This window comes from Clostridium cellulovorans 743B, from assembly GCF_000145275.1.
In the GTDB taxonomy this organism is placed as follows: domain Bacteria; phylum Bacillota; class Clostridia; order Clostridiales; family Clostridiaceae; genus Clostridium_K; species Clostridium_K cellulovorans.
Genome location: NC_014393.1, coordinates 2,710,560 through 2,768,230 on the forward strand (window position 1 = coordinate 2,710,560; position 57,671 = coordinate 2,768,230).

The following is a 57,671-nucleotide window of genomic DNA, read 5'->3' on the forward strand; positions in this document are numbered from 1 at the left end:
AAGTCGATTTCACTTATTAACTTTTTTCTCATTTCAGTAAGAGATACGGACCATTTCTGTAAATGTTCTAACGATTTTACTTGTTTTATGTCCTCTATTTCACTAGAATCTAATTTTGTAGGATACCCATTGGGAATACATTCTTGAAATTTTATTAGATTTTTATACTTCGCCTTATCATTAACAGAAATTTCCTCAGTTAATGGATACGCTATAAAATTATATACTCGAATATCTTTTGAATTTTCATTTGTTTTCTTATATGTTTCAAGCACATCAATTATAGCTTTTAATAGATTAAAATTACCTTTATTGTTATACTTGAGAGCACCACCATAGTAAATACTACCACCAAAATATAAGATATATCTAATTAACTCACACATTATATCCTTTAATGCATAAAATTTTAAATCCTTTTGTTCTTCTGATGCCTCAGAAATAGAAAAACATATCTTCTTGCTTTTCAATGCTTTTTTATTTGTTACATAATAGGTTAATGGCGTATGATATAATTTATTTTTATCTAGTAAATCTAGTTCTTCTTGTGACAATGGAGGATCTGGATACAATATTTTATCATAATCTTTTATATTACCATTATGAAAGTCTAGTAATTCAGGTTTATTCACTAGAGTTTTAGCAATCATATTTTCTTTATTTTTAAAACCTCTTATTTTTAAATCATTATACTCGTGCCTTAGTGCTTCTCTATAAATCTCTGTAATAACATGATAAAATTCAATAAAACTTGATTTTTCTACTAATCTAATAGTACGTATATTAGCCATATATGGGAACGACCTCATTTCTTCCTTTTCAATAGAATTAATTACCATTACAGGTCTGTTTTCTTTTTTTGCGTATAAAACTTCTTTTCTGCACCAAGCACTATTTGTATACTTATCAGAATGAATAATTACTAAAAAAGATTTTTTTATATTTTTTTCAATTATTCCCCAAAACTCTTGTCCAATTTCAATATCATTAGCATCAAAAAATGTTTTAGATTTTGAAAATGCCTCAATATATCTTTTTAATCTTTTAGTTACTTGTACTCCATCTGCCTTTGTATGGCTTAAAAATAACTTAAGAGGTTCTCTTTTATCTCCATCTTGACAATTATATAACTCACAAGCGAATTCATGCGATAGCTCACTTAAGAGGAGTTCTCTTTTAAATTCGATATTCTCTTTTAAATTTTCCGTGCATTTAAAAACACTCTCCCATTGTTCTATATCCGTCAGCCTTATATAATTTTTCCCTTTTAGTTCTTCATGAAAATGAAACGAGTTATCGTTTATTGCCACTGGATATAATAAAATCTTACTCTGAATATCCTGCGTATTAATGATTCCTGTAATATAGTCTTCCCATTTCTTATCGACAACCATATTATCATCTATAAGTATCACTATTGCAGTTTTTTCAGAATTATTATATTGAATATCTTGCTCATCATGAATCATGTTCCTAAAATGAATGGGGATACCTATATCAATATAGTTAATATTGTCAGGATCTCTATTAAGCTTTTTAAACAAATATGAAGCTAATTCAACTCCTTCTTTAAACTCTTTATGCCAAAGTATATACACTTGGAGTGGATTTTTATACATATTTTCACTTCTTTCAATCATATTAACATTATAGATGTGTTCTATCATCTCATTACAAAAGCATAACTATCGCCTATTGTTCTAATAATGTCAAATCATTGATTTTTTCAACCCCAGCCATTTCTCCTAACATTTGAGTGTATACCATTAGTATTGCTTGTTTATCTTTTAATTCTTTTCTAAATTCAATCTTATTTTCTTGTGTGAAACCTAATAAAGATATTTTGTGCCATTTTGCTGTAAATGGTCTAATGATTTGATTTAGTATTACTATTGCAATCTTTGTAAACTCAATGCAATCACGTTTATATTTTTTTATTATTTCTCTAGTTAATTCAAAAATTTCATAAATACTTTCCAAAGCAGTTTGCTCATCACCATCATCATTTATTAGTTCTTGAGTAGTTATTCTAGTTAATAATTCAATATAAAGTTCCCATGCTGCATCTTGATCTGCTGTCTGTGGGTTCCATTCCATTTCAAGGAATGACGTTTTAATTTTTAAAGTTGTCATGTCCCATCTTTTTAACCAATTTTTCCAATTCATATTATCACTACTTTCTCTTTATATTAATTTACTAAAATACAGAATTTATACACACTACAAATGTAAATATTTTTATTCTTAAGGTCTATTACTTATTTATTGATATAAGTTCTATCTAAAGAATATGACTTAAATTTTATTATTGATATTAATATTTAGGTCTTTCTAGTTAATGCAACTTATATTTTGTAATCTGAAATGCCACAAGTTTTTTAATTCAATGTTTAAAAACATTTAAGGTTTTCAAAAAGAAAAAATGTATCTTTGATATATTTAATCTTACAATGGAGAAGCTATTTTTTAATATCAATTTTCATAACAAAAAAATACTAGCCATCCAAATACCTCAACAACCACCAAAGCGATTACTCCATTAATCAATATGCGTAAATCAGGTGAATTTATGACTGAATTTATGACTGAATTTATGACCAAAGAAAGTGCAAGTCCAACTATAGTACAGCCAACAGAACCAACCAATCCCCAAAAAGCTGCTGGGTTAATATTTTTTTCAAGATTCTTTGCTATCTTCATTGTTAAATCGATTTCTAATACCATAAGTGCTGGAATAGCAGCAAAGGGAAGTCCTGGAATCGGTATGATAGCTGCACCACAAACTGTTGCTACAGCTGTAGCTGCAGTATTATGTCTAATATACATACATTCCACTTTTTTTTTATACATACATTCCGCTTCTTTTTCAGGTAAAGATATCATTTCATACACCTCTTTTTATGTAATTTATTTTTATAATGTATTATATTGATTAAATGTAGTAATATTACATTTAGATAAGGCTGAAAAGAATCTAAAAAAGTATTGCATCGTATTACAAAGACTTTGATGAACTACAATCTATTGCTGAAAAATTAGAACACTAGTTTATTTAAGAAATATATTACCTTTATTAAGAATTTAAGGTATTATGTTCATCAACTTAGTTTTTATATGAATATCTAAATATGCAAGTTTGTCTTACTCCTACCCTCTCTTCTTTCCTAAGTATCAATAGAAAAACTCTTGCTATTGGTATAAAAAACACATTTACAATGGTCCTCGCTAAGTTTAATATTTTTGAAAGCCACTCGTAATCAACCTTTTCGAGATATTTTATTATTCCATAAACGCATATTTTATGCTCCTGATTTATAACATAATAAAAGCCCATGACTGGGCTTTTAAATTAACTTAATCTTAAATATATATGTCAAATTGTTCTTCTCAATTCTTCTCTTAATCTCTTCATCATCCAAAGAATAAAGACCTAAAGACTTCATCCTATTGAAATACTCAGCACCTGAGAAAGTATATCTATTTTTCCTTCCATCAATAGTAGACTCCCTATAGTTTTCATAAGAAATAATATCTCCAATGGCTGTACTAATAGGAAGAGTTAACGGTGGCATACCAATGCCATATCTAACAGCATTGTAACCTGCTAAAGATCCTGTTGCCATAGCTTCAATGTGCCCCACAAATAGTCCACTCTTTTCTCCAGCAACAAATAAGTTATCAAGTCCTCTTACTCTCATATCATTTGTTCTAGGAGATACTGCTAAGTATCTTATAGAATTTCCTATTCCTCCTGCATATGGATCTGCATATTTAGCAAACTCAAGTCCTGGAATTTTTCTTAGTTTTTCTAGTGGATAATACGTGGACATTAGCTTGGCGTTAGCAAGGTGAACAAAACTGCCACCTTTAGGGAAGTGTTTGAAACTGTTGAAACAGGCTCATTTGCAGCATATGAAGATTTGCCTAAAATACTTTGGCTGAGAAAATAATCAAGTTAAGAATGCTTCTTGGATTAAATAAACGTGAGTTTGCTGCTAGGTGTGGGATTGGATATTCTAGTTTATGTGGATATGAAGTTGGTGGTGTTATAAACTCAGATAATTTAGAAAAGATAATAGGTGCTTTAAATTTAGATGTAAATTATTTTGCTCAATAAGGTTGCTCTTAAGAGAGCCTCTCTTTTAAATAATTTATATCCTAAACAGATTTTCATATCATTTACATCATAAATAAAAAACCAGGGAAACCTGGCTTTTATTTATATATATGCAATTTCTCTATTTTATTGATTTTAACTTAGCTATGTCATTCCAATTTTTGGACATAACAATCTCAACATCGTTTAAATCTTTTCTAAATTCATCAATTTTATCAGTCAATTCCATATGTTTATTAGCGTTCTTAGGATCAAGTTCTGTAATCAAATATTTTATTTCTTCCTAACCTTCTTTAAGAACTTCGACATCTTTTTCTAGTTTAGCAATTTTAAAATTAACGCCTTTAAATTCTTCTTCTATTTTATTGAATCCTTGTTGCATTTCTGAATACATTTTACTTAGCAACTCAAAGGTCTTATCTTCCATTAAACTTCACTTCCTTTGAAATAATTATAACATTTCTTAGTAACAGTAAAAAGCTTTATTTCTATGATTGTATGTTATCATCATGTGTTAGGTGGTGTTTCTTGGCGTATTTATTGTATGTATTATAATACTTTTTAGGTTTTTCAAGAAATATTAATACGATTTTAGTACGCTTACACCTAATATCTTATAAAATTTATATGGCTTATTTGTGATTATTTCTTTTTCTAATTTTATCAGCCTTTAGCTTAAAATTATGACTTTTATCTACTTGTCCTAGTTCTTCATAAATATTAGCTAAATTATCATATAAAATTGCTAGATTAGGATGATTACTTGGTAATGCTTTTTCACCAATATCTACAGCTTCTAACTGATATTCTAGGCTTTTTTCTAGTTCTCCTAAAGCTTTATATATAAGAGATAAATTATTATATGATGTTGCTAAAGATGGATGATTTTCTCCTAACGCATTTTCTTTTATTCCTATAGCTTGCATCTGATATCTTAGGCTTTTTTCTAAATCTTCTAACTCTTTATATATCATAGATAAATTATCATATGAAGTTGCTAAATCTGGATGCTTCTCTCCTAAAACTTTTTCCCTTATATCTATTGCTTTCTCTTGATATCCAAGACTTTTATGTAATTCTCCTAAGTCTTTATAAATCATCGATAAATTATTATACGACTTTGCTAAAGACGGATGACTTACTTCAAAAATTTTTTCTTTTATTTCTACAGATTGCATCTGATATTTTAAGCTTTCTTCTAGTTGTCCCAATTCTTGATAAATTAGTGATAAGTTGTTATATGATATTGCTAATTCTGGATGATTTTCACCATACACTATCTTTCCCACTGATACTACTTTCTGCTCATATTCTAAACTCTTTCCCAATAACCCTAAATCTTTATATATCATAGATAAATTGTTGTAAGATCGAACTAAATCTGGATGCCTTTCTTCTAGCACTTCTTCTCTTATCGTTACAGCTTTTATTTGATATTCTAAGCTTTTTTCTAGCTCTCCTAATTCCCTATAAATCATTGATAAAGTATTTTGTGTTGTTGCTAAATCTGGGTGCATTTCCCCAAGCGCTTTTTCAATTATAGATACAGCTTTTATCTGATATTCTAGACTTTTTTCCAATTGTCCTAAAGCCTGATAAACTAGAGCCAAATTATTGTATGATCGTCCTAAATCTGGATGATTTTCATCTAAAATTTTTTCTCTTATGGCTACAGCTTTTTTCTGATACTTTAAACCTTTTTCTAGTTCTCCCAAATCTTTGTAAATCAATGATAAATTATTATATGACATTGCTAAATCCGGATGATTTTCAACTAATAAATTTTCTCTAATTGTCACTGCTTTCATCTGATATTCTAGACTTTTTTGTAATTCTCCTAAGTCTTCATAAATCAGTGACAAATTATCAAGCAGGTAAGCAAGTTCTTCCTTTTCTTCATTTAAGTATTTATAAATAGATTCCCCAAAAATAGTATAACCCTTTTTATCTAATGGATTATCTTTAGGCTCTGTATGAAGTGCTTCATTTACTGCCTCAATTAAATTTATACATTTGTAAGTATCCGGCTTTAGCTTATAGCGAATTGTTTCTTGAATTAATGGATGAACGCTAATTATATCTGTAGTATCATTCTCACCTTTAATATCTTTTCTATTAACACTATTAATAGAAATCCAACCTTTTTTCTCTAAAGAATTAATATCCTCATTTGTTTCAAGATCAAGCCATTCTACTAATTCTTGCAAATCAACTTGTGGTAAAATTGAAAGGTTCATAAGTATATATTGTTCTTCTTCAGAAACCTTCGATAAGTCAAAAACTTTCAAAACTTGATTAAAAAGTTGCTCTGAAACCATATTTCCATCCTTAATCATAGATACCTTTTCTTTTATTACTTCATTTAAATTAAAACCTTTTTCTAAAAGTATTTCATATAGCTTTCTTATGTTTATTTTTGCATTTTGAGCTGTTTTTGCAAGAAGTTCAATAATAAGTGTATGGCGTGCTGCAAGATTAATAATTTTTTCTAAGTTGCTTTCATCTTCTTGTCTTTTATAATAATAATAAAATAACTTTTTACATTTCTCTTCACTTAAAAAATCTAAATAATATGAGCTGTAGCCGTCAATAGTCAATCTAGACGTTGCAAGTATTTTTACTCTATTTGAAATATATCTTGTTATCTCTAATATGCCTTCGTCTCTTTCATTTTCAATATTGTCTATAACTATTAGCTTACTTCCACTATTCTTCTCTTTAATAAAGTTAATTACTTTTTTGTATCGCTGTTCTAAAGTATCATTTTCATTAAAGGAATCTAATTCACATTGATTAGCAAAAGATTCCTTAATGCTATCCTTATAATCTATCCATATAGCATTATCATATGCATCCATGTGCTCAATAAAAAAGGTTCTACATAATTCAGTTTTACCTACCCCCCCAATGCCACTAACAAGTAACACAGAATTTCTGGTTTTTAGTTGTTTATACATTTCTTCTAATTCAACCGCTCTACCAATTAGTTCTATACAATTCGCTGGTAGAGAAGATTTTATTGGGGAATGATTTTTCATGATTGATTTTTCTAACCTTGTATTTTTACAAAATAAATTTCTCTCAACTTTTACTTTTTTTTATTGTTATGAAATATATCAACAATATTATCTCTATTGTTTTCAGCATCGCTTTTTATACATATAGAATTTAATATTTTTCTAATCTCCTCATGATGTGAAGAATTATTTTTATCATATGATATTGTTTCAAGGTTATAATTTTTTTTTAACCAACTAACCTCTTCAGTTGTAGGACTTTCCAACACTATGTAATGTTTTGATTTAAAAAATTCTTTATTATCTTTAATAATGTTTTGAATAAAGACATCTTTAAATGAAAAGCCAATAAACAAGAATGTTTTTACTCCAGCAAACAGTGAGAAAAGTGTCTTATATTTATTATCATTGTATAATTCCATATATTTTTCTTCACTAATTACAATACTGCTACTATCACTTATGTGCCCATGTAAATGAAATATTCTTTTACTTCCTTTCTCATGTAGTAACTTCTGCATATTTGAATTAATATCTTGTAATTTTACAGGAACATAATTGCTATTCAAATAGTCACTTAATAAGTGGTCATAATTGGTTGTCAGAAAAATATCAAAATCCATTGTTCCTAAGTCAGAATAATTATGCCAACTACCATCAATGCTTTTTACACTCTCTGTCTTGATTTTATCTACAATATATTCTTGTATATCTTCTTCAGAACGATTTAAATATTTTTTAATTATTCTTACGGCTTCCCAGTAGTCGTATCTTTCCAAGTTTAAGTCTAAAGTACCTAAAAGTGACCTACCATCTACATTTTCAATACCAGTATCAATTGCACAATTCCTTATTAAGTCTCCCCAACCTGGTACCTTAAATGGAATAGATAAACCAGCTCCAATAAATGGGATAACATGTCCATCTGTATATAATTTTCGTAGCTCCTTTATAAATATATCATTATTCATAATAAACCATCCTCATATAGTATTATAATGAAATTATACTATTTTAAATCATTTTTATCAATTTATATATATAAAGGTAAAATATTGTTATATATACTACTATAATTCTAAAATAATTGGGAATTCCTTGCGTTATATTCTTAGTAATATGCTTCTTGTAAGAAAAAAGCCCTGAGTATACTCAGAACTTTTTGTTCAGCAGTCTTTTATATTAGTTCTTAAATATACTTATTTACTGAAGTTTATATCTAATATTTTTTATTTTTCCTTAATTGTTTTAAAGTTTAATACAGTATATTTCTATGATTGTATGTTATTATCATGTGTTAAGTGGTGTTTCTTGGTGTATTTATTGTATCTATTTTATGATATTTTTTAGGATTTTAGCAAAATATTAGTACGATTTTAGTACTCTTCCACTTAAAAAACCACACATAGAAAAAACTGGTATAATATTATTTACACAAAAACAATGAAACAATTTACCTATTCATCTAAATGTCTACTTTCAGGTATTAATGCTGAAATTTCAGGAATATCAACTCTTGTGGCTTATCCTGTATTTTCAAATTTTATAACCCCAAAGAGTAGACTTAAAGATAAAACTGAAGAAATAATGAATAAACGAAACGTTGTTTATGCTACAGCTAAAATTCTAAATCCTCAGAGGCTTAACAAAGTGATAAGAAAAAGGGACTTACCTAAACTGGTAGCACTTAATCCAAATAATGATATTAAACCAAAACTAGAAGTAACAGGTTAGAACGTGACCCCCTATTTAATTAATTGTAAGAACCTTGTCTTTTGTAATTGTGTATGTTAAAAAAATAACAAGCATAACTCTAAAAATTATACGACAACCGTCTTGACAACCACCGCATGAAACCCTTATTTTAGTGGGTATAGAGACTGTGAGAAGTAATGTGTAAAAACACAAAAACTTCTCATAGTCTCTACAATAAATTAGAATGCACCATTTAACATTGTACCAAGTTGTGGTGTTTTTCCTTTTAGTTTAAATAAATCACTTAAAGTTACAAAACTATAACCCTGTTGTTGGAGTTGTGGAATTATAATGTCTAATGCTTCAGGTGTTGGATGATACCCAGGTTGAGTACAATGCATTAACACAATAGAACCATCTTGAGTACCGTTTAATACTAATTGTGCCCTTGCTTCAGCTGTTGTTGCTGATGCTCCATTCCAATCTTGTGCTATAACACCTTGTACAAACGGTAGCTTAACAGTCTGGAATAAAGTCTGGCTTGTTGCAAGATTTGCTGGACGGAAAAATTTAGGGTCCGAACCTGTGTACTGCTTAATCGCAGAATTACACTGGTTAATTTCTTGCGTTATTTGTGAAGCAGACATATTAGCCATACTATCATAGCTCCATCCATGGTTCCCAATTTCATGACCTTCACTTACAATTCTTTTCATAATTGCATCGGCGCTACTAATCTTATTTCCAATAACCATAAATGTTGCTTTAGCATTGTACTTTTTTAGTTTATCAAGTACTAATCCTGTTTGACTACTTGGACCATCATCAAATGTGAGAGCAACGAGTTTTTTGTTTGGATCCTCAGATGTAGTTGGTAGTTTACCTAATTTAATAATGCCTAAAAGATGCTGTTTTATCATAGCAAAGTCAATAGCATTCATTCTACCGTTTTGATCTACATCTCCTGTAGCAGGTAAAGAAGGTATCATTCCTAACAAAAACTTTTTGTAAATAGCAAGATCAAGTGCATTTACAGTACCGTTATTGTCAACGTCACCAAGTAATTTTTCTGGGGTAGGTTGGTCAACGATAACAGGTGGGGTGTCCCCCATAATAAGATCCATTTTAGTCATATCAGCTTTACCACTACTTTGATATCCCTCTACTACCATTGAGACTTCATACATCTTGCCCATCTTCATTCCTAGATTTTCCCAAGCCTTAAAGTGGTCGCTAACAGTTATGGTTCCACTTGTTCTTTTAGATGTACAGATGCTCCAATACTGCTGAAAAGTTGTATTATTACCCTTAATAGAAGGACCTGTTCGCGAGTTCTGATATATTTGATATGTACGTCCATCAACGGTAGTGGTGCCCTTTAATGTACTATTACTTCCTGGATTCCAAGTGCCATAGCTATCAATGATGTAATATTCTACAAGTGGATCTTCAGTCCATCCATAGACAGCCATATACGAATTGCCGTTTGGTTGGTAGTTGCAATCGTAGTTTATTGATATTTTCCCATAATCTTTGTATGTCTTTGTCGAGCCAAGTTTCTTGCCGGTACGGAATAATATATTATTGATATTACTCCACGAACAGCTGAACGTGCCACCACCAGTGAGAGTCATGGTTCCGGTTCCGTTATCCTTCCAGTATTCATAGTCGTAGCCTTCAAAGTTACCAGTCTCATTTGAGGTGATCGTTTTTGTTGCAGCAAGTACGCCTACTGCAGAAGAGGCTAACAAAATGGTAATACACATTAACATTGAAAAAACTATCCTCATTTTTTGTTTCATTTTATACTATCCTTTCTAAAATTTATTTTTATATACATTATAACTACTTTATTCAAGTTTGGATATATCACTAAGGTAATTAGTAGAATATTTAATACTAATAGTAAAATATTTAATATTATAACAAAGGTTAAGTCAGTCTTTTAGCAGAAAGGCTCATCCTAACTAAATGCATTTTGATTTTTCAGCAAGATATAAAAAAGCAGTGGATAAAATAATAATTTACTAAAATATCCACTGCTTTTTATTACTTATTTTTTCACTTATATAATATATTACTGAAGTAAATTCTCCACCATACTTACAAGAACCTTCTGACTTAATTGGTATTCTGGTGAAAAAGTTCATATAACATTTGGGGTACACTTAAATATTTATTTCTGAATTATGAAGTTACAATCTGCCACTGTTGGTTGTAACCACCGTTACTGCTCCACTGTAGCACATTAGCACCATCTGCTGTTGACTTATTATCAACATCCAAAAATTTGCCGCTATGTACATTTACAACATTGTAATATCCATTCCCCAAATCTACAATATTCCACCTCTGATTTTCCTGTCCATTATCACTCCACTGTATGACGTCAGCTCCGTTTTCTGTTGAATTATTGTAAACATCCAAAGCCTTTCCGCTTTCACGGTTGATCAACTTATATGTTCCTCCAAACACACTACTGCCAGTTCCTGGGGTAATATAGATACGATATCCTGAACTATTGTTGCAACCTGTTAATGTTACTGTAATCTGTCCGTTCACCACTGAATAATTTGAGGTTGAAATTGTAGATGGTCCATAGGATACAGTATCCTTACTTACCCAATCAATTTTTTCTACCTTAACTGATGCTGTGGATCCTATAAAGGATGGGAGGTTTTTGAATGTTGTACTTATGGTACCGTCATTTGATCCACCAAAAATAAAACTGATAGACTTGCTACTCGAATCAACACATGCAGCTCCATCTACAAGCTTACTGTCATCATTTGGTGGTGTGACATTAACCATTTTTCCAGTCATATCTCCATACCATTTATAGAAATACCAGCCTGGACCCTTTTGCGTGTCAGTAGCAAGAAGACTTCCTAATCTGCCTGGAGACGGAACAAACCACCAGGATATACATGCACTTTCTACCTTATAACGCTCAAATTTTCCTATAAACTGTGCTGATGATCCTGGCTGCCCTTCAAAGTTATGGTCAGCATCACAATATTCGTTTATACTAATCGGCAACGCGCTTATCCCCAAGGATTTTTCCAATTGCCTATAATCTCTTAAATTTCGTGATACCCATTCTATTCCGCAAAGTTCATGCCAACTCATTATATCAGGAATACAGTTGTTCGTTCTACAAAAGCTTAGAAAATTACTCAATGTAGTACGATTATAGTAGCTGTAGCAAGGACCTATGATTTTAGCACCAGGATCATTTGCACGAATAACATTGTAAGTCTGCTTCCACATATCATTGAAATTTCCGTTAGCAGAGTTCTAAGTACCATCAGGTTCATTCCAAATTTCATAACCATAATAATTGTTACGACCAGATGCTTTCTTATCAGAGATAAATGAATTAACCTGATTAAACCAACTTGTCATACCTGGCCATTTGTATGGCCAGCCTGGAAGCATATCTGCCAGATCAATTGATACTTTAGCACTTTGAACTGAGGCAAGCTTTTGAGAAACAGGTATTGCAGCACCAAAGCCATGCTGATTTCCATAGCCACCTCGAGCCGGATTTCTCATTACATATGATTTAAGCGGTGCTACGAGACCGTTAACATCCGCTGGTTTAGTTTCAGTGATTCCATAAAGTGAACCACTTGCACAATGTGTTGCATCTCTAAGCACACTTGCACAGTCTACAGTCATAGAACTGGCTGACACTGCCAATACTTTTGAAGCTAGAGACATTACTACCATTGTACATAAACATATCGCTATTGATAAAACTTTTTTCATAATACATACCTCCCCGTAATTCTTTGTTTTTGCTAAAATGTAAGATTTACTCAATTCTAAAATCATGTTGTATCTCTTTTGATTTCAAAATTCACCTCCTTTCATTTTTTAAGGCTTTAATTATATCTCCCACCATATTCAGCTTGTCCATCGTAAAGAAGCTACAAAAACATCGAGTGTTTTGACTAAAATAAACATATGAAAAGTATATTTTTTTCATTTTCTTAGAATCTTATAAATCGTTATTCTTATGTATTATATTTGAACTATCTTGGTGAATTATAAGCTAAAATTAAATGTAATCTTGTTAAATTGTAGAATAATTTTATATATTCAACAATAGCTGTTCTGACTTCTGCTTTAGATGAATGTTATTTTCATTCATTAATCTTGAAACTGTATTTTTTCTACAATTCATTCCATTTTTTCTTGAGTTCTGGTCTCTTTAGCAAAGCATACTAAAGATTTCTTTTTATTTCTAAAATCACGCACATCTTTTTCATATGGAATTTATATTTATTATTGTAAATAATTCCAAAGAATTTGTGAAGATGCATATATCTTTTTTTTAGGATTGTATTTTCCGCCTTTAAACCAGCTATTTTCTTTTTTAGCAATCTTAATTTCTCATCATCTGGTTTTAACTTTCCCTTACGAAGAAATGCATTATCTCTATAGGTTCCATATTCTTTTACCCGTCTTCTTACGATAGCTTCGATAACCCTAATTTCTTTTGCTACATGAGTTACTTTTGGAATTGGTATACTAAAGTAGACACTAAGTTAAGAGAAAATAATGAACGGTGATCTACTTATGGGAAGAAGTTATCATAAACAGTTTAAAATTGCTGCTGTAAAATTAGTTCTTTAAGATGGTATATGTAGCCAAAAACTATCTATACGTTATAATTCTTTTTATAGATGGATAAGTGAATATGAATAATGTGAAGATTACGGATAAAATAGGAAGAATTGAAGCAAGGCAACAAATAAGATTTCAGTTTTTGAAAGAAAATAAGGGTAAATACTAATATATGCAGTATATAGTCAAACACAACTTTTTCGTTGAATAGATAAAAATAAAAGCCCAGAATACGGACTTTTATATCAATTTTATCTTAAATATATCTGTCAATTATGACCATTTAATGTTTAATTACTGCTTAAATTAATCGCTACGATAACATATAAGCTTTTCTTAGAAGGATCTTTATGCCATAAACTTAGACGGATTAATCCTATTGGCTAATGTACTAATTTTTTAAGTTAATATTCAAATACTAACACTCTAATCTTTTATATTTCTATATCTATATTCAAAATTTCATTCGCAAAATATCAAAGATTTTATTTGATACTCTTGCGGCAAAGCCCCTAGTTGATTTTGCAAAAAATCTCTGTATATTTAATTAATTTCTACTATACTACAAACTTTGAACTCCAACTGTTTAATTGGTTTTAAAAGATTGGTTCAGCTATTGTTGCGATTTATCGTTAAAAGATTAATATATCTTGTTGCTTTTAATTACGAAACAACTTTTCAACCTATATAATTTTTATTATCTATAAGTATGTCAAACTCTGAATTACTCGTAAGTTCTCTCTCATCAATATATTTGTGGCTGTTACAGTAAAATCCGTGATATAACCGCCTAGAGTGACTAAATCATGTAACTTAGGTCCATGACAATTGTCATTAGGAACTACAGCGTCTATAGATAGACTCTTGCTTAAAAGGTCTATTATTATATAATTTTCATTAGAAAACAGATATTACTACTATGGATACAAAATAATATATACTACTTTTATTTATACTTTTAATTAAAATAACTCTGATAAATTGTTAGAAATTTTCTACATTTATTTAGTCGAACGTAAAATGTAAAATATGTCTTCTCAATGATTTGCCAGATTCCCAATAGTATGGTGGCTTAAAAAAATTTTTAGGTGGAAGATTTAAATGGGCATCATTTTTTAAGCTTCTAGGATTATTGAGATTTTTACATATATCAATTACTTGCATTGGTACAATATTGGCTTGTGTAAAATATTCAATATTCCTTCCGGTGTACGAAGTCGCTGGAAGGCACATAATTATTTGTCCATTTCTGTTAAGTTTCTCTATCATTCTTTTTATTATATCTTTGTATAAATTAGACATATAAATTATATCTTCATCAGTGTTAAACCCGTACGGGGGATCAGTTATAATTAAATCATATTTCATATTTGAGTAGCTATCTATACATTTTCTGCAATCACCCACCTGAAAAATTGGGTTATAATTATAGTTTTCTGATATGTGTGTACTAAGTGAATATTTATTTGTCATTAATCCTAAACCAAGCTTCTCAAATGCTTCTCCATCACAATTGTTTCTATTCTCAATAGCAATTCTATATCTGTATATTGACTTAATCAATAACTTAGTTTCAATATATAACGCTTTTTTACTATCATATCTATTTCTAGATATTGGAATGCCATGTCTTCGAACCGCTTTTAAAGTCAAAAACTTAAGAATTTTCAGAGTATTGCTTCTATTGAAAATATAGGAAAAATGTTCTTCTACGTTTTTTACGATCAACTCCAAATTGTCTATAATGAGGTTTTTACCATACTTGTTAAAGAAGCTATAATATTTTTCACAATAACTTAGTAATTCTTCCGAAAATGACCTTTGATTTTTATCATCCATTATATCTGACCAAAGTTCATTCTCTTCAATACTTTTCATATTAAATAAACTTGAGACATTAAACTCTTGATTGTTGTTAAGTATAATCAAAAGTTTATATAATAGTCTAATAAATCTATCTATTTTTTGTGTATCCATCTCAAAAAAATTTTTATTGAATCTTAAAGCATCTATTGCTGTACTATTTTTATCAAATCCAGTAAAATTAATATTTTGAAATTTTGCAGCTTGAAAATAGCTCGTTCCTGCTCCAACGAACGGATCTAAAATATTTATTTTTCTATTTGAATTATTTAATCTATTAATGCCCGTAAGATTAATCATAGCAGCCATTAGGGTATGTGGGATAGTAACATTATCATACCAACCAGGCATATTTTCATTAAAAATATAATATTCATTTTTATTACATATAAATTGATCATAGCATATTAAATATTTATTTTTACTTTTTACAGGTGTATCTACTATATTAGTACTTTGATTAATGTTATACTCTGGAGTACAATCCATACACATCCAGATACAATGTTCTTGTTTTACATCTCCATCAACTCCATTATATGGAGTTCCAACTTTAATAGTCTTTTTAAATTGCTCATCTTTCTCAATATCCTCTAGTACTTCAGTTATACGCTTTTTACCTAAATACAATTTTTCCATATGAAACTTTAACGCATCAAGCTCCGAATGGCTCTTACTTAATTCATCATCTAAGAAATCTTCATATGCGAAAGGAATAAATCTTATTTTTTCTTCTTTTTCTTGAATATTATTTAGATTACCATATATATTTTTTAAATAAGTTCGCAACTTTGAATAAAAGAAATCTTCATTTACATTATTAAGATTTCTAACAAAAATACTTCTTCCGATAGAATGTATATATCCTGATAATGCACAAATTTTTTTCATTGTTAAATCATCAATTTCTATTGCACTTGGTAAAAATAATATGCAACTATTATATAAAAATGTTACTGATACAAGATTTTTAAATAATGAAGAATATAATTCTGAGAAAGCAGTAATTCTTTCATCTAGCATTTCCTTAAACTTTTTATGATCATAGCTCCTAATTTCTATAATATTTGATATATAATTATCATTAAAAAAGCATTCTATTAATGAATTTATTTTATCTATATATCCCTTATCCCCCATAAATTCAACACTTGTACATGATTCAGGTAAACAATTTTTAAGTAATGAGAAAAGTTCAGCATACTGTATGTTTGTTTTAGCTAATCCTTGCCTAAATATTATAGAATAGACAGCACCATATTTTCGAAAAATATCATTAAAAAAAGAATTTCTGTTATGACTTTTATAATATCTCTCATTATTTACTTGGTTTTTCTTAGATTTTAATTTTTCATCGATCATAATCATAACTTGATGTCTTACACTATTTTCAAATTCCTCTTGCCACATATCCATACATTCCTCCAAATTTAACAAAATTCTAATGTGTTCAGCTTAAAATCAGCTTTGATGTAATGTTTTTATTCTCAAAAAAATTAGCATCTCTCATTCAAATTCAAATTTTACATTATATGGTTTTGAATGATTCATAATACATTATATTTTTCTAATTCAATTCTATACCTAGTACAATATTAAACTTTATATATACATATATGTAGACGTCCTCAATATATGAATTCTCGTAAAGAAAATTCATTTAAATAATTTATCAAATATAATATCTCGTTTTTATAAACAAAATAACTATAGAAATAAAAAAATGAAATTAAGATAATAGATTCTTTAAACTTAGATATAAATTAATATAATTAAGAAGTACTTTAAACAAAGCTAAAAATGTATGTATAAGAGATGCTCAGCAGTATTATTACATTTTGGAGGCTTACTAATAAAGGCATAACTTAAGTGGATGCCTTAGTGCCTAATGCTATAAATTATAATTTATATGGATTCTTTGGGTTAGAAATAAATCATAGTGCGGGTGCTAAAAAAATTTAATGCTGAATAAGTATCAAGGATAATTTAAAATTGGTTCTTTCCCTAGCTAGTTGAAAGTATTTTTTATACCTTAGTTATAATATTAGTAATATACGAAAGCTTATAGGTTCCTCATCAACAATTAGAAGTTATGCATCAAAGTGAAAAAAAGATTTAAAATGAAATTGAAGAAATTATAAGTTTTACTAATGGAATCGCACTTGATTATGAAGCCATAAAAAATACAATAAGATTACCATATAACAGCTAGTTAACCATATATGTGGTAGGTGAAATTTTAAAACATTAAGAAATAGAACTATTTCTTTTGATAAAATCTTCAAATTCAACTAACATTGAAAAGAACCATTTTGATGTTTACATTTACATTTTATTAGAAATCCATATTTGCACGTTTGATACAAATTTGGTTTTTATGGTAGAGTATGTGTTACAGCGCTTACAGAGTACCTGTGACAAGATGTTAAAATATGATGGTTAATTTGTTGTTCAAGAAAAGTAAGAATAAAGAAAATTTAAAAACCTGCTATAAAAGTGTTGAATTTTATTAGCAGGTTTTATTAGATTATATCTATACTAGTTATGTAACTATAAACTGTATTTAAAGTTTAATTATTAAACTTACATACAGTTGATGAACTTATTACCATTGGATTGTAATATAGTTTACTGTTCTTAAACTGTCATTCTCATTGTAGGCATATACAACAATAGTTCCAGGAGCTTTTGCGTTTACTAGTACCATGCTTCCAAATGTTTCAATAGTAGCACAATTAGAACTAGAATATGCACTATAGCTATAGCCAGTAAGATATTGTGTTTGACCAACTTTTAAAGTATAGTAATTACTGATGTATTGAGCAGAAGCTATTGGAGATTTAGTTACGTTATTCTGTAATCCTATAGCTGATACTGATGCTGCTTGAGAAACGAAAACTGTAGCACATACAAGAGCTGAACAAATTAATTTTTTTAGTCCATTTTTCATTTTAAATCCTTCTTTCTTTTTTAAATTACAAGTACAACAATACTATATCTCAACACATTTTTCTACCATATGGAATATATGGATACTTTGAGGGAATGATTAGAATAAGGAAGGTAATTATACTAAGAAACTCTAATGAATAAACGAAATTTCAATTGTAGATTTGTAGTAAAGGTTGTACGAAATCTAGTAAGTGATGGAACAAACGCCGAACCTCCCATTTGATATAAATTTGATAAAGTAATTAGGAGGAGATTTTATTTTGAACTCCACAACCAAAAATAGGAAATGATATGAAAAAAATGAAATTAGCAAGAGTAAGTATCCTTATTGGAATCATAAAATAAGCAAAATCCAAAAATCAGATAACGAAATGATATTTACTGAAGTCACTCCAATCATTTCAAATACAGTTGAGTTATCCTATAAACCAAGAATAAAAGACCGTGTCATAGGTCTTTTTAATCAGCTTAATCTTAAAGCAACTTTTGCTGTTTAGAACTTCTTTAAGAAAATACCATAAACTTAACATATAATTAAAGCCTACAAATCTAATTAATAAAATTTGTAGGCTTTTTTATTTCTTCTATGATTGTATGCTACCATAATGTGTTATGCGGTGTTTCTTAATATATTTATTGTATTCATTATATTTATTTTGCAATATTTTTGGGATTTTAGGTAAATATCAGTGCGACCTTAGTACGATTGTTATCAAAGTTCTAAACTTTCTTTCGCTCTAAATAACTATATTAGCATTGTAAATAAAACAAATAACATTTGAGTGGAATAAATAATCTATCACTTTCCCTTAACCTAAACACTCATCCATAAATGAACTTTCAATTAATAAGCTACACTTTAATACAAACTTATCATTCTCTAATTGGTATTTCATAAAACCATCGTATTTATTTACTATGTATTCTATATTTTGTAAGCCTATCCCGTGATTTGTTGAATCTATTTTGCTTGTCTCTAATTTACCATCGATAATTTTATAGTCACCTATACAAGAGTTTTCAAAGTAAAAATTTAGGTAACCAAGTTTTAAATAGATAGAGCATTTTATGTAACGTGCTGTAGGGGCAACCTTCATACATGCCTCTATAGCATTATTAAATGCGTTGTTTAGGAGGATTGCTATATCATATTGATTAATTGGCACATCGTTAGATATATCTATTGATGAATCAACTTTAATACCTTTACTAACAGCTTCCTCTAACTTATAATTAACAATAATCTCAGCAAAAGATGTACTTTTCCTAATAAGTTTTGTAACTTCATTATTTATATTTAAAGTTTCATGTAGAAAGGCTCTTGCTTTATCAACTTGATTATTAATCAATAGAGCATTTACAGTAGAAAGATTATTCCCATACTCATGCTGATTTTTGTTAATACTGCTAATGTTAAGTTCAAGTTCTCTTATAATATCTTTCTGCCGTTCATAACCTTCTTGAACAATTTTCGAATATATTTCTTTGTCGACCAAAGCAATAAATAAAACTCCAACTACTAATATTGATGCATTGAAAACAAATATAATGAATGAAAAGAATAAACTTTCTGAATTTAATTGCTGTATTGGCGATTCTAAGTTTAGTATACTACGCATTAATATTAAAGAGCTTATAGAGTCTATAAGGAATAAAATACTTATGCTATAAAAATACATTGGTTTCCTCAAGATAAACCCCTCTTTAGGCAATGGTATGTATTTAACACAAAAGTATGAAAAACATTTAGTAATAATAACAAAAATTATCCTATGTAGATTTTGTTCAATAAGAATTTTGGGATTAATGTTAAGAATCATTTGAGGTAACAATAGAAAAAAACTATCTGATAGTAATAGTATCACAAAAACTAAAAGAATTCTAAAAAGTATCATTTTTATTTGTTTTTTGTTATCATAGTAAATTGACCATATAAACCAAGGTATAGATGTAATTATACATGTAGCCAATGAACCTATTGCAATAATATGATTTATATATAATAAAAATAACGAAAAAAGTATAATATTGAGCACATCCCATAGTTGTATTTTTTTACACATCTTTACAGGTCTTAAAACTACGTAAAATAAATACATTTCAAAAATATTAGCTGATAATTCAAATAATGACCAAAAAAATTGTGTCATGGTATATTCTCCCATAATCTTTGTTCGAGTATATTTCTCAAGTTCTCTGAATTTGATTTACTAACAGGTATACATAGATTTTTACTGCCAACATATACTTTGAATTTTTTATATGCCACAATATGATTTATATTGATAATAAAGCCATGGTGACAACGTATAAACATTTCTTTTTCAAGATTTTCTTCGAGATCCTTTAAGTTAACTGTATACTCATAAGATGTATTTTCAGTAACTAAAACTACTTTCTTACCTACTTTTTCAATATATAAAATTTCTTGTTGCAAAATATTTGATATTTCTCCTCTAAATTTGATCTTTAGCCTAGGTTGCATATATTTTTTTATAAAATCATTTTTCATTTTAGAATCTATAATTTTTTTTATAGTCTTATTTATTGTTTCGCTGTTAATTGGTTTTAATATATAGTCAAATGCTTCAACTTTATAGGCATCATATCCATATGAAGTATAACTAGTTATAAATATAATAAGTATATTTTTATCAATTTGTTTTATCTGTTCTGCCAAATCAATCCCATTTGTCTCATCTATTTCTATATCTAAAATTGCAATATCTATTGGTTGTCTCTTTATATACTTGATAACTTCTTTTGATGATTCTGTACAGTATGTATTAAATATTCTTTCGTCTTCTATTTCTTCATATTTTTTAATGAAATACTGCACTAACGTGGCTTGTTCCTTGCGATCATCACATATTAATATATTTAGCATGCGTATACATCCTCAATTCTAAAATAATACAAATTTTCTACATCAATATAAGGTGAAAACAATATAAATTCAATTTTATTATTTTTTAAGTAATCACAATATCAATCAATATTTTATCATATTTATTAAATTTATCCAATGTTGTCATTGTAAAATGTGATAAAGTTCTTTCCAGGTTCATTTGACTAATTCCTTTGACATTCAGACCTCCCAGTTATCTTACTGCTTGCAATTTTAGCAGTAAGAAATTTTCATTATCTATTCAATAATTCTTTAACGACTATTTATTATTTCATAAACGTATATTTTGTGCTCCTTAATTAGGGGTTGCAGAGCAACCCCCAATTACGTGGACATTCTCATAATAAAAGTTTTTATTATAACCTCTGAAAAGTATGAATCGACTCATCCTAACAATACTTCTTTGTATTTTTTCATTAATTCAATGTTGTAAAGTTCTCCTTCTAAATTAGAAATAAGTAGTAAAGATAAGTAATCACTTCCCCAAATCCAACTATAATTGAGCAAACTCAACTTTATATCTTTGCTCTTTCATATTTGCATAATTATATATAAAGTTTATCTTAAAACTTATATAGTTTGTATAAATATTCCTATGATTACACTGTTGTTCATATACTTAAAAACATTGCCACATTGCAACCAATAGATTACAATTATTACATTGAAAAACAAAAACAGCTACATTATCTCCAATATCATCCCAAATGTCCGCAACTTCTACCTTAGCATCTTTTGAAAGAATACTAGTTAGGTATTCTTGACCATTACTATCTTCCGTCATATTATCAAGATCTTCTTGTGTCCATTCACCTAAATAATTCATAAAATCCCCACAACATACTTGCCAATCATTATTTTAAATCCATAGAATAGGAGGTGTTCTCTGTAAATCACCTATAATTATGTCTATTTTTCTTTTTATTTCATCCTCTGATTCATTTTCAAAATATCGTTTAACTTCATCACAGATTCTCTGATAAATATAATTCGGAATCTTCATCAACGCTTTGCCTTTATCTAAGCAATCCATACATACAGATTCAATCTCATCACTTCTATAGTCAAAATAAATCGTATCTAAACAATTCTTTTCACTTCCACATTTTTCACAGGGTTTATCTATAAAGTCTGCATATTTCAGTGGATCATTAAAATATTTATACATTATACTCTGCTCCTTTATTATAAAAATATTTATTCTTATATATTTTAAAATAATCTGTGTTCCACCTTTTTTTGTATGGATTAAAATAAACATTCCAAAATATTTTTGGATCCCAACGATCCTTGGATATAAGAGCTTCTGGCAAACCATGTAGAACATCAAGTAAATCTGATAGTTGTTTAAATTTTTCTTCTTTGTATAACTTAATAGCATCTTCACAAACGATTGACATTAATTGAGTCATTCTAGTAATCTCATCTACATTGTCGGTTTCAAAAATATTACTGTTTATAATATTGAGACTTTCAACAAGTTGGTTATACCCGCCGTATGGATTATTATCTTGAAATAATATTAAAAAGTTTTGGTAACTCCATAAATTAATATCTTCATTTAAGGAACATTTTAGTGAATTTAATGTTTCTATTGTGCTAGCGCTACTTGATTGAAATCTCATCTTAGCTAACAAAAATGTCATCGATTTTAAGATTTTAGCAACTTCTAATTTATCCATATCTTAACCTCTTCTCTCTTCTCATGCAAGTAAGTCTACAGTAATAGTTTTTTGTATTGATAAGCTTCCCTCAATCATAATAACTATACGAAGCTATTTGTACCCGAGCATTATCAAATAATCCAATAACATCTCCTTGAACATTTCTTATATAGTAATATTCCACACTATTAAAATTAAAGCTAACTATAAAAATAGCAAGTGGATTTTCTATTACCTATACCCACTTGCTAAATTAAGGTCTATTCTTTTGGTTTCCAATTAGGATTTATTTTTCTTCCAAATAACTGTTTCTCCCACGTATAGCTTATACCATAAACTTCAGTATCCGCTGTATGCCATATCGCATCTACAAATAAACAAATCATTATCGCTAATTGTTTATCAAAATCTTTATCATAGATTACTCTATATTTATCTCCATCAAATTCTTTAAATGCGTTTCTTTTTATTGCTGCAACCTGTACATCATCGCAATATATAGAAATATCCTTTGCCGAGTGACTCCATATCTCAAATTTTTACCTAATATTTCTCCAATTATCGACTCATTATTATCACGTAAATACCCTTGTTTTTCTCCATCTTTATAATATATATATGGGCATCTACTAAATTTAAAAAAAGCTATAATTGGTATATTCTCAAGAATTAGTTTTTTCTTATCTTCTTGTCTTAAACTAATAACTTGATTACCATTAGCATCAAACAACGATATTTTTCTAAAACCCCAAAATACAATTCTATTAATTTCTGCTGTATTAACAATATTACCATCCTCAATTATTTTGTATTGGTAATTATATTTTAGTTTTGCTTGTTCAATCTTTAATTCCATTTGTTCACCTACCTGGAATAACTACCTATTTCTTCTCTAATATTTCATTAATATATCGTTCTTGCTTTTTTATAATAAATATACCAAAAATCGTACTAAAAAGGTAAAAGTAAATCAAAAATAAATTTGATCCTGTAATATTGTGGATTCCATAGAAAGACACTATCTCTGGTAAAAAAACAATAAAAAATGAAAATACAGAAGCTTCAATTAATGTTCTAGTAACCTTTTTCATATCTCTAAACAATGCATAATTCAGCGCTATTAAAACAGTAACATACACAAATGTCAATGGTAATAAAAAATATATATACTTAGTTTTTATATGTTTTTTCACTTCCTTACTCCTCCTTAATCAAAATCAATAGAAAAGTCAAAACCCAAACCTATATGTCTTCCAAATTTAATTTTTTTTTCCTTTGTATCTATAGAATATCCTCCACCAAAACTTCCCAAACCAACTTCAAGACCAATATCAAGCTTGTGTGAAGTAAAAATTATTGGAACATAAATCTTACCACCGCCTTCTGCCAATGCAATTTTACCATACAGACCTGCTTCTGCTTTCTCCTTTGAAGCTTCAATAGAAGCCTCAGTTTGCGTAAACACAGTTTTTAGTGACCATTCTCCATGTCTATATTTGCCTTCTACTTTAGCTATACCAACTTCTCCTGAAAGAAATTGTGCTTTCACTTTAAAGTCATTTTCCGGTTCTTTTTCAGCATCATTAACACCAATACTATAATTACCTATTGTAAGTTTCAATAATTCCCCTTCTGCATAAAATCCAGCACCTTTAACAGGTTTTTGTGCTTATTCATACCTTTTCATATTAACTTCGGACATACATGCAAAAGAATATGCCCTCATTTCAGCTGTTTCTTCACTAGGATTTGCAGCAAACATTGGTCTAAATCCATCTGAATCTTCCATACTTACAGGACTATTAACGCAATAAGCAAATATATTATGAGTTAATATCTCACCTACTTCTCCTCCAAGTGCGTCTGCATTAATAAATCTTCCCCATTCTGGGTTATAATAACGACTTTGCAGATAATATATACCAGTTTCACTATCATACCTGCAACCACGATATCTATAAGGATTTTTATATCCTACATGCTCCTTACTATTAGTTACATCAGTCCCATTCTGATCTTTTATATTTGTAAGCTTACCCCAGGAATCATAAGTATATGAAACTATTTGAATTCCAGTATTATCGAATAATCCAATAATATCACCTTGAACATTTCTTATATAGTAGTATTCTACACTATTAAGATTAAAGCTGACAAGGTCTCCTACACTGTCATAAGTATAATAAATCTTATCAGTACCATTATCCTCAAAAGTATATTTTATTTCTTTATCATTATTCTTCATCGAACTAACTCTTGTTGTTGTGGTCTTATCCTCTTTACCATTTTCGTAGGTATATTTTGTTGAGAAGTTAGTTCCTGAAGTTGAATTGCTACATATACCCTGTTAGAGAGTTTAGTCCAACTATATCCGCTCCTAAGACTTAGATCTCTGAAAGGAGCTTCTAAAAGATGTATTCTAAAGAAAAAGTTAATATCGCATTGAAACTATATCATCAATGCGGCTCTGTAACGAAAACAATTCAAACATTAGGGTATCTACTAGAAAAGCCTTATACAACTGGATTTATGATGAGTGTAAGCCTCAAAAACAAAGAAAGATACTTGAGATCATTAATACTAAAATGCATCCACGCAATCCACCTGTTGAAGTGAAAATGAATGCATTACATCGTTGCTTTGAATTGGGAGAAAGTATAAAATCAGTATCAGAGGATATTGGTTATACAAGGACTAGCATTTATGCTTGGCGAAAAAAGTATCTCCAGAAAGGTGCGATTGCATTAATGAATGATAAAAATATCTAACCAGATACTTTAGAAGAAGGTTCAATTGCATCCAATGTTGAGGTTGAAGTATTAAAGGATCAAATGCTTAAAATGCAGCTTGAAATAGATATTTTAAAAGAGACAATAAATGTATTAAAAAAAGACCCAGGCGTCGACCAGACAGCTCTCAAAAATCGGGAGAAGGCAGTGATAGTCGATGCCCTGAAAAATAAATACTCACTGCCACTATTGTTGGAAAAATTAGATCTTACAAAGAGTTGTTATTATTATCAAGAGAAGGTTTTATCCAAGCCAGATAAATATGCTCAGTTACGTAAACACATAAAGGAAATGTTCAAAGAAACCAAAGGGCGCTATTGTTACCGTCGTATTTATAGGCTGTTAGCCAAAGACGGTTATACAGTTTTGGGGAAAGTTGTCAGACGAATAATGAAACAAGAAAATCTGGTAGTAAAAATTCGAAAGAACCGAAAATACAACTCTTATAAAGGAGAGATATCACAAGCTGTTTCAAATATTATAGAAAGAAATTTTCGTGCACATAAACCCAATCAAAAATGGCTTACTGACATAACAGAGTTTGCTATTCCTGCCGGAAAAGTATATCTATCTCCGATCATGGATTGCTTTGATGGTCTATTGCCATGTTGGACAATCAGCACTTGTCCAGATTCAACCTTGGTAAACTCTATGCTCGATAGAGCCATTGCTCTATTAAACGATAATGAGTATCCAATAGTTCATTCTCATAGGGGCTGCCATTACAGATGGCCTGGTTGGATTAAAAGAATGGATAAAGCAAGATTTACGAGATCAATGTCAAAGAAAGGATGTTCTCCGGATAATTCTGCTTGCGAAGGTTTATTTGGACGATTGAAAAACGAAATGTTCTATAATCAAGATTGGTCAGGTGTAAGCATTGAGGAATTCATAGATACACTTAATGTTTATCTTGTAGGGTATAATGAAAGACGGATAAAAATATTATTGGGAAATATGAGCCCTAAGGAGTACAGACAGAGCCTTAGATTTCCAGGCCGTATAAAAAATTTTGTGTAAACTGAATAAAAACAACTTCTTCTTGGTAATAATTGAAATAACAATATATTACAAGAAGGAGTTGTTTTTTATGTCAAATGTGTCGAAAGAATTATTGAGAGAATTTATAAAGGAGCAGAACTTTACTAATGCTAATGAAGTATTAGATGCCATAAAAGGAATGTTTAGAGATGTTTTACAAGAGGCTTTGGAAGCAGAAATGGATGAAGAATTAGGTTATGGTAAGTATGATGTAACAGAAAAAGCAAGCGATAATAGTAGAAATGGCTATTCAAAAAAGAAAGTTAAAACAGAATTAGGTGCAATAGAACTGAATATTCCAAGGGATAGAAATGGAGATTTTGAACCTAAAATAGTACCAAAACATCAAAGAACCATAAATGGAATTGAAGATAAAGTATTATCGCTTTATGCTTCGGGAATGACAACAAGAGATATATCTGAACAGGTTAAAATTTATATGATGTAGATATAAGTGCAGAAACAGTGTCAAATATAACTAATAGGATATTGCCAATGGTATCAGAATGGCAGAATAGACCTTTAGAAAACACATATGCATTTGTCTTTATGGATGCAATCCACTATAAAGTAAGAGAAGAGAAACAGATTGTACTTAAAGCAGCTTACGTAGTAATAGGCGTAAGCCTGGACGGCGAAAAAGAAGTGTTAGGAATATGGATTGGTGCAAATGAGAGTAGTAAGTTTTGGCTTTCTGTTCTAAATGACCTTAGGAATCGAGGCGTACAAGATGTACTAATCTTCTGTGTTGACGGCCTAAACGGCTTAAGGATGCGATTGGCGCAACATTTCCATTCGCTAGAATTCAACGATGCATAATACACCAAATACGTTCTAGTATGAAGTATATACCATATAAGGATAAAAAGGCTTTTGTTGCAGATCTGAAGTATATATATGGTGCCGTTAATGAGGAAGTAGCTATGGAATATTTGATAGCTTTAAAGGATAAATGGTCTCAGAAGTATCCAAACGCAGTAAAAAGTTGGGAAGATAATTGGGATAATTTAAGTACATTCTTTGCCTTTCCTCAAAATATAAGAAAAATAATATATACTACAAATGTAATAGAGAGCTTAAATAGTCAATTTAGAAAAGTAACAAAGACTAAGCTAATATTTCCTAATGATGAAAGTTTATTAAAGATGCTATATTTAGCAGTTCAAAAAATATCAACAAAATGGAATAGAAATTATCGTGAATGGGATTTAGTAATCAATCAATTAAAAATAGTATTTAGCGAAGTGTTTGAAAAAATGGCATAAAAAGAACCTTAATCTAGAATTAAATCTAAGATTAAAGTCCCTTTAGTAAATTTCCTTAGGTATATTATGTGCAATAAATGTTAATAATATACCTATGAAGGAAATAAATTGTTCTTCACTAATATACATACTTAGACAAAAATCCAAGCCTGTCTAAGACTATAAATTAATGGTTATTTCCAAGAAGAAGATAAGAATACACGAAATAATTTACAGGCTCGATTTCCAGCTTAGCTGGTCCAAGAAAATGTCCGCACCCCCGTCCTCAATATTATTTATATTGATTGAAGTTATTTGAAATTTAATTAAATTCAGCATATTCATTATCTATTTCAATCTATAATTCAAATTTCTTAGTTTACTAACTTATTTTTAAGCTCCAATATCTTCTCCTTTGAAAGCTCTGTCAGTTCAATTATATCGTTTATAGAATCGCCTCTTTTAATCATTTTTTCTGCTACCCTTAAAGCTTTTTCATTTGCTCCTTTTTCTTCTGCCGACCTAATCCTTGTTAACTGGTCACGAAGTTCTGCTTCTCTTGCTTCATATATCATTCTTGCCTTTTCATCTTTGCTTATTATCTTCAATAAATTGTATGCCTTCTTAATGCTTTCATTCTTTTCAGCAAGCATCTCCATCACCCCTTTCGATTTTCCATCTAAAAATTCCATCCATTGTATGATTGGATCATCTTCGTTTATTTCTATCTGCTTATCAAATAGTTTCGGTATCTCAAGAAAATGCACCTCAAGTATATCTGTCAGTTTATGTCCTGTTTCATCTTCTATTAAGTGATAACTGGTATGAAGTTTATTTAAAGGTATGCATTTAAAATCTACTATATTTATTGTTATACATTTCTTAAGCTTATCATAAGTATCTCCTGGTTTTACTTGAGTTGTATACATCTTACTCCAATAAAATAAGGTTCTCTCTGGCATAAACTCTGTTGGCAGCACTTGAATTTCAATGTCTATCTGCTTTCCATTTACAGTTTTAACTCTAACATCAAGAATTCCTTTCTTGTCTTCTTTAAATTCTCGAAACAACTCTGTATTTAATATTTCAATACCTACAAACTCTCTTTCCGGCAAATTCAATACTGCACTTAAGAATGCTATTAACAAGTCTTTATTTTTCTCATCTCCAAACAAAAGTTTAAAAACAAAATCTATTTTAGGTGACATTATAAAATTATCATCAATTTTTTTCTTAGTCATTTAAACACCGCCCTTTGAATTACTATTATATATATTCTTTATTATTATTTTATCAGAAATAATTTTTCTATTCTATAATTAGACTACAAGATATGCAAATTTATAGCAATAACACTAATGTACATTTAGAACTCTAGTGCTACATTTTTGTAAGCGTCAAAGAATTACCGAATAGATAGTGAAAATTTCTTTTGCTAAAATTACAGATAGTAAGATAAATGGGGGGCTGTAATATCAAAGGAATTAGTCAACTCAACCTGGAAAGAACTTTTAGATAAGTTTCATTCTTATGAATGAACTATAAGTGGCTTCTGCAAGGAAAATAACGTTACTAAGAGTCAACCTTACTATATATAGGAAAAAATCTGAGCAATCAAATAAATTAGTATTTCATGCTATATTCCTAGCTGATGAGCTAACTACTAACCAAAAGACATCAGAGAATAATTCGAAAGTATGTCTTAATTCTAGCAGTGCTTACAGAGTTATGCTAAATATTGATAAAGTAACTACTGTATATTTAACCTGTGGTGTGACGGATTTAAGTTAATTTCTGCTGTATTAATAACATTACCATCCTCAATTATTTTGTATTGGTAATTATACTTTAGTTTTGCTTGTTCAATCTTTAATTCCATTTGTTAATCTCCCTATGTAATTTTATTTTATGAAATCATAAATTGTAGAATCTACAATAACTCGTGGGTTGTCTTTTGTTTTCTCTAAGATTATTTTTATTAATTTTTTATAATCCTTAACTCCTCTATTTATGTTGATGGTTCCATGATTTATTCCACCTTTGATTTCTACCCATTTAAAGTTCATGATTTTTGCGACTTGGTATGTCGAGATTTCTATTTTTCTAATATCTTTCCACAAAAGAGTGTTGTTTCTATAACCAAATACATTTCTATAGGTAAGCCCTTCTTCAGTTACTTCATAATATTCGAAAGCTGCTGGTATATACATAATTGTTGCGAAAATTGCACCAGACCACATAAAAATCTTACGTTCAATTTTATTATCAAAATATGCAATACTATACATTCCAATAATAGCAAAGAACAACAATATTAAGAGATACCCTTTATTTTTAAATCTCATATCATCACTTACTCCAATCGGAATTTTTTGAGTCTTTCCTGCAAATCTTCTTACGTTTCTTTCTATCCATATTTTAATATAGGTAAGTATCCTTTAACAATATCCTATTCTAAAGTAATTATCCATAATCTAAATAGTTCCTGTGATTTCATTCACCTTTATCCTAGAAAAAGCAGTTAGATATTTTAATAACATCTAACCGCACTATATTTAAGCAAAAATTCTACATGATAAATAAATTTCTACGTTTATTTAAGTGGCAAATCTTTGGGTGGTAAAAATACTATACCAAGTAAAGCAATTATCGTGATGACAATGGCACTAATAGTAGATATAATTTTTTTAGACTTTGGAGTTCTTTTGTTTTTTAAAATTGGAATTAACAGTACATCCATTAGCATAGAAAATACTATTAAAAATACTTTCACTATATTAAAAGCCATACGTCCATCTCCCATGTCACCATAATAGCGAATTAACCATATGACAGCTATCATGAATATGCCGAAAATCGTCGCTCCTAAGTACGTAAGAAAATTTTTTATGTTTCTATTTTTTCTTACAAGTTGTATGATTGTAGCCACAGCTAGCAAGACAACAATTCCTATCATAAACGCAATAGCACCTTTCTGTCCCATACACCTAGCAATTAGCATCCCTATTATAGGCAGTACTATATAAAGTCCTTTATCTACTTTATCATGTTCTAAATCTAACATTGCTAACACTTTTTTCTTTATTTTGTCTATCATTATTTATCCTCACTTACGCCTTTTTTCGTCTAACGAAAGTATCATTTTTTCAGTTATTTGTCTTGTTTATGCTTTGACATCACTTTTATCTCAATAGGGTATATTATAAAAACAAATAAAATACCTATTCCTAGAAGATCTAAATGCAAACCTATTCCTACTATAACAGGTGATTCTATTTAAATCACTGTCCGAATTTACATATAATAAATCTCTTAACTTCCTCATATCTATATTTCTAAACTTTAATTATCGAAAGTATTTTTTATATAATTGTATTCTATACCATTAAGTTTTATTGATACAATAGTTCCTCTACTTCTATAAGTATAATAAATTTTTATCCTCAAAGATTAACAACTCTAAATAACGAATTATAGACCCCAGATGAAACTAATGCTCCTTCTGAGGCCTATAATTCTATTTAATAGATGTATATTTACATTTAATAAAATAATTATACTCGAAAATTTTTGTTTTCTGCGAAGGCACTTATGAAACCTGTAGTGTTGAAGTTGCTATTTTTTCACTAGATATAGAACTAAAAATAAATTTATTAGGGTTACAATTATTGTTTGTATGCTAATCTTTATTGTATCTACCAAACCGCTCCCACCTTGTGCCTTAATTTTATTCCATTTTACAAATAACATTTGGTAAATTACCCACACTAAGCCAAAAGATATACTCAATATAAACTGAAAATCAATTTGAATTGGCTCCTTGTTAACAAAATTTCCAAACATAATCCAAATAATAAAAACTATAGCAGTTATGACTACACAAAAAATACTGTATAATCTTTTTTACAATTGTCACTTACCTCACCACCATGATTTTAACATAGGTATAGCTGACAGTTTTTATCACGGATATGACTAATCCTCAAAAAAGTTCAGACCAATTCCCCTCTGCATTGTAAATTAACACAAGCACAACTTTTAAATATTTATGCCAGATTAACAATCCCACTAATAAAATACCAAAAGACCTTCCGAACCTCCATGAATAGAAGTTCTAAATGTCTTTAGTGGAAATCAGCGCCTTTCTAATGTCGGTTAGTTACCAAAATCACAGTTGAATAAACAATTGCTTCGTATATAAATAACATTTTTTGTATTTATATTTTGTTTTTCTTTACCCATCTCCCAATAATGAATTGACTTCTCTTAGGACTTGAAAAAATGAACGCAAAAGCGGCGATTATTACCATATCAGCAATACCAAAAAAGATAGTAATTACATCAATTTTATGAATAATTGAACCATTTATACCTAATATATATATCAACACTGCAAATAAACCTAACATTAAGTGTAAAAAAATCAAACTATAATAAAAATATAATAGAACTTTAGGAATTTGCATTTTAAAACGAGTATATAATAAATGTTCCTTAAATGACTGTCCTTTTTTCCTTTTTATTCGTTCCCTCCTTCTCATTTGATGCTCAATAATAATAGAAAATATTAACCAAAAACTAAAAACTATTAAAAAGAATCCTCCAGCTATAATTATCATTGTCCCTATAATATCCATTAACGCACCTTGTATAATGAACTTACTATGAGTTCATTATACTTTTCCTTTCCTAAATATAATTTACTATAATAACATAAGACGCTGTGGATTAGTTTTCTCACCTATAGCTATAATAAAGGGCTTATCTTTAAGTAATGCTTTTACAGCCATGATATTTTGCTTTGCCAATTCGCTTTCACTAGTTTTTACAGAACCAATTTGCAAATCTAAAAAGAAATGATTGAATACATCAAACATAGTACTTACCAAAGCCCTAATCTCACCTTTGTTATTTTTATTGCCACATTCACCAAAGTTAGCTTTGTTTTCATCTGAGTTTGGAACTTCTGCTCTACTTCCATCTATAGCAAACACCATATAATCGTTCCACAGTATTGGTTCTTCAGAAAAATAAAAGGATTGAAGATATTCTTTATTTAGAAATGAAAAGACTTCTTAGTTTAATTTTTTTCTTTGTTGTAAAAACCCTTGTTTTGATATATTCATAGAAGTGGCTCCTTTTTCTATAAAATATTTATGAAGTTCCATTTCCGTAGTTAATCCTTTTTTAGAAAGAGTACATAAAATAATCTCTTCTAGCGGCATCTTTCTTTTCCTTGTGAAGGATTTTTCATCATTTAAGTGAGCATATTCTCTTACTGTATTAGAATTTATAATATTAACTATCTTTTTAAATCTCTCTCTATAAAGATCATTCATAAAAACGCCTCTTCATTTATATTAACCCAATATATAACGTAAAAATCTGATAAGCAGTAAATGCTTATCAGGTTGCCTTAAGTTTATGATGTTGGGTAAAACCTGTGGTATTCGTTAAACAAAAACTCCACTAAAATATACATTTAGTGGAGTACTTGTATTTGGATTTTTTGTTTTTCTCATAATACTTCTGAAACACGAAATCTTGAAGTTTCTATTATATTTTCTGAGCAGAGTAACTCATAAATACATTCCTTTCATGTTCCCTGTTCCAATAATAGTAATGTTTTAAAAGATACATTATTCCAACATCTTGTAAAACTATGTATTGGGCAAAATTATAAGTTGGATAAAAGTTTCCCAGTTCTTCTGGTTGTATAAAAAATCTAATTGTCTTAAACTTTTTACTAGTTCACTTTCATTTAACTTATCATTTGAAAATAAAAATATGCTATCATACTAGGAATCATGTGAACATAAAAATGAACCTAGCAGTGACCATTGTTAGTGGTTTACTAGGTTATAATAATATGATTATATTACATTTAAGTATTTATCTCTATTTCATCCCATGCTTCATCTCCAACTATCCACTCAAATGCGTGATGTCTCCACTTAGCAATGCAATTAATACGTTTCTTCTCTTCAATATTTAAATTGCTAACAGATTTATTATTTACCATAAAGTCATTTTGTTCTATATCAAACTGCTGTATATCTTCTAAAACTTTTTCATATTGATGCCCAAACACTGATTTAATAACGTCTTTAACAGACTTAGTTTAAATATTGAATTATTACACTCTACTGCTCTCCAATGCCATAACATCGAAATTTCATTCTGTAGTTGTATGTCTTCATTGGCTTGTAAACTACGAGTATCGAGTAATCTCTCCAATGTATGATTCATGCCTATTTGCAACACTGGATGAAAGTCATCTAAAACAAATTGATTATAACTTGATAACTTCTTTACCAATCCAATCGTCCACAAACATGGTTCTATTGTTTCGTATTGAACTTGGATAGATAATATTTCATTTTTATTTCCGCTACCTACCTCTTGTTCAAACAACAATTTTTCATTTTTTGTCATAAAATCAGTATACCTGTTGTTTTGTTGCCATTTGTATATAGCTATTCTTTGTTCCTCTCTTTGTTTCTTTGAATATGCTCTTCCACCAATCGTCGACTTCTCTAAAGCACATCTATCTGATACGCATAAAAGTATTACTGACCTTGCTATAATTTCTTTAGCCTTCTTCACTATTATCTTTTTCCCTTATGCTTATTTAAATAATCCGAATCCCCCCTGACCATTAGGTCCTGGATAAAGTATTTCTTGCAATGTCGGACTTTGATGTTGATTTTTTGGGACTAACCTAATTTTCCCCGAAGCATCAGCTGGATGATGCCATGCCCAATCCTTTGACGGATTTTTTAATGGACCTTTACCACTTTTCATATAATCCATAACGTTATATCCAAAAAAGTTATCTATTTCACTTTTAAACTGATTATGAGTATATTGTTCTTACATTGTTTTCAGCCTTGAAATACATTTTGCCGTTGTCTTGTCCTGTAGCCAGGCCATATGCTGATCCTGAGTAATTAATTTGTGTAGTACAATTTGCTAATGGATTATTTGCAGCATTATCATAACCATAAACTAGATAATCATCACTTCAATATTATTTATCATAAACAATATGTTTTAATATAAGGTAATTTATTTTCTTATTTCTATAAAAATGATGTTTCTCAATACAGAAATAGTAATTATATGTAAATAATTATAGTAACCTCATCTTCAAAAAAATTACTATATTTTTATATACAAGAAAGACACCTTATACCAGTAATTGCTTACCTGTATAAGATATCTTTATATAAATAACTACAATTTGAAACATATTGTAAATATAGATTACCAAAATAAAAGCCCAGAATCCTGGACTTTTAAATCAACTTAATCTTAAATATATCGGTCAAATTATTCTTTTCAATTCTTCTCTTAATCTCTTCATTATCAAGGGAATATAATCCTAAAGACTTCATCCTATTGAAATACTCAGCACCTGAGAAAGTATATCTATTTTTTCTTCCATCAATAGTAGACTCCCTATAGTTTTCATAAGAAATAATATCTCCAATGGCTGTACTAATAGGAAGAGTTAACAGTGGCATACCAATGCCATATCTAACAGCATTGTAACCTGCTAAAGATCCTGTTGCCATAGCTTCAATGTGCCCCACAAATAGTCCACTCTTTTCTCCAGCAACAAATAAATTATCAAGTCCTCTTACTCTCATATCATTTGTTCTAGGCGATACCGCTAAGTATCTTATAGAATTTCCTATTCCGCCTGCATATGGATCTGCATATTTAGCAAATTCAAGTCCTGGAATTTTTCTTAGTTTTTCTAGTGGATAATACGTGGACATCAGCTTGGCGTTAGCAAGGTGAACAAAACTGCAACTTTTATAGAAGTGTTCGAAACCATTGAAACAGGCTCGTCTGCAGTATATGAGGATTTGCCTGAAAATACTTTTGCGGAGAAAATATTTAAGCTTAGGATGCTTCATGGGCTAACTCAGCGTCAGTTTGCTGCTAGGTGTGGGATTGGATATTCAAGTGTTTGTAAGTATGAGCTTGGATATACTCCAAGCTCATATAATCTAGAAAAGATAATAGATGCTTTAAATTTAGATATAAACTATTTTGATTAACAGAAAGTTTACTCTTTCTGTTACATTTATTTTTTATTTAGTCATTAATAATAAAAACCAGAACTCTCCTACATTATTCCACTTAATATCATATTCATTATTTAATAATATATCTACTTGTTTTCCTCCAATTGGAGTATTCAAATGGATTCTGCCTATTTTAGCTCCTTGGGATATATCATAATCCCAACATTTGTAACTCTTTTTTTTGGGAAAAACAAAATTCTTATAGTCGTTCATAACTAAAGCTATTCCAATATCTGCTTCATTATTCTCGCAATAGCGCTCTAATAAATGAACGTCTTGATAAACATCCTTCATAAAAATATCTGTAGCTCCTCGATTTCCTCCAGATGATGCTTTTGTCTTATAACATTTCAATTCTAAAGCTATTTTATATACACTAACGCCCTTACTAACAATAACCATAATATCGACTTCTCTAGTACTTTTACCGTCACTTATTGTAGTTTCAAGTTCAATCTCAATAAATTCATCATCTCTAAATATAATTAGTGGAAGCATACTTTTAAGAATATACGCATACTGGAGTTGCATAGAAGCTTCTTTATTAATTAAAATTAATCCATTACCAACTTTTTTAGAAAATATCTCCCAAGCAACTTTTATTAGAGAGATGGTTCTGATGTTTATATTCTGATTTTCATATAATTCCTCATAAAAAGAGTTTTTATATGATTGCATTTCACTGGTTCTGTAAGAATCCTGTTCATATTTATTTGGAACTTTGTTATTAACGTCTGAGTTTCTATTTTGATTATTGTGCACTATCTCTTTAGGATCTTCGAACTCAATTTTGCAGTAAACATTTTTATACCATTCAATAATATTTAATAATTCAACATTATTATCAAAAATTAATTCATTAATGGGAAGCTCCCTAGGTTGTTCCTTCTGATTTGAAAACTCACCAATCTTTGTAAGTCTTCTAAGTGAGCCTTTTGATCTCAAATAATTATATGTATTATTAGGATGATCTCCATTACACCATTGACTAATTCTTGCATTATCTATATTCTTAGGACATAATAACTTAGCAATTTCTTGTATATCCTTTTGATTTATCCAATAGTTATCATTTTTATCTAAAATAAAATTTTGATATGTTTTTATTAATGTTGCTATCCAAACTGCTGTCGGAACACTGTTAGTGATATTTCTTGCGATTATCATTAGAATTTGTCACTCTCCAAATCATTGTTAACTTCTTATTTAAAAGTTTAAGTCAGTATAAAATTGCTTCCAATACATTTTTCGATTAATAGCATATAATAGATACTAATCCCACTCTATGATTGTATGTTATCACCATGTGTTAGATGGTGTTTCTTGGTGTATTTATTGTATGTATTATATCTATTTTATAATATTTTTTAGGTTTTCGAAAAAATATTAGTACGATTTTAGTACGGTTGTGCTAAATATTTTTAATACAACTCTTAATAAATACCAAATGAATACACTTCTTATATATGTATATTAAGAAATATTAACATATCGATATAACTTGACTAATGTTAAGAATCCAATCTTTAAATAATACAGTATTTAATATTAACGCTATTTTCTGTGATAGTAACTAAACTTAATGCGTACTTTAAATAATACAGTATTCTATATTAACTAGCATGGTAAAGTTTTCAGTCCTCTTTTCTTCACTCTTTAAATAATACAGTATTCAATATTAACTTTTTGTGCTCTATCTTCTGCCTGCGAATGAACTGCCTTTAGATAATACAGTATTCAATATTAACATATCGATATAACTTGACTACTGTTAAAAATCCAATCTTAAAATAATATAATATTTAATATTAATTATAACCTCTGTATAAGTATATACATCATATTCATCTTTAAATAATACAGTATTCAATATTAACATATATGATCTGCTCCATACTCTCTAGTAGTAGCTGTTTTAAATAATATGGTATTCAATATTAACTTCCAATCTTGGCGCATCTTCATACACACTAAAATTCTTTAAATAATACAGTATTCAATATTAACCATATTTGCATTTGGCTTTGTTCTTGGGGCAGTCACATTTAAATAATACAGTATCCAATGTTAGCCTGTAGTAAAATGTACTACTGACATACTTACAACTACCTTTAAATAATATAGTATTAAATATTAACAGTTTCAAAATAAGGTTAATCACAGAAAAACACTGTGCTTTAAATAATATATTATTCAATATTATCGTATAATGTTTACATTGGGATGGAGAAATGATGATCACTTTAAATAATACAGTATTCAATACTAACATTCATGCAATTAATGAAACCGAGGATATTGTCATCTTTAAATAATACAGTATTGAATATTAACGAGTTATACGATCAATCGATAAATGGATTGTCATTCTTTAAATAATACAGTATTGAATATTAACTGAATTTATACGTCAACTTCGTCAACATCGTCATGACTTTAAATAATACAGTATTTAATATTAACGCATTAGGACACAGCGTAGAAATGACAATGAATGTCTACTTTAAATAATGCAGTATTCAATATTAACTAAGCCAATACGATGATTGTTGTGGTGATGCTCCTTACTTTAAATAATATAGTATTCAATATTAACCCGATTCACTAGGCGTAACTATAGATGACATTATAAACTTTAAATAATACAGTATTCAATATTAACCAACAAAGCTAATTAAATCTACTTCAAATTCTATATTCTTTAAATAATACAGTATTCAATATTAACCTGCATGGGATGGTACAAGTGATATAACAGCTACTACCTTTAAATAATACAGTATTCAATATTAACAAATCAAAGAGCATAAAGACAATATTGTTTTCTTAGACTTTAAATAATACAGTATTCAATATTAACAGTGACAAAGGTAAAAAATATAATTTTATTTTTAATCTTTAAATAATACAGCATTCAATATTAACTTACATACTTCAGAATTTATCCTTCTAACTAAATCACCTTTAAATAATACAGTATTCAATATTAACTAAAAAGAAGGAGTAGGGAATGAAAGATTTTGCTTTCTTTAAATAATACAGTATTCAATATTAACGTGATAAAGCAGCCACATGTTCCTATCTTTATCACTCTTTAAATAATACAGTATTCAATATTAACGCCAATTTTAACAACTCTTCTGCCTTTTTCAGTTTTCTTTAAATAATACAGTATTCAATATTAACTTGATAGAAAAGTTGATTTTCGTACTTTGGCTGTTACCTTTAAATAATACAGTATTCAATATTAACGTTTTCCGTAGATACAATAAACAGTTATTCGCTAGTTGCTTTAAATAATACAGTATTCAATATTAACTCAGAATCGTCTTGATAATCATCTAAGACTATAAGGTCTTTAAATAATACAGTATTCAATATTAACATAGTATCGCGTCCGCTACTTCGATCTGATAATCAAACTTTAAATAATACAGTATTCAATATTAACCATCTAACTCATCTAAAGGTATATCCTTAACTTGTAGCTTTAAATAATACAGTATTCAATATTAACATATACCAAATGAAAACCGTGGGCATACAACTATCTTCTTTAAATAATACAGTATTCAATATTAACAGACCTTTTATTAGTTCTAATAATATTATTATTTCATCTTTAAATAATACAGTATTCAATATTAACAGATCATAAGTGAAAGACCGTCCGCCATAGCGTTATTCTTTAAATAATACAGTATTCAATATTAACAAGAGATTTGGCTAATAAGAAAGCTGTAGCAATTTTCTTTAAATAATACAGTATTCAATATTAACAGATAACCTTGGTACTCACACGTTGCGTAAAACGTTCTTTAAATAATACAGTATTCAATATTAACGATTAAAAGCTTTAACAACTGAACCATTGTTTAGTATCTTTAAATAATACAGTATTCAATATTAACACTACCAGTGGGACGATGCCAGGAGGAATTGCTTCCTTTAAATAATACAGTATTCAATATTAACCTGAACTTATGTATAGCTCTTTTGCTTTATCTCTATTCTTTAAATAATACAGTATTCAATATTAACCCAGTAATAACTGCTGCAGTCCCTAGTCCAATTAACTTTAAATAATACAGTATTCAATATTAACATGGTGTTTTTACACCTAATGCAACAATATGTTCTTTCTTTAAATAATACAGTATTCAATATTAACCCTAAAGCTCTTCAAAAATCACCTCATTGCTCTTGAATTCTATCACTTGACACTTCTATGACACTATGCTTTATATGATAATTGCAGTGAACCTATTTCCACCAAATAATCAGCTGATTCATTTACTTATGCGACTTCAAGTCACATAAAGGTAATTTATAATTTACACTACTTAACGTTTACTGCAATAACTAACCTAAAAATTTAGTATTATGAAATAAATTAATAGATTCGATATCAGATTCCATCAATGTACCTACAATGTATAAAAAATTATTCCATTCTGTATCTTTTGGCGTCAATATCTCTTCATAACTTATGTTATCATTTCCTTCTTTAACTACTCCTCCATAAAAACCATACTCATACAAGCAAAGCATAGAATTTTTATGTAATCCAAATTTATCTATAATAATATCATGATTGTTTGATATTATTCTTCCATGATGCTGCAATACTACATTAAGTAAGATTCTATCTTCTAAATTATTTTTAAGAACAATATATCCTATAGCTCTATGATTTCTATTTTTAAATATTAAAGTATTAGCCTTTTTAAATGGAAAATGTGCCAATAATATAGACTTAGCTCCTGCCCACTTTGGTCCTTGCCATTGTTCGTCTAGCTTTCCTATATCATGAAGACCACATACATTACTTATATCATCTATGTTTTCTAAAACATATGATGAAAATCTATCATTAAGCATTTTTTGCTTAACTAGTGCTCGTACTGAAGTAGCATGATTTATCCAAGATTCCTCTTTATAATCAAAATTAAATTTATCATATTTATCTGTTGCATTACTATCATATTGAAAGGTATTACAGACCGAACCTTCTTTATATCTAAATCCTAGCTCATCATATATACAGTCATTACCCTGAATAACTATAGTTTGCCCTATGATATCATCATTAATTTTTTTCTGTACTGGGCTATTTCTATTCTTACCATAATCAATGACATATAAAGCATTGTTTTTAGATAACTTTTCCAATACACTTATATTAATACTAATGCTCTGCTTTTTAAAACTATTGAAGGATATATCTTTATCTACAATTATATTAACATTTTGAATATCTCTTATTAATTTTCCCCTACTACCATCAATAAGATTGTACTTGTTTTTCCTTACATTTATTTCATTTATAACGTCCATATAAAACGGATTTAATATATTTGTAACTACTGCCTTTTGGATTTCCCATGTAAACTTCAAACTAGGTCTATCAGCAAAAAATTCTATAGTTTTTTTTACAATTTTACTATCATAAACTATATCATTACTATTAATTATAACAACTTGCCCAATTCCACCCCATCTTGCACATCTCCCACAACGCTGAATAAAATTGTCAATTGGACATGCATAAGAATATAAGTAATTTGCAGATATATCCACCCCAGCCTCTACAATGCTTGTTGCAATGAGTATCTTATTGTTTTTCTTAGCATATTTGCCAAAATACTTATATAAACTTTTCTCAGAAACATCATCTTCTAGGAGATTCTTTGATTCTATTTTGCTTCGATCATACTTAAGTAATTTACTATTTAATATAATGCATCTACTTTTATCTTCAATATTGTTGTAGACTTCCTCTTGTTGAGCCTGAGTATTGCATATAACTATCTGACTTTCAGTTCTTGAATTTATTTGCAAATAGTCGACTTTTGAAGAATAGTTTACATATATCTCCCTGTCTGCAATTGTCTCTTCGTAAGCTTCTATAAGCTTCATATTATATCTTTCAAGTAAAAAATCTATTAAATATTTAGGCATTGTTGCTGTCATAATTAAAAATTTATTTCCTTGTGAATTAATACTATCTAGAAAATTAATTGTTGTTAGTAAAGCTTTATCAGGTTGAAATAGTTGCACTTCATCAAATACAAAATTTGATTGTACAATATTCTTTCCTCTTATAAAAGATTGTCTACCTATCCCAAGCCATCCAGATAATACTTGATCTATAGTTGTTACACAAAATTTATTTTCTAAATATTTATCCTCTTCTATTCCAGAATGCTGTATTGTCCACTTTTCATTTATATTAAGAATTTTATTATATTCGTTAAGTCTTTCTTGTATTGAAGTTGCTAAGGTCTTCATAGGCTCAACAAATATAGACCTAATTCCATTCCAGTTAAGTAACGCATAATGCCCAACTTCTGTCTTTCCACTACCACAACCAGATATAACTAGTACATTTTCCTTTTTATTCTTTAATACATTTTTTATTTCCTTCTGTATTTCTCTAGGCTTTTTAAATCCAATTATGTCATAATAATTTTCAAACATCATGCCTCCTATAATACTAAATCCTTTATAGAACACGAAAGATTTCTATGCTTATGAGTATACTTATCCGAATATAGATATATATGTTCAAATCTTGCTTTACTATCCCAATCAAATTGATTGTATCTTCCCCTAACTTCATTACTTGGTACAGGCACCATAACGTTATTTAAAGTCTGAACTTCTTCAATAGAATGAAGATATACTAAACTTTCTGCGGTTCCTATCCAATCTATATTTTTTAAGTATAGATTTATATTAGGAATAGACATATCTATATAAAAAACTATATCTTCTACATCAATATATTCTCTAAAACCCATTGTAGTATAAAAGTTATTCTTTATAAGATTTTCTCTGTCTAGTTTCTGTTCGTTATTTATCCCATAATAACTATTAGCATATCGTTTGATCTTGCAACCATTAATATGAAAAACTTTAGGATATTGAATATAAATAACTGCATTCTTAACCTTATGAAATAATTCCTCAGCTTTCATAACCCCATCTACCTGAATAATTGCTCCTAAAATCGCACTTCTAATAGCATATAACGTTGGATACTCATAACTTTGACAATTCAAATTGCTATTTTCATATTTTTTTAATGTAAATAAATTAGCAGTCTTATATGTTATTTTATTCATATATACACCTACTCTATAGATTTTCTTCTAACTTCACTCCAATGTCATCTATTACTGCCGCAAACTCTTCGATATTGTTAAACTCAAAACTATTATTTGACAGTCTTTTATTAACTTGAATAAAATCTTCTTTTAATGCAGAATACTTTGAAAGTACTTCATCTTTATTTTTCTTCTGAACAATAATCCCTTGTATATCTGTGAGATGAGGCAATCTTGTTGAACATAAAGCACCTTCAAGATCAAGGAACATATTTTTTACTGCTTTTAAGCATTTTCTTTGTCTCATAATCTTCGTATTATTATCTACAGCATCAATTAGTTTTTCATCATCAAGACCAATTCTATCTAAATCAATTTGAATAGTTAAAGCATATTCATTACTTCTAATTGGTCTATAAAACAGCATTTGTGTGTTCTGATCTTTATTTGTATTTGCCTCAGATGTGGTATCTGGTTTTCCTTGTTCATTTAAGTTCTTCTCATTCTTGCCTTTATTATTTATTGGATCCACTCTATTATGTAAAACACTTTGGTAATCATTATCATCAGTTGATATTGCCCAGCTAAATTTAATACAACTTACTCTTTTCTCATTATTACCTTTACCTGCATTCATAAATCCTTCAATATCATCGACTATACATTGTTTAACTCTATTGCCACTATCACTTAAGTTCTTGTCCTTCTCTTTGACTGTACCATTTTTCATTGGACTAAATATTTTGCACGTATCACATAGTTCATCTTCATCTGCTAGTAGCCTTACATTCTTTGTATGAAAGTGCTTTAACATTTCTCCTGCAATAGCATTTCTAATACTTCCATCACTTAATTCAATTTGCCTTGGCTGCATTGTGTTTCCTATATTCCCCTCATTATTAAGAGCCTCTCCTTCAACTATTAATAACATCATTATTGCCAACTTATTCATTATATTTCCTCCTCATTATTCAAACTAACTGAAGATTCTAGCACAATCTTTTCAACAGCATCTTCAGTATTAATATCAATTTCAAACTCATCTATTTCTTTAGTATTAGAAACCATACCATCTGAATTGTTAGAACCTTTCTTACTGCTTTCATGAAATACTCTTCCAAAGCTAATTATTGCATTAGCACAAATCACTGCGTCTTTTTTAGTATTAATAAGGTTTATAACTTCTATATGCTCTTTATCACTAAGGATAGAATGCTTGCCATATCTTAAGTAACTGTCCTCAAGCTCTCTTATTCTATATGATAAACTTTCAACAGTTCTAACTGTATATAATTTAGTTAAAATCTCAAAGCCCTTCTTACTATAAAGAAGACGATTTAAGCCTCTACCTAATTTCTTGATAGCTTCATTATTATGAATTTCTTGCACTTTGTTTTCATACATTCTTAAAATTTCCTCCCTATATATAGAATCTATTTTACAATTTTTCTTTGAATATATTTGAATCAACTTATGAAAATTAGCTAGACTAGGCTTTACAATAAATCGAGCTGTCATATCTTTTATATCTAAGTCTGAAGAAGAATAGCTTATCATTTGACCAAGTTTCACATACAACTCTTTAGTCCATTCATAAACTGGCATTTCAAAAAACTTGTTTGGAATAGGTTTTTGCCCTGCTTTTGTTAGCACCATAAATAAAACACTTTCTAATTCTACATCTTTACTATTAGTTTCTTTATATGCAAGGTATTCTGCTATGGTATTTACATATATCTCTGCTTGCAATATGATATCAGATTTTTTACTTCGTTTTCCAAAGTAATGAATGCTTTTAAGTTTGTTTTCCTCCTTATCCTGAAATACATATTCATAAGGTTTAAGTATTCTATTAGTTTTTGAAGGTATTAGTATAGCATTTATTTCAACATCATCATTAGTTATATAATTAGTCGCATTTATCCACCCTAAAAATGCCATTGTTCTCTCTACAGGTGTTGTACCAAAAGTTCCTGGTGATGTGGATGCTCTTATGCTTTTAGTATTAAAATATGTTCCAATCCCTAAGCTACCTTCTTTTTTTAAGCTTTTCAACAATTTATCATCATGAGTTGAAAAGTATTTAAATATTAAAGAAACATTTTGTGATATAAATTTATTAGCTGAATTCATAGAATTATTTCTTTCAGTTTTATTTAAAGAGCTATTACATGTTTCACAATTTTCTTCTTCAATATCCAAAAATAATGCATCATCATAATTAAACTCTTCATGGATAATTAAATAATACTCTCCTGTTTTGTTTAAACTATACTTGATACTATTCATATTAAGTAGTTTGCATAAACCATATAATAAGTGCCATTACTATTGAAGTTACTCCTATAACCGTTCTGTTTTTATACAATTCTTTTAATTTATTCACCTTAAAAACCTCCTGAAATTAAATATGATAAAAAACACCCTATTGATAAATACGGTGCCAATGGAAAAGCTTCATCCTTATTTGTACTCTTAATTTTATAGCTTACTTTCTTTGTAACTATTGCTGTTGCAAGTCCTATAATACTTGCTAAAAACCCTCCTTTAACCCCTAATAGGAAACCACTAGCTCCCATAAGCTTAATATCTCCACCACCAATGCCATTTTCACTAATTAACGCTGTTATTATAAAAGGTATTGATACAAGAAATAATCCAAGTAGTGAATCCTTTAGGTTAATATTAATAAGTGATACAAGTAAAATCATAATATGTACTTTGTCTGGTATTATCCTGATCTTGATATCTGATAAGCTTACATACAGTAAAATCACTGCATATAAAAAGCCTTTGATTATCACTAATGGATTATCAAAGGCAACTTCTAAGAATCTTTGTAAAACTATTTTCTCATCTCCATTCATCTAAATATTTGTATTTATATTTCTTCTGAGACTTAGCAAACCTAACCATAAACTTTATCTGATCTACAACTGAAAGATTGCTTGTATCCTTTGTAAGCATCATTACCGAGCCTGCCATTGCAGATAAGATAAAAACTATTGTAATAGCAACATTTCTAAATATTATGTATATAACTACATCTATAGCTGCTGATATCAGTGTAGAAATAATGGCTTTGAAAAGTTCTTCCTTTCCAAAGCCATCAAAGATTTCTGTTTTTGTTTTTAGTCCCAGGGGAATATATAAGGTTTCTTTTTCTTCTAGTTCCAAGAATTCGCACCTCCCTTTCTTAATTTGAAGATATACTAAAATAAGCGCCAATTACTTGACGCTTACATATAGCATGAACTAACCTATAGCTATATTCTATTATGCAAATTTTTTTAATTCAGTATCAAAAATTTGAAGTGTTTTAGTATACCACTTGTATTGCAGTTGTAATTGAGAATCACCATTAACATTATATTGTTCTGCATAAGATTTCATGTCTTTAACCATTTTTAAATATCCATTAGTGTCATTGTTCATAGTCGACATATAGTTAGGATAATCTCTTCTGAAACCATCAAACATAATTGTGAAAGCTTTCATTTCTGCTCTTTCTTCTGGTGATGCATTTTCTTTAGCTTGTCTCCATGCACGTCTCACTGAGCCTGGAGCACTAAATGGCGGGAAAGTTGTTCCATTCTTTAAAACATAATCAAATTCCTCTTTTGAATAACCCGCCTTCTTATACTTTTCATACAATATAGCATTTTCCTCAGCAGATATTTTTGATTCTTCTTCCGCTGTATATTTTGTTTTCTTCTCATCAGATGATTGTTTGTTTGTATTGATCAAATAATTATTTTGAATAGAATTAACCATATTTCAACCTTCTCTCAAAAATATATTATTACAACATCTTTAAATAAATCAAATTGGATTATATAAAATATTCCCAAATGGCATTGCTTTTCTTTCTGATAAACCATTATGTAAATTTTTCCAACTCAGTAGTAAAGAGTTCTAGTACTTCATTATACCAACGATATTGTTTTTGAGCTTGAAGATCACCATCAGCATTATATTGTTGTATATGAGAGTATAAGTCCTCAATTAAATTAAAATAACCCTTTATATCATTTTGTATGTTTGACATGTAATTAGGATAGTCTCTTTCAAAACCATAAAACATAGATGTAAAGCTTCTCATTTTGTCTTTCATTTCTGGTGATGCACTGTCCCAAATTTGTCTCCATGCACGTCTTACTGATCCAGGAGCATTATGTGGCGGGAATGTGTATCCTGTTTTAATTAGATTATCAAACATTTCTTTTGTGTATCCATAACTTTTCAATTTTTCATACAATATAGCATCCTCTTCAGCTGATATTTTAGATTCTTCTTCAACTGAAAGTTTTGGTTTCTTTTCACCTACAAACAACTTTCTAATTTCAGTATTTTTTTGCGTTTGATAAATGCTTTTTGAATAATCATTTTTTATAGAATTGACCACAACTTATATCCTTCTTTCTAAAACATACTATTGCAACATCTTTAAACAAATCAAATTGGATGATATAACAATGTACTTATTAATATCCACATTACCCATATGCAAAAAGAAAGTACCACTAATAATATCAATTTCTTAATGGTACTTTTCTTTAGAATATAAGTTAACAAAAGAATAACATGAACTAACCTATAGCTATATTTTATTATGCAAATTTTTTCAATTCAGTTTCAAAAGCTTTTAAGATTTCGTTATACCACTTATATTGATTTTTTGATTGTGAATCACTTTGCTCATCATATTGTTTTATATAAGTCTGTAAATCTTCAATTACTTTAAAATATCCATTTGTATCATTTTGAATACTTGACGTATAATCTGGATTAACCCTCATAAAAGCATCAGATACACATATAAAAAGACATAGTTGATCTCGCATCTCTGGGGTTGCATTTTCCACAGCTTGTCTCCATGCACGTCTTACTGATCCTGGAGCATTGTCTGGTGGAAAACCATGCATATGCTTTTTTGCATAATCGATTTGATCTTCTGTGTATCCATTTTTTCTAAGATGTTCACAGTATATAGCATCTTCCTCAGCAGATATTTTCGCTTCTTCCTCTGCTGTATATTTTACTTGATTCTTATCAGATGTTTGTTTGTTTGTATTAATAGAATAATTGTTTTGATTAGGATAATTATTTTTAATAGAATTAACCATATTTCAACCCTCTCTCAAAAATATATTATTGCAACATCTTTAAATAAACTGTATCAGATATTGTATTAGTACCTGACATTTTCCAAAACTTTATGCCTGTAATTCCTGCAGGAAGATTAGTAATTTTATATATTGTAACCCAACCAATTTCTTGACCAAATGTAAAATCTCTAGTATTACTTAACTCAGTACAAGAAGCGTTAGAACTTAACATATATACGTTAGGACTTCCATACCCATTGGACCTTACTCTTATATAGGCTGTAGTTCCTACTAAAGGAACATTTGTCATTGTATTAGAATACCATTGAAGCGGGTAATTCCCACTATCTGTAACTCCATCGACTTTGCAAACTGTCGCATTCGTTACTTCTGCAAATGTAGGAACTGCAAACATCATTAATGCCATTGCTGTTACAATTATTGTTTTAAATATTTTTCTCATTATTATTTTATCTCCTTCTACATATAATTTTTCGTAATCTGTATTATCGAATAATCAATCTCAAAAGCATAGATTGAAAAAAGATAGCTATATTTTAGGTTAGTTCACTGCATCAGATAAACTTCAACATATTCATTGAAAATTAAATTCTATACTTTCAATTTGAATTAATAATTTTATGAGATAATACAAACCACACTATTAAATTCTATAAAAAGTATTATATTCCTTCTTTTTTATATAATTTTGTTTATTTTACTTATATGTATTTAATTGTATTATATATTTAATTATAGATAAAATCCTAAAATTGATTGTTAATCCTTCCCTTAAAGTTTTGTTAGAGATAATATCCTAATACTATATCTTTAATCTGCCATATTGATTCAGCTATAGCATAAAAGAATAAAGTATTTTTAATTCTTCTTTTATAAACTGCTACTTCATCTTCACTGGCTGCCATTTTTACAAAACAGAATACCACTCGGAACAACGCTCCAACTCTTATCAATCCAATAAAAGCACTTATTAACTGTGTAATAATATCCATTACTTAAATGCTCCTCTCACTGTCTGGATCATTCGTGTTGATTGGTATGCTTTTGACATAAAGCCTGAAGTTTGTCCACCAGATATAATTATAAATTCTTGTAGGAACTTAGGTGTCTTAATGGCAAGTCTTAAAGCAGCTATACCCCAAAATATGTGTGAGTTAAGGAAGAGCCCTACACCTAATTCTGTTAAGGCTATTTGAACCAATACTGCTAAAGTTGATTGAAAAAACTTTTGTATATAAGTTTTAAATACTCCCTTATCTGCATCCATTAAACCTACACAAGCAATAGGCATTCCTATTCGAAGTATTAACATCTCCATTCCTCTCATTAAAAATTGTAAATATAAAAGGAAAAGACATATAAAAAATATTAGTGCTAGTATTATTGTAAACAATCCAGCACCTTGTAAACTTGTCACCATTGCTGTATATTCTTTCAACATCCCATTGCCAATAGAGTTAACTACTTTAGTGGTCATATCCTCAATTACATTAGCAAGCCAGGAATATAGTGTTGGAAATGATACTGCTATAGCCAAAGCTCTAAAAAATCCTGTTAATAACAGCAATGGATCTGCATCTGCATCACCTTCTGTCCATAAAATATATTGATCAAAACCTTTCTTTAAAAACTTAAGTACTATAAGAGATATTCCAAAGCTTAGAAATATATTAAAGCAATCAGTTAAGCCATTAGTACCTAATAAAGTATTCATATATTTATCTGCATACAACGCAATTCCTACTATACCATCAAGCATTGTATTAGTATAAACTAGTCCTCCACTTATGATTGCCATAAAAAGATTTATCAAAAGCTTTTCCAATTAATTATCCCTCCCATCTTTTTTGCTTCAGTAGATTCTTTTTAATTTCTTAATAAGCGATTTATAGCTCCTTATTTTTGAACTTTTAACCACTATAATTAAACATATCTATTATTCTCGCTTTTAAGGTTGGTATCACTGTATCCTTAAATAAAAGATATAAGCCTGCTAGTAATAAAGCTCCTAAAACTACTGAAATTAATATTTTTACAGCTGAATCTACGTAGCCTTCACCTTTTTTACTTTTAAAAATATTAGCTACTTTACTGAAAATTGTTATTGCTTGGACTTCCTTCTTTAATAAAAGATTTTTCATTTACCTTTACTCCTTTTTTGAAATATTAAAGCCTACAACTAAATAACATTGTAGGCTTTTTTGATATATGTAATTAACCACTATAATTGAACATAGCTTTGATTTTAGCAGTTAAGGTTGGTAACACTGTGTCCTTAAATAACAAATACAAACCCGCTAACAATAAAGCTCCTAAAACCACTGCAATCAATATCTTTACTGCTGAATCTACATACCCTTCACCTTTTTTACTTTTAAAAATATTCTTTACCTTTCCTAACATTGATACTGCTTGTACCTCTTTTTTTAATAAAATATTTCTCATAATTTTTTCATTCCTCCATTAATTTTATTTTTAAATTTAATATCTTTTTATTTCTATTTGGATTTATTAATATTAATTTTTTAGCCATAATAGCTAACTACAAGATTTATTATTACTGAGCCTAAAATAGCTCCAGCGCAACAGCCGAGAACTATATATATTCTGTTTGTCCATCGCTTCTGATCTTGCTCATCAGCTGCACCTTTTCTTATAAAAAAGTAGATAATTAATCAGGACCACCCGTCAAACGGGTGGTTTGCTTTAGCCCTATAAGGGCATGTTACTGGCCGTGCTACTCGCACATTGAGCGGTTTGCCAACCGCATACCTTTACTGGCTGCACCTAAAAGGTGCTTTATTTTTTGCCTTTGTTTACTGATTCACCCGTAAACGGGTCAATAAATTCTTTCAAGCTCATTTGTTCATATGCTAAATCTTCCTGTATTTGATTCTTTATGTATTCTTCTATTATCTTTTTGTTTCTTCCAACTGTATCAACGTAATAGCCTTTACACCAAAATTGCCTATTCCCATATTTATATTTCAAATTTGCATGTCTGTCAAAAATCATCAATGAACTCTTACCTTTCAAATACCCCATAAACTGAGAGACACTTAACTTCGGAGGTATACTTACAAGCATATGTATATGATCCTTACATGCATTTGCTTCAATAATTTCTACTCCTTTATGTTCACATAACTTTCTAAGTATTACCCCTATATCCGCTTTTATTTTTCCATATATGATTTGTCTCCTATACTTTGGTGCGAAGACTATGTGATATTTACAATTCCATTTACTATGTGCTAAACTACTATTATCCATTACGGATATACCTCCTTTGTACTTTTGGTTGTGGTCGGCAAACCTACTACCATTTTACATTGGAGGTATTCTTTTTTTCTACTCATCGCTAGAAGCTTTTTAGAACCACAGGTAAAACCTGTGGTATTCGTAAAACAATAATACTGAGGCTATTGGTGACAATACCATCAGTGCTGTTGTAGCATCACTTATAAGTCTTTGTGTACCTGTCATAATTTTGCTACCTGAAATACTTGCATACGCTGGTGTTGAAAGCATCATCACTGTATAAGCAGTTACCACTAACATCCATAGCTTATCTTTCATCTTTCTTATTAACGTTTTATTCTTCTCCATAAAAATCTTCCTTTCTGTTTTCCTCATATTCTGTATCTGTTGGATTGTAATTTGAGATTATAGAATCTTTAAAAGCCTCTACCATACCACCAGCACTTTTAGCTGTGTAATAATGCCAGATTCCCCAAAGCTGCATATCTTCCATTCTTGCAGTTCTTGCTGGTCTTCTATTTTCTCTTAGTTCCCTTACTTTTCTGTTGTGTTCCATATCTCCAAGTCCATACATCTTATTAAAGTTCCATTGTGATAAATCTGGACAATGCATCATCCCTGGATTATTCCTTGAAGTAATTAAGCTATATGGTCTTTTGATTAATCTAATTTCATCTGTAGTTAACAAGGCTCTTCCTGTCAAATTTATGCTATGTGAACTTGATGGATTCGTAAACTTCCCATGTGAAGCACTTAAAGAATAAGTTGAAACTGTATAGTTACCAAGCTTTTTAGATAATTCCTCAAGAGTTTCTGAATCATCTGATTGAAGGTAAACCCAATTTTCACAGTTTCCTTTTATAGTCTTTGCAACATCCTTTCCATACTTTTCATCAAGCTGTGAAAAGCCTTGAAGTATTAAATTAAATCGTATCCCCCTTCCTCCTCCAACTGTAAGCTTGCTTGAGAAATCAGGTATTTGAGTAAAGTTTCCAAACTCTTCAAGCAAAAAATTAACTCTATTTTTTAATCTTCCACCTCTAGCATCAGCAGATTTAACTAGTTCACTATAATGTTGTGCTACTAATAAACTTGCCAAAGGATAATAAGTGGTATTTTCATCAGGAAGAATTATAAATAATGCTCTTTTCTTACTTCCTGTTTCCTTTGGATCATAGTCACTAGCATTAGTCATTGAATTAATAAGTGGATTAGTAAATAGCCTTAAGGTTGTTAAAGCAGCAGTATAAAAACTTCCCCTAGTTTTACTTGGAGCAACTTCTGATATTGCAAGAAGTCCTTTTGCTGGATGAGTTGGACTAAGTCTTTTGTTATACTCAATAATTGGCATTGTCTTTCCTATGGTTTTACACATCTCACTTATAAAGAAATATACATTGGTCATATTTTGATACTTTTTATTAGCTCCATGCCTGTTATCATAAACAACACTCATTATAGAACTTGCAATTATACTTGCATTTCCATCGGTCCATATTCTCTCTCCCTTTGGCTCTCCAACTAGTTGAGAAGTTAAGTCCCAGGTAGCATCAACAGCCGCTGCAATATCGTCTCTGTCAACTGCTTCAATGATTGGTTGAAGAAAGTTATATCTATTACTTTTTAGTGGATTCTTAAAATCTATAGCAATAACCTCATAGCCTAATCTTTCAAGAAATATATGTGTATACTGGTAAAGTTCAGCTTTGGGATCACTAAAAATCATACTTTCCCCAGCTAGTGCCATAACACCTACACTTTGAAGCACTTCTGTTCTGGTCTTTCCACAACGTGTTGCTCCAATACAAAGACTATGAACATCTTCACCTATAAAGTAAATTTTCTCTTTTCCTTTTTCTTTATTTAGTCCAAGAACTATACCACCCTTCGATATATATTTCTTTGGATCACTGGACACATTTTCGAATTTATCTTCTGAATTTTCAATACATATTTCCTGCTCTGTATTTGAGATACATTGCTGTGCTTGTTCCTTTTCTTCATTTTCCTCACCTTCTTTCTCAATATCTTCTTTTAGATCATCTTGCCCATGTTCAATTAGGTATTTTATTAATGGATCTTCTTCATCAAGTATGAAACTTTCAAAAGCTTCTTCCTTTTCTTTTTCAGTAAGCCAACGAGCAGAACCAAATTGTTTCTGTCCAACTGCAACTGGTGTTGAAATATCTGGTGTTATACTTATTAACCTACTTTCATAAGGCTTATTATTTGTCATCATAAGTAGCACTACAAGAATCACTATAAGGCTATTTAGACATAAAAAAAGCATCAAGTGCTGTTTACTTGATACCATACTTTCTATACAATATTTAGTTTCAGGAATTGATAACCTGGTACTTTGTCTTGATAATAATAAATGTAAGTTTGTTGAAAAGTATATGTTGAATATAGATCCTACTATTATTAAAAATAGTACTAATAGTAACTTTTGTTTTAACTTTTTCACTGGTTCTTCCTCCTGTATTAAGCTTTATAAAGTCCTTAATACACTACAGTACTAGTTCTTCTTCATCTTCTTCTAATAAATAATCACCATACTCAACAATGTCAAATCCCTGCTCTCCTTCATAAGCTAACTTTGACATCTGGTGCAGATTATACTTAAACGGAGTTTCATAAGTTATGCATTTTCCACCAATATCTAATAAATCTCCTCCCCAATCTAACTTTTTCAGCCAATCCCTCCCCTCATAAAATCTCTCTTCATTTTTGTTTTCATATTTAGTATCTTCTTGAGAATTAGACAATCCCCACGCTTCAATATTTCTTATCATTTGTTTTTGTAACAAGTTTTCACTACTCCTATTTGCATATATAGACCTCAAATCAAAAATTCCTTGATACCTACAAGGTTCGCTATTTATATCTGCACTTTCCCATTCAACTTGGAATTCTACTTTTACACTCTCAACTTTATCATCATCCATTATCTTTGCCCATGTACATAATAAACCATTAGCTTCTTTGAAACTGCCTAAATTAGCTTCTTTCATGGAAATATTATTATCTAGCCCTTTTATATAAATATTTTTTATGGGAAGAACATTCGAAGGTTTGTAATTATAGTAAGCATCACTTTTAGAAATTAAGCTTGAAATAACACCACTATAAACAAACCTAAAGTCATCAATCTCATCATTAGTTAATCCTACTTCCAAAAGCGGACTTCTCATTCCAATATTGAAGTCCTCTCCAACATCCAAAGTTCCATAATAAGAAGAAGTAACATTACTATTAAGATTTTTAAATTTAAATATTGGTCCATTAAAATAACCATCATCAAATTCTTCTATAGTTAAGCTTATATTCTTTTCTTTAAAAAAGTCTTCTTCATTAAATGGCATCTTTTCAACGCTCTCTCGATATTCTTTTACTTCATCAATATTACTATACTCTAAAGAATAAATAATATCTGTCATTTCTCGTTCAGATAATAATGGGTTTGCATACTTACTAATATCTAATCCATGTTGTACTCCATAAGCTATCTTTTCCATCTGCCAAATATTAAACTTTGTATCAGCATAAGCTGAAATATCTCTCCCTGCTTTTAACTGATCCAATAAAAACTTTATTTGATTATGATCAAAGTCTTGAGATGATAACTTTGAAGTGTCGATTCCTAACTCATTAGCTTCCTTCAGATATATATTCTTATCTACTTTATGAATTGCAAACTCTCTAATTGCTGTCTTCTTATCAATTTGGATGTACTTATTATCCTCATCTAAATATTTATAAAAGTTACCTTTTGAATCTATATTAATCTGCTTTTCTGTTAGAAAATTCTTATATAAATGTATATCTCCACGATAACCTAAAAACAATTGATTTGTCCAAAGATCCACTGGTAAATACAAACGCATAGGATTATACATATCTTCACTAAATTCACCATCAACCTTTCCTTCTTTCAAAGCGAAAATTATATCGTTCATCTGATCTACTGTAAATAAAGGATTATTATATTGAGTAATATCTATTCCATATTCAATTCCATAAGCTATTCTTTCCATTTGACTCCATGTAAATCTTGGATCAGCATAAGCTGAAATATCTTTTCCATTTTTCAACTGTCTCGATAAAAAATACATTTCACTATCACCAAATTTAGGTGATAGAAATTTAGAAATATCAATTCCTTTTTCTTTTGCTTCTGACAATACTATTTGTTGAGGAAAATTAAAAACATTATCTATTCCTATAAATAATTCTATTTCAAGAATTATTCTATAAAATCTTCCTTTGATTCTATTCATCAATGCCATTTGTACTTCTCCTATTCTTATAAAATTTTATTCCTACATTTCATTACCGCTTCCTCTGCTCCAATCAAGTCCCCTACCTTTTGCTTCTTCAATAGCTCTTTCTTTTCTAGCTTGTCCTTCAAGCATCGATAAAGGATATTTTCCTTGCTTATGATTTTTATCTTCTCCAGATAACATTTGAATCATAGTTAATATTAAATCCATTCTATTCTTTAATTCCTTTTCATCTGCTGCTTGACTATTAATCTCGAAAGCTTCAATTAATGCTTCTTTAGTAAATTGCTCTGGTGGATATAGCTTTCTATTTCTGCACTTTTTACCTTCAGGTGTTGTAAAAGTTATGTACTTTCTCTCCTCTGTCCAATCAACCTTATATCCAAGCCTCTCCATATTATCAATAAATTCTTCTTTGCTTCTACTAGACCATTTACATTCTCTAACGGCTAAGAAAAGCTCATACTTCCAACTTTGTCCTTTAGATCCTGCTCTATACTCACCTCTCTTTTTATAATTTCCTTTTTCTCCATCAACAATAATAAGATTAAATTCCTTACAAATTTCATCTGAGTATTGTTTAAGCATTTCTAATTCTTTAGCCGATAGTTGCCACTTCTTACCGTTAACTTGACTTACAGTATTTATAATAAAGTGATTATGTAAATGCTTTCTATCAATATGAGTAGCATGTACAACTTGAAAGTTTTTAAAAATCTCATGTTCTAAAAGCTTTTTCCCTGCTTCATTAATTATTTCTGGAGTTGTTTTATCTTCTGGCGAAAAGGATTGAGTGAAATGCACAAACTGCCGTCCCTTTTCTTTTCTAAAATTTTGCTTTGTTATTACAAATTCATTAAAGGCAGTTTTAGGACTACAATCTTTTCCTCCAGTTAAGTGGGGTTTTGTTTTTGCATGTTGCAATATATATGATATAGCTTTATTCATTCCTGAATAGGTTTTATTTGCTCCATTGATAAATTCTAATATTGCCATTATGTCACCTTGCTTTTTTGCCTTTCTTCCTTAACTTAACTAAGAACTGCCATAGATCTGCTAATATCTTGTTTGTTGAATTAATATCTACACAGGTAATTTTCCCTTGGTGACATAAGGTAGTAATTTGGTTAAGATTCGCACCAACCTTTGAAAGTTGATGTGTAAACTCTTTTACTCCATCAATAACAATAATCTCTTTATCCAAAGCTGAATATATAATATAGTTACTAAAAGTCATATTTGCAGTCTGAGCTTTGTCTTTTATCTTACTTGCTTCTTCTTCTGTCATTCTAATATTGGTCTGGACACTTCTTGTTCTCATTCCTTTCCTCCTCTCCAAAAAGAAGTATCTAACTAAAAGGGGCGTGGGGATTCCCCCACTATTTACAAGCTATTGGCTATACCAATAGGAAGCTTGCCCTTACAAAGTAAGGTGTTAGCCCCCCTTCCAGGCGGTCTTGTTATTGAAAGAAAAATCATGGTTCATAATCTTCCTCAACTTCCTCCTCATTTTCGTTATTTAGTTCTTTTTCAGCTTCTCTATTAAATCTGATATTAATTGATTCCATAGCTAAATTATAATTATCACTATCAAGGTTATAAAATATATCTAGTGGATTGGTGTGCTTGTCTTCATAATTGTTATATAAGTTAAAACCTAACCTTACTAAAGCTCCAGCACTTGATGAAAGATCTACACTGCCATCAGTTAAACAATTAAGCTTTACACAATTATCCTTAAAGTTATATAGATGCTTTCTTTTTTGAAATAAATCTTCATTACCTGAGATAATATAAAAAAGAGACTGCCTTTCACAATCTCTTGGATGAGTATTATCTTCATTTAGTAGTGTTTTAAATTTTTCTAAATG

58 protein-coding genes, 4 pseudogenes and 1 CRISPR repeat array (2 of these 63 cut by a window edge) are annotated in these 57,671 nt (G+C 29.4%); of the genes and pseudogenes, 6 read left to right on the plus strand and 56 right to left on the minus strand.

Annotated features, from left to right (window positions below):
- The 4 genes and pseudogenes from CLOCEL_RS11445 to CLOCEL_RS11460 form a co-directional block, all read right to left on the minus strand.
- On the minus strand, nucleotides 1-1,667 hold the 5' portion of the coding sequence (locus tag CLOCEL_RS11445; protein ID WP_013291733.1) for a TIR domain-containing protein. Its footprint begins 406 nt before the window's first position; the window shows 1,667 of its 2,073 coding nt (coding positions 1-1,667); it begins with the start codon at nucleotides 1,665-1,667; its stop codon lies off the left edge, out of view.
- Between the two features lie 25 nt (nucleotides 1,668-1,692).
- Nucleotides 1,693-2,166 (minus strand): hypothetical protein, encoded by a 474-nt coding sequence (locus tag CLOCEL_RS11450; protein WP_010076747.1) that lies wholly within the window; start codon nucleotides 2,164-2,166, stop codon nucleotides 1,693-1,695.
- 306 nt (nucleotides 2,167-2,472) lie between these two features.
- Nucleotides 2,473-2,883 carry a hypothetical protein gene (locus CLOCEL_RS11455; RefSeq protein ID WP_010076746.1) on the minus strand — a complete coding sequence of 137 codons (411 nt, stop codon included), beginning with the start codon at nucleotides 2,881-2,883 and terminating at the stop codon, nucleotides 2,473-2,475.
- A 461-nt stretch (nucleotides 2,884-3,344) separates the two neighbouring features.
- A pseudogene (locus CLOCEL_RS11460) lies at nucleotides 3,345-3,842 on the minus strand (FAD-dependent oxidoreductase); the annotation flags it as partial.
- Between the two features lie 92 nt (nucleotides 3,843-3,934).
- On the opposite strand from CLOCEL_RS11460, the gene CLOCEL_RS11465 reads away from it, so the two are divergent.
- On the plus strand, nucleotides 3,935-4,117 hold the full coding sequence (locus CLOCEL_RS11465) for a helix-turn-helix domain-containing protein (protein WP_010076744.1): 183 nt from the start codon (nucleotides 3,935-3,937) through the stop codon (nucleotides 4,115-4,117).
- 121 nt (nucleotides 4,118-4,238) lie between these two features.
- Here the strand turns inward: CLOCEL_RS11465 and CLOCEL_RS22780 are convergent, their stop codons facing one another.
- The 4 genes from CLOCEL_RS22780 to CLOCEL_RS11480 all read right to left on the minus strand — a co-directional run bounded on the left by CLOCEL_RS22780 (nucleotide 4,239) and on the right by CLOCEL_RS11480 (nucleotide 8,105).
- Nucleotides 4,239-4,385, minus strand: a complete 147-nt coding sequence (locus CLOCEL_RS22780; RefSeq protein WP_157629738.1) for a hypothetical protein — start codon at nucleotides 4,383-4,385, stop codon at nucleotides 4,239-4,241.
- A 15-nt stretch (nucleotides 4,386-4,400) separates the two neighbouring features.
- The gene (locus CLOCEL_RS22785) at nucleotides 4,401-4,544 is read right to left on the minus strand and encodes a hypothetical protein (RefSeq protein WP_010076742.1); all 144 of its coding nucleotides are present in this window, start codon (nucleotides 4,542-4,544) and stop codon (nucleotides 4,401-4,403) included.
- Between the two features lie 205 nt (nucleotides 4,545-4,749).
- On the minus strand, nucleotides 4,750-7,155 hold the full coding sequence (locus CLOCEL_RS11475) for a tetratricopeptide repeat protein (protein ID WP_010076741.1): 2,406 nt from the start codon (nucleotides 7,153-7,155) through the stop codon (nucleotides 4,750-4,752).
- Nucleotides 7,156-7,205: 50 nt separating this feature from the next.
- Nucleotides 7,206-8,105 (minus strand): SIR2 family NAD-dependent protein deacylase, encoded by a 900-nt coding sequence (locus CLOCEL_RS11480; RefSeq protein WP_010076740.1) that lies wholly within the window; start codon nucleotides 8,103-8,105, stop codon nucleotides 7,206-7,208.
- Nucleotides 8,106-8,577: 472 nt separating this feature from the next.
- Here CLOCEL_RS11480 and CLOCEL_RS11485 point away from each other — a divergent pair, with 472 nt between their 5' ends.
- Complete coding sequence (locus CLOCEL_RS11485; RefSeq protein WP_041707173.1) at nucleotides 8,578-8,868, plus strand: hypothetical protein; 291 nt, start codon at nucleotides 8,578-8,580, stop codon at nucleotides 8,866-8,868.
- 200 nt (nucleotides 8,869-9,068) lie between these two features.
- On the opposite strand, the gene CLOCEL_RS11490 is transcribed toward CLOCEL_RS11485, so the two are convergent.
- From CLOCEL_RS11490 to CLOCEL_RS11550, 15 genes and pseudogenes are all read right to left on the minus strand, one after another.
- The gene (locus tag CLOCEL_RS11490) at nucleotides 9,069-10,580 is read right to left on the minus strand and encodes a glycoside hydrolase family 11 protein (RefSeq protein ID WP_423198610.1); all 1,512 of its coding nucleotides are present in this window, start codon (nucleotides 10,578-10,580) and stop codon (nucleotides 9,069-9,071) included.
- 436 nt (nucleotides 10,581-11,016) lie between these two features.
- Nucleotides 11,017-12,099 carry an RICIN domain-containing protein gene (locus CLOCEL_RS11495; protein WP_087943103.1) on the minus strand — a complete coding sequence of 361 codons (1,083 nt, stop codon included), beginning with the start codon at nucleotides 12,097-12,099 and terminating at the stop codon, nucleotides 11,017-11,019.
- Nucleotides 12,100-12,126: 27 nt separating this feature from the next.
- Nucleotides 12,127-12,600 carry a hypothetical protein gene (locus CLOCEL_RS22600; protein WP_087943104.1) on the minus strand — a complete coding sequence of 158 codons (474 nt, stop codon included), beginning with the start codon at nucleotides 12,598-12,600 and terminating at the stop codon, nucleotides 12,127-12,129.
- Between the two features lie 1,295 nt (nucleotides 12,601-13,895).
- A pseudogene (locus CLOCEL_RS23905) lies at nucleotides 13,896-14,343 on the minus strand (transposase); the annotation flags it as partial.
- 123 nt (nucleotides 14,344-14,466) lie between these two features.
- A complete protein-coding gene (locus CLOCEL_RS11500; RefSeq protein WP_013291734.1) occupies nucleotides 14,467-16,740 on the minus strand; it encodes a hypothetical protein in 2,274 nt (757 codons plus the stop codon).
- 1,189 nt (nucleotides 16,741-17,929) lie between these two features.
- The gene (locus tag CLOCEL_RS11505) at nucleotides 17,930-18,274 is read right to left on the minus strand and encodes a hypothetical protein (protein ID WP_010076734.1); all 345 of its coding nucleotides are present in this window, start codon (nucleotides 18,272-18,274) and stop codon (nucleotides 17,930-17,932) included.
- An 811-nt stretch (nucleotides 18,275-19,085) separates the two neighbouring features.
- Nucleotides 19,086-19,967 (minus strand): ATP-binding protein, encoded by an 882-nt coding sequence (locus CLOCEL_RS11510; RefSeq protein WP_242655149.1) that lies wholly within the window; start codon nucleotides 19,965-19,967, stop codon nucleotides 19,086-19,088.
- A gap of 455 nt (nucleotides 19,968-20,422) precedes the next feature.
- Complete coding sequence (locus CLOCEL_RS11515; RefSeq protein ID WP_010076731.1) at nucleotides 20,423-21,163, minus strand: LytR/AlgR family response regulator transcription factor; 741 nt, start codon at nucleotides 21,161-21,163, stop codon at nucleotides 20,423-20,425.
- Nucleotides 21,164-21,803: 640 nt separating this feature from the next.
- Nucleotides 21,804-22,445, minus strand: a pseudogene (locus CLOCEL_RS23490) (CbrC family protein).
- Nucleotides 22,345-22,866, minus strand: coding sequence for a hypothetical protein (locus CLOCEL_RS11530; RefSeq protein WP_010076728.1), 522 nt, complete (start codon nucleotides 22,864-22,866; stop codon nucleotides 22,345-22,347). The pseudogene CLOCEL_RS23490 and the gene CLOCEL_RS11530 overlap by 101 nt, the downstream one beginning before the upstream one ends.
- A 242-nt stretch (nucleotides 22,867-23,108) precedes the next feature.
- Complete coding sequence (locus CLOCEL_RS23685) at nucleotides 23,109-23,234, minus strand: hypothetical protein (protein WP_010076727.1); 126 nt, start codon at nucleotides 23,232-23,234, stop codon at nucleotides 23,109-23,111.
- 80 nt (nucleotides 23,235-23,314) lie between these two features.
- A complete protein-coding gene (locus CLOCEL_RS11535; protein WP_010076726.1) occupies nucleotides 23,315-23,704 on the minus strand; it encodes a hypothetical protein in 390 nt (129 codons plus the stop codon).
- Nucleotides 23,705-23,729: 25 nt separating this feature from the next.
- Nucleotides 23,730-24,041: a hypothetical protein gene (locus tag CLOCEL_RS11540; protein WP_010076725.1), complete on the minus strand. Its 312-nt coding sequence runs from the start codon at nucleotides 24,039-24,041 to the stop codon at nucleotides 23,730-23,732.
- Between the two features lie 14 nt (nucleotides 24,042-24,055).
- Entirely contained in the window at nucleotides 24,056-24,469 is a 414-nt protein-coding gene (locus CLOCEL_RS11545) for a hypothetical protein (protein ID WP_010076724.1), read from the minus strand.
- Between the two features lie 48 nt (nucleotides 24,470-24,517).
- Nucleotides 24,518-25,093 carry an RHS repeat-associated core domain-containing protein gene (locus CLOCEL_RS11550; protein WP_010076723.1) on the minus strand — a complete coding sequence of 192 codons (576 nt, stop codon included), beginning with the start codon at nucleotides 25,091-25,093 and terminating at the stop codon, nucleotides 24,518-24,520.
- 214 nt (nucleotides 25,094-25,307) lie between these two features.
- On the opposite strand from CLOCEL_RS11550, the gene CLOCEL_RS22795 reads away from it, so the two are divergent.
- From CLOCEL_RS22795 to CLOCEL_RS11565, 3 genes and pseudogenes are all read left to right on the plus strand, one after another.
- Entirely contained in the window at nucleotides 25,308-25,616 is a 309-nt protein-coding gene (locus tag CLOCEL_RS22795) for a helix-turn-helix domain-containing protein (RefSeq protein ID WP_242655150.1), read from the plus strand.
- Between the two features lie 72 nt (nucleotides 25,617-25,688).
- Entirely contained in the window at nucleotides 25,689-26,657 is a 969-nt protein-coding gene (locus CLOCEL_RS11560; RefSeq protein ID WP_157629739.1) for an IS3 family transposase, read from the plus strand.
- A gap of 70 nt (nucleotides 26,658-26,727) precedes the next feature.
- Nucleotides 26,728-27,943 (plus strand): annotated as a pseudogene (locus CLOCEL_RS11565) (IS256 family transposase).
- A 353-nt stretch (nucleotides 27,944-28,296) separates the two neighbouring features.
- On the opposite strand, the gene CLOCEL_RS11570 reads toward CLOCEL_RS11565, so the two are convergent.
- From CLOCEL_RS11570 to CLOCEL_RS11620, 11 genes are all read right to left on the minus strand, one after another.
- Nucleotides 28,297-29,163 (minus strand): Rpn family recombination-promoting nuclease/putative transposase, encoded by an 867-nt coding sequence (locus CLOCEL_RS11570; RefSeq protein ID WP_010075366.1) that lies wholly within the window; start codon nucleotides 29,161-29,163, stop codon nucleotides 28,297-28,299.
- A gap of 509 nt (nucleotides 29,164-29,672) precedes the next feature.
- Nucleotides 29,673-29,801, minus strand: coding sequence for a hypothetical protein (locus CLOCEL_RS23690; protein WP_010075368.1), 129 nt, complete (start codon nucleotides 29,799-29,801; stop codon nucleotides 29,673-29,675).
- Nucleotides 29,802-29,823: 22 nt separating this feature from the next.
- Entirely contained in the window at nucleotides 29,824-30,267 is a 444-nt protein-coding gene (locus tag CLOCEL_RS11575; RefSeq protein WP_010075369.1) for a PH domain-containing protein, read from the minus strand.
- Between the two features lie 248 nt (nucleotides 30,268-30,515).
- A complete protein-coding gene (locus CLOCEL_RS11580; protein WP_010075370.1) occupies nucleotides 30,516-31,019 on the minus strand; it encodes a hypothetical protein in 504 nt (167 codons plus the stop codon).
- 1,120 nt (nucleotides 31,020-32,139) lie between these two features.
- Complete coding sequence (locus tag CLOCEL_RS23495) at nucleotides 32,140-32,313, minus strand: hypothetical protein (RefSeq protein ID WP_242655151.1); 174 nt, start codon at nucleotides 32,311-32,313, stop codon at nucleotides 32,140-32,142.
- A gap of 312 nt (nucleotides 32,314-32,625) precedes the next feature.
- Nucleotides 32,626-32,919: a hypothetical protein gene (locus CLOCEL_RS22315; RefSeq protein WP_010075373.1), complete on the minus strand. Its 294-nt coding sequence runs from the start codon at nucleotides 32,917-32,919 to the stop codon at nucleotides 32,626-32,628.
- 78 nt (nucleotides 32,920-32,997) lie between these two features.
- Entirely contained in the window at nucleotides 32,998-33,261 is a 264-nt protein-coding gene (locus CLOCEL_RS22320; RefSeq protein ID WP_010075374.1) for a hypothetical protein, read from the minus strand.
- A gap of 545 nt (nucleotides 33,262-33,806) precedes the next feature.
- On the minus strand, nucleotides 33,807-34,013 hold the full coding sequence (locus tag CLOCEL_RS11605; RefSeq protein ID WP_010075375.1) for a hypothetical protein: 207 nt from the start codon (nucleotides 34,011-34,013) through the stop codon (nucleotides 33,807-33,809).
- Nucleotides 33,983-34,528, minus strand: coding sequence for a DUF4272 domain-containing protein (locus CLOCEL_RS11610; protein ID WP_010075376.1), 546 nt, complete (start codon nucleotides 34,526-34,528; stop codon nucleotides 33,983-33,985). Before CLOCEL_RS11610 ends, CLOCEL_RS11605 begins: the two co-directional genes overlap by 31 nt.
- Before the next feature lie 21 nt (nucleotides 34,529-34,549).
- Nucleotides 34,550-34,735 carry an HNH endonuclease gene (locus CLOCEL_RS11615; protein ID WP_010075377.1) on the minus strand — a complete coding sequence of 62 codons (186 nt, stop codon included), beginning with the start codon at nucleotides 34,733-34,735 and terminating at the stop codon, nucleotides 34,550-34,552.
- Between the two features lie 485 nt (nucleotides 34,736-35,220).
- On the minus strand, nucleotides 35,221-35,706 hold the full coding sequence (locus CLOCEL_RS11620; protein WP_010075378.1) for an FAD-dependent oxidoreductase: 486 nt from the start codon (nucleotides 35,704-35,706) through the stop codon (nucleotides 35,221-35,223).
- Nucleotides 35,707-35,724: 18 nt separating this feature from the next.
- Here CLOCEL_RS11620 and CLOCEL_RS11625 point away from each other — a divergent pair, with 18 nt between their 5' ends.
- Entirely contained in the window at nucleotides 35,725-35,991 is a 267-nt protein-coding gene (locus tag CLOCEL_RS11625; protein WP_010075379.1) for a helix-turn-helix domain-containing protein, read from the plus strand.
- Nucleotides 35,992-36,024: 33 nt separating this feature from the next.
- Here the strand turns inward: CLOCEL_RS11625 and CLOCEL_RS11630 are convergent, their stop codons facing one another.
- The 22 genes from CLOCEL_RS11630 to CLOCEL_RS11735 all read right to left on the minus strand — a co-directional run.
- Entirely contained in the window at nucleotides 36,025-37,185 is a 1,161-nt protein-coding gene (locus CLOCEL_RS11630) for a hypothetical protein (RefSeq protein WP_010075380.1), read from the minus strand.
- Nucleotides 37,186-37,542: 357 nt separating this feature from the next.
- Nucleotides 37,543-40,189: a CRISPR direct-repeat array (repeat unit 29 nt; unit sequence CTTTAAATAATACAGTATTCAATATTAAC).
- A 191-nt stretch (nucleotides 40,190-40,380) separates the two neighbouring features.
- Nucleotides 40,381-42,498 (minus strand): CRISPR-associated helicase Cas3', encoded by a 2,118-nt coding sequence (cas3, locus tag CLOCEL_RS11635; RefSeq protein ID WP_013291735.1) that lies wholly within the window; start codon nucleotides 42,496-42,498, stop codon nucleotides 40,381-40,383.
- Between the two features lie 8 nt (nucleotides 42,499-42,506).
- Nucleotides 42,507-43,145: a hypothetical protein gene (locus CLOCEL_RS11640; RefSeq protein ID WP_010075383.1), complete on the minus strand. Its 639-nt coding sequence runs from the start codon at nucleotides 43,143-43,145 to the stop codon at nucleotides 42,507-42,509.
- A 13-nt stretch (nucleotides 43,146-43,158) separates the two neighbouring features.
- Nucleotides 43,159-44,079, minus strand: coding sequence for a DevR family CRISPR-associated autoregulator (locus tag CLOCEL_RS11645; RefSeq protein ID WP_010075384.1), 921 nt, complete (start codon nucleotides 44,077-44,079; stop codon nucleotides 43,159-43,161).
- On the minus strand, nucleotides 44,079-45,416 hold the full coding sequence (locus CLOCEL_RS11650) for a hypothetical protein (RefSeq protein ID WP_010075385.1): 1,338 nt from the start codon (nucleotides 45,414-45,416) through the stop codon (nucleotides 44,079-44,081). The genes CLOCEL_RS11645 and CLOCEL_RS11650 overlap by 1 nt, the downstream gene beginning before the upstream one ends.
- Before the next feature lie 98 nt (nucleotides 45,417-45,514).
- Nucleotides 45,515-45,994: a prepilin peptidase gene (locus CLOCEL_RS11655; RefSeq protein ID WP_010075387.1), complete on the minus strand. Its 480-nt coding sequence runs from the start codon at nucleotides 45,992-45,994 to the stop codon at nucleotides 45,515-45,517.
- Complete coding sequence (locus CLOCEL_RS11660; protein ID WP_010075388.1) at nucleotides 45,981-46,304, minus strand: hypothetical protein; 324 nt, start codon at nucleotides 46,302-46,304, stop codon at nucleotides 45,981-45,983. Before CLOCEL_RS11660 ends, CLOCEL_RS11655 begins: the two co-directional genes overlap by 14 nt.
- Before the next feature lie 99 nt (nucleotides 46,305-46,403).
- On the minus strand, nucleotides 46,404-46,901 hold the full coding sequence (locus CLOCEL_RS11665) for a hypothetical protein (RefSeq protein WP_010075389.1): 498 nt from the start codon (nucleotides 46,899-46,901) through the stop codon (nucleotides 46,404-46,406).
- A gap of 106 nt (nucleotides 46,902-47,007) precedes the next feature.
- Entirely contained in the window at nucleotides 47,008-47,532 is a 525-nt protein-coding gene (locus tag CLOCEL_RS11670; protein ID WP_010075390.1) for a hypothetical protein, read from the minus strand.
- Nucleotides 47,533-47,737: 205 nt separating this feature from the next.
- Nucleotides 47,738-48,253 (minus strand): hypothetical protein, encoded by a 516-nt coding sequence (locus tag CLOCEL_RS11675; RefSeq protein WP_010075391.1) that lies wholly within the window; start codon nucleotides 48,251-48,253, stop codon nucleotides 47,738-47,740.
- 25 nt (nucleotides 48,254-48,278) lie between these two features.
- Nucleotides 48,279-48,698: a hypothetical protein gene (locus CLOCEL_RS11680; protein ID WP_010075392.1), complete on the minus strand. Its 420-nt coding sequence runs from the start codon at nucleotides 48,696-48,698 to the stop codon at nucleotides 48,279-48,281.
- A gap of 340 nt (nucleotides 48,699-49,038) precedes the next feature.
- Nucleotides 49,039-49,248: a hypothetical protein gene (locus CLOCEL_RS11685; RefSeq protein ID WP_010075393.1), complete on the minus strand. Its 210-nt coding sequence runs from the start codon at nucleotides 49,246-49,248 to the stop codon at nucleotides 49,039-49,041.
- Nucleotides 49,248-50,081: a conjugal transfer protein TrbL family protein gene (locus tag CLOCEL_RS11690; RefSeq protein WP_010075394.1), complete on the minus strand. Its 834-nt coding sequence runs from the start codon at nucleotides 50,079-50,081 to the stop codon at nucleotides 49,248-49,250. Before CLOCEL_RS11690 ends, CLOCEL_RS11685 begins: the two co-directional genes overlap by 1 nt.
- A gap of 85 nt (nucleotides 50,082-50,166) precedes the next feature.
- Entirely contained in the window at nucleotides 50,167-50,397 is a 231-nt protein-coding gene (locus tag CLOCEL_RS11695) for a DUF6133 family protein (protein ID WP_010075395.1), read from the minus strand.
- A 73-nt stretch (nucleotides 50,398-50,470) separates the two neighbouring features.
- Entirely contained in the window at nucleotides 50,471-50,701 is a 231-nt protein-coding gene (locus CLOCEL_RS11700; RefSeq protein ID WP_010075396.1) for a DUF6133 family protein, read from the minus strand.
- A 354-nt stretch (nucleotides 50,702-51,055) separates the two neighbouring features.
- Nucleotides 51,056-51,529: an IS200/IS605 family transposase gene (gene tnpA, locus CLOCEL_RS11705; protein WP_013291570.1), complete on the minus strand. Its 474-nt coding sequence runs from the start codon at nucleotides 51,527-51,529 to the stop codon at nucleotides 51,056-51,058.
- A gap of 99 nt (nucleotides 51,530-51,628) precedes the next feature.
- The gene (locus tag CLOCEL_RS11710) at nucleotides 51,629-51,865 is read right to left on the minus strand and encodes a hypothetical protein (protein WP_013291736.1); all 237 of its coding nucleotides are present in this window, start codon (nucleotides 51,863-51,865) and stop codon (nucleotides 51,629-51,631) included.
- Nucleotides 51,852-53,984 (minus strand): VirD4-like conjugal transfer protein, CD1115 family, encoded by a 2,133-nt coding sequence (locus CLOCEL_RS11715; protein WP_010075399.1) that lies wholly within the window; start codon nucleotides 53,982-53,984, stop codon nucleotides 51,852-51,854. Before CLOCEL_RS11715 ends, CLOCEL_RS11710 begins: the two co-directional genes overlap by 14 nt.
- Before the next feature lie 43 nt (nucleotides 53,985-54,027).
- Entirely contained in the window at nucleotides 54,028-55,806 is a 1,779-nt protein-coding gene (locus CLOCEL_RS11720) for a hypothetical protein (RefSeq protein ID WP_010075400.1), read from the minus strand.
- 33 nt (nucleotides 55,807-55,839) lie between these two features.
- Complete coding sequence (locus CLOCEL_RS11725; protein WP_010075401.1) at nucleotides 55,840-56,796, minus strand: relaxase/mobilization nuclease domain-containing protein; 957 nt, start codon at nucleotides 56,794-56,796, stop codon at nucleotides 55,840-55,842.
- A gap of 4 nt (nucleotides 56,797-56,800) precedes the next feature.
- On the minus strand, nucleotides 56,801-57,121 hold the full coding sequence (locus CLOCEL_RS11730; protein ID WP_010075402.1) for a plasmid mobilization protein: 321 nt from the start codon (nucleotides 57,119-57,121) through the stop codon (nucleotides 56,801-56,803).
- 154 nt (nucleotides 57,122-57,275) lie between these two features.
- Nucleotides 57,276-57,671 carry the 3' portion of a DUF6075 family protein gene (locus CLOCEL_RS11735; protein ID WP_010075404.1) on the minus strand. 21 nt of this gene lie beyond the right edge of the window, so 396 of the gene's 417 nt are visible here — the last part of the coding sequence; its start codon lies off the right edge, out of view; the stop codon is at nucleotides 57,276-57,278.

What these genes read in the sequence shown, in the direction of transcription:
- CLOCEL_RS11570 (WP_010075366.1), bottom strand. Translation starts at nt 29,163, where the DNA reads ATGACTAAGAAAAAAATTGATGATAATTTTATAATGTCACCTAAAATA.
- CLOCEL_RS11455 (WP_010076746.1), bottom strand. Translation starts at nt 2,883, where the DNA reads ATGATATCTTTACCTGAAAAAGAAGCGGAATGTATGTATAAAAAAAAA.
- CLOCEL_RS11720 (WP_010075400.1), bottom strand. Translation starts at nt 55,806, where the DNA reads ATGGCATTGATGAATAGAATCAAAGGAAGATTTTATAGAATAATTCTT.
- CLOCEL_RS23690 (WP_010075368.1), bottom strand. Translation starts at nt 29,801, where the DNA reads ATGGAATTAAAGATTGAACAAGCAAAACTAAAGTATAATTACCAATAC.
- CLOCEL_RS11505 (WP_010076734.1), bottom strand. Translation starts at nt 18,274, where the DNA reads ATGAAAAATGGACTAAAAAAATTAATTTGTTCAGCTCTTGTATGTGCT.
- CLOCEL_RS11620 (WP_010075378.1), bottom strand. Translation starts at nt 35,706, where the DNA reads ATGTCCACGTATTATCCACTAGAAAAACTAAGAAAAATTCCAGGACTT.
- CLOCEL_RS11615 (WP_010075377.1), bottom strand. Translation starts at nt 34,735, where the DNA reads ATGGATTATATGAAAAGTGGTAAAGGTCCATTAAAAAATCCGTCAAAG.
- CLOCEL_RS11730 (WP_010075402.1), bottom strand. Translation starts at nt 57,121, where the DNA reads ATGAGAACAAGAAGTGTCCAGACCAATATTAGAATGACAGAAGAAGAA.
- CLOCEL_RS23685 (WP_010076727.1), bottom strand. Translation starts at nt 23,234, where the DNA reads ATGATTTGTTTATTTGTAGATGCGATATGGCATACAGCGGATACTGAA.
- CLOCEL_RS11530 (WP_010076728.1), bottom strand. Translation starts at nt 22,866, where the DNA reads ATGGATAAATTAGAAGTTGCTAAAATCTTAAAATCGATGACATTTTTG.
- CLOCEL_RS22795 (WP_242655150.1), top strand. Translation starts at nt 25,308, where the DNA reads ATGCGGCTCTGTAACGAAAACAATTCAAACATTAGGGTATCTACTAGA.
- CLOCEL_RS11640 (WP_010075383.1), bottom strand. Translation starts at nt 43,145, where the DNA reads ATGAATAAAATAACATATAAGACTGCTAATTTATTTACATTAAAAAAA.
- CLOCEL_RS11450 (WP_010076747.1), bottom strand. Translation starts at nt 2,166, where the DNA reads ATGAATTGGAAAAATTGGTTAAAAAGATGGGACATGACAACTTTAAAA.
- CLOCEL_RS11500 (WP_013291734.1), bottom strand. Translation starts at nt 16,740, where the DNA reads ATGGATATGTGGCAAGAGGAATTTGAAAATAGTGTAAGACATCAAGTT.
- CLOCEL_RS22600 (WP_087943104.1), bottom strand. Translation starts at nt 12,600, where the DNA reads ATGAAAAAAGTTTTATCAATAGCGATATGTTTATGTACAATGGTAGTA.
- CLOCEL_RS11695 (WP_010075395.1), bottom strand. Translation starts at nt 50,397, where the DNA reads ATGAAAAATCTTTTATTAAAGAAGGAAGTCCAAGCAATAACAATTTTC.
- CLOCEL_RS11630 (WP_010075380.1), bottom strand. Translation starts at nt 37,185, where the DNA reads ATGATAATCGCAAGAAATATCACTAACAGTGTTCCGACAGCAGTTTGG.
- CLOCEL_RS11710 (WP_013291736.1), bottom strand. Translation starts at nt 51,865, where the DNA reads ATGGAGAAGAATAAAACGTTAATAAGAAAGATGAAAGATAAGCTATGG.
- CLOCEL_RS11560 (WP_157629739.1), top strand. Translation starts at nt 25,689, where the DNA reads ATGCAGCTTGAAATAGATATTTTAAAAGAGACAATAAATGTATTAAAA.
- CLOCEL_RS11515 (WP_010076731.1), bottom strand. Translation starts at nt 21,163, where the DNA reads ATGCTAAATATATTAATATGTGATGATCGCAAGGAACAAGCCACGTTA.
- CLOCEL_RS11575 (WP_010075369.1), bottom strand. Translation starts at nt 30,267, where the DNA reads ATGAGATTTAAAAATAAAGGGTATCTCTTAATATTGTTGTTCTTTGCT.
- cas3 (WP_013291735.1), bottom strand. Translation starts at nt 42,498, where the DNA reads ATGTTTGAAAATTATTATGACATAATTGGATTTAAAAAGCCTAGAGAA.
- CLOCEL_RS11475 (WP_010076741.1), bottom strand. Translation starts at nt 7,155, where the DNA reads ATGAAAAATCATTCCCCAATAAAATCTTCTCTACCAGCGAATTGTATA.
- CLOCEL_RS11580 (WP_010075370.1), bottom strand. Translation starts at nt 31,019, where the DNA reads ATGATAGACAAAATAAAGAAAAAAGTGTTAGCAATGTTAGATTTAGAA.
- CLOCEL_RS11650 (WP_010075385.1), bottom strand. Translation starts at nt 45,416, where the DNA reads ATGAATAGTATCAAGTATAGTTTAAACAAAACAGGAGAGTATTATTTA.
- CLOCEL_RS22320 (WP_010075374.1), bottom strand. Translation starts at nt 33,261, where the DNA reads ATGAATGATCTTTATAGAGAGAGATTTAAAAAGATAGTTAATATTATA.
- CLOCEL_RS11675 (WP_010075391.1), bottom strand. Translation starts at nt 48,253, where the DNA reads ATGGTTAATTCTATTAAAAATAATTATCCTAATCAAAACAATTATTCT.
- CLOCEL_RS11535 (WP_010076726.1), bottom strand. Translation starts at nt 23,704, where the DNA reads ATGGAATTAAAGATTGAACAAGCAAAACTAAAATATAATTACCAATAC.
- CLOCEL_RS11550 (WP_010076723.1), bottom strand. Translation starts at nt 25,093, where the DNA reads ATGAAGAATAATGATAAAGAAATAAAATATACTTTTGAGGATAATGGT.
- CLOCEL_RS11700 (WP_010075396.1), bottom strand. Translation starts at nt 50,701, where the DNA reads ATGAGAAATATTTTATTAAAAAAAGAGGTACAAGCAGTATCAATGTTA.
- tnpA (WP_013291570.1), bottom strand. Translation starts at nt 51,529, where the DNA reads ATGGATAATAGTAGTTTAGCACATAGTAAATGGAATTGTAAATATCAC.
- CLOCEL_RS11480 (WP_010076740.1), bottom strand. Translation starts at nt 8,105, where the DNA reads ATGAATAATGATATATTTATAAAGGAGCTACGAAAATTATATACAGAT.
- CLOCEL_RS22315 (WP_010075373.1), bottom strand. Translation starts at nt 32,919, where the DNA reads ATGGTGTTTGCTATAGATGGAAGTAGAGCAGAAGTTCCAAACTCAGAT.
- CLOCEL_RS11680 (WP_010075392.1), bottom strand. Translation starts at nt 48,698, where the DNA reads ATGAGAAAAATATTTAAAACAATAATTGTAACAGCAATGGCATTAATG.
- CLOCEL_RS11665 (WP_010075389.1), bottom strand. Translation starts at nt 46,901, where the DNA reads ATGGTTAATTCTATTCAAAATAATTATTTGATCAATACAAACAAACAA.
- CLOCEL_RS11645 (WP_010075384.1), bottom strand. Translation starts at nt 44,079, where the DNA reads ATGAATAAGTTGGCAATAATGATGTTATTAATAGTTGAAGGAGAGGCT.
- CLOCEL_RS11685 (WP_010075393.1), bottom strand. Translation starts at nt 49,248, where the DNA reads ATGGATATTATTACACAGTTAATAAGTGCTTTTATTGGATTGATAAGA.
- CLOCEL_RS11655 (WP_010075387.1), bottom strand. Translation starts at nt 45,994, where the DNA reads ATGAATGGAGATGAGAAAATAGTTTTACAAAGATTCTTAGAAGTTGCC.
- CLOCEL_RS22785 (WP_010076742.1), bottom strand. Translation starts at nt 4,544, where the DNA reads ATGGAAGATAAGACCTTTGAGTTGCTAAGTAAAATGTATTCAGAAATG.
- CLOCEL_RS11495 (WP_087943103.1), bottom strand. Translation starts at nt 12,099, where the DNA reads ATGTGGAAGCAGACTTACAATGTTATTCGTGCAAATGATCCTGGTGCT.
- CLOCEL_RS11725 (WP_010075401.1), bottom strand. Translation starts at nt 56,796, where the DNA reads ATGGCAATATTAGAATTTATCAATGGAGCAAATAAAACCTATTCAGGA.
- CLOCEL_RS11485 (WP_041707173.1), top strand. Translation starts at nt 8,578, where the DNA reads ATGAAACAATTTACCTATTCATCTAAATGTCTACTTTCAGGTATTAAT.